The 57,671-nt window shown below is 35.2% G+C and carries 47 protein-coding genes and 1 tRNA gene (1 of these 48 running past the window's edge); 13 read left to right on the top strand and 35 right to left on the bottom strand.

The features are described from left to right. Positions 1 to 693 precede the first annotated feature (693 nt). The gene (locus D7004_RS02660; protein WP_123204333.1) at positions 694 to 2,127 is read right to left on the bottom strand and encodes an ATP-dependent DNA helicase; all 1,434 of its coding nucleotides are present in this window, start codon (positions 2,125 to 2,127) and stop codon (positions 694 to 696) included. Between the two features lie 380 nt (positions 2,128 to 2,507). Further along, entirely contained in the window at positions 2,508 to 3,647 is a 1,140-nt protein-coding gene (locus D7004_RS02665; protein WP_123204334.1) for a putative sensor domain DACNV-containing protein, read from the bottom strand. Positions 3,648 to 3,879: 232 nt separating this feature from the next. Here D7004_RS02665 and D7004_RS02670 point away from each other — a divergent pair, with 232 nt between their 5' ends. Both D7004_RS02670 and rsmD read left to right on the top strand, forming a co-directional pair. Next, positions 3,880 to 4,686 (top strand): DUF3822 family protein, encoded by an 807-nt coding sequence (locus D7004_RS02670; protein WP_123204335.1) that lies wholly within the window; start codon positions 3,880 to 3,882, stop codon positions 4,684 to 4,686. After that, positions 4,677 to 5,213, top strand: coding sequence for a 16S rRNA (guanine(966)-N(2))-methyltransferase RsmD (rsmD, locus tag D7004_RS02675; RefSeq protein WP_123204336.1), 537 nt, complete (start codon positions 4,677 to 4,679; stop codon positions 5,211 to 5,213). Before D7004_RS02670 ends, rsmD begins: the two co-directional genes overlap by 10 nt. Before the next feature lie 224 nt (positions 5,214 to 5,437). Here the strand turns inward: rsmD and D7004_RS02680 are convergent, their stop codons facing one another. The 7 genes from D7004_RS02680 to D7004_RS02710 form a co-directional block, all read right to left on the bottom strand. Continuing rightward, on the bottom strand, positions 5,438 to 6,799 hold the full coding sequence (locus tag D7004_RS02680) for a pyridoxal-phosphate dependent enzyme (RefSeq protein ID WP_123204337.1): 1,362 nt from the start codon (positions 6,797 to 6,799) through the stop codon (positions 5,438 to 5,440). A 180-nt stretch (positions 6,800 to 6,979) separates the two neighbouring features. After that, the gene (dprA, locus tag D7004_RS02685; protein ID WP_123204338.1) at positions 6,980 to 8,074 is read right to left on the bottom strand and encodes a DNA-processing protein DprA; all 1,095 of its coding nucleotides are present in this window, start codon (positions 8,072 to 8,074) and stop codon (positions 6,980 to 6,982) included. A 56-nt stretch (positions 8,075 to 8,130) separates the two neighbouring features. Beyond that, positions 8,131 to 8,397 (bottom strand): hypothetical protein, encoded by a 267-nt coding sequence (locus D7004_RS02690; protein ID WP_123204339.1) that lies wholly within the window; start codon positions 8,395 to 8,397, stop codon positions 8,131 to 8,133. Between the two features lie 141 nt (positions 8,398 to 8,538). Then, on the bottom strand, positions 8,539 to 10,032 hold the full coding sequence (locus D7004_RS02695; RefSeq protein ID WP_123204340.1) for a S41 family peptidase: 1,494 nt from the start codon (positions 10,030 to 10,032) through the stop codon (positions 8,539 to 8,541). Positions 10,033 to 10,034: 2 nt separating this feature from the next. Next, entirely contained in the window at positions 10,035 to 10,643 is a 609-nt protein-coding gene (locus tag D7004_RS02700; RefSeq protein WP_123204341.1) for an HAD hydrolase-like protein, read from the bottom strand. A gap of 2 nt (positions 10,644 to 10,645) precedes the next feature. Continuing rightward, positions 10,646 to 11,083, bottom strand: coding sequence for an ATP-grasp domain-containing protein (locus D7004_RS02705; RefSeq protein ID WP_123204342.1), 438 nt, complete (start codon positions 11,081 to 11,083; stop codon positions 10,646 to 10,648). Positions 11,084 to 11,222: 139 nt separating this feature from the next. After that, entirely contained in the window at positions 11,223 to 11,873 is a 651-nt protein-coding gene (locus D7004_RS02710) for an ABC transporter ATP-binding protein (protein ID WP_123204343.1), read from the bottom strand. Positions 11,874 to 12,274: 401 nt separating this feature from the next. Here D7004_RS02710 and D7004_RS02715 point away from each other — a divergent pair, with 401 nt between their 5' ends. The 5 genes from D7004_RS02715 (at position 12,275) to sucC (ending at position 16,599) form a co-directional block, all read left to right on the top strand. Continuing rightward, positions 12,275 to 12,910 carry a hypothetical protein gene (locus D7004_RS02715; RefSeq protein WP_123204344.1) on the top strand — a complete coding sequence of 212 codons (636 nt, stop codon included), beginning with the start codon at positions 12,275 to 12,277 and terminating at the stop codon, positions 12,908 to 12,910. A 1-nt stretch (position 12,911) separates the two neighbouring features. Continuing rightward, positions 12,912 to 13,208 (top strand): winged helix-turn-helix domain-containing protein, encoded by a 297-nt coding sequence (locus D7004_RS02720; protein WP_123204345.1) that lies wholly within the window; start codon positions 12,912 to 12,914, stop codon positions 13,206 to 13,208. 54 nt (positions 13,209 to 13,262) lie between these two features. Beyond that, positions 13,263 to 14,837, top strand: a complete 1,575-nt coding sequence (locus D7004_RS02725; RefSeq protein ID WP_123204346.1) for a DUF4153 domain-containing protein — start codon at positions 13,263 to 13,265, stop codon at positions 14,835 to 14,837. A gap of 43 nt (positions 14,838 to 14,880) precedes the next feature. Continuing rightward, a complete protein-coding gene (locus tag D7004_RS02730) occupies positions 14,881 to 15,189 on the top strand; it encodes a hypothetical protein (RefSeq protein WP_123204347.1) in 309 nt (102 codons plus the stop codon). A gap of 216 nt (positions 15,190 to 15,405) precedes the next feature. After that, entirely contained in the window at positions 15,406 to 16,599 is a 1,194-nt protein-coding gene (sucC, locus tag D7004_RS02735; protein ID WP_123204348.1) for an ADP-forming succinate--CoA ligase subunit beta, read from the top strand. Positions 16,600 to 17,184: 585 nt separating this feature from the next. On the opposite strand, the gene D7004_RS02740 is transcribed toward sucC, so the two are convergent. The 3 genes from D7004_RS02740 to D7004_RS02750 are packed head-to-tail and all read right to left on the bottom strand — an operon-like array spanning position 17,185 to position 18,392. Then, the gene (locus D7004_RS02740) at positions 17,185 to 17,391 is read right to left on the bottom strand and encodes a helix-turn-helix domain-containing protein (RefSeq protein ID WP_123204349.1); all 207 of its coding nucleotides are present in this window, start codon (positions 17,389 to 17,391) and stop codon (positions 17,185 to 17,187) included. A 20-nt stretch (positions 17,392 to 17,411) separates the two neighbouring features. Beyond that, positions 17,412 to 17,882, bottom strand: coding sequence for a DUF2975 domain-containing protein (locus D7004_RS02745; protein ID WP_123204350.1), 471 nt, complete (start codon positions 17,880 to 17,882; stop codon positions 17,412 to 17,414). A 3-nt stretch (positions 17,883 to 17,885) separates the two neighbouring features. Further along, positions 17,886 to 18,392, bottom strand: a complete 507-nt coding sequence (locus D7004_RS02750) for a hypothetical protein (protein ID WP_123204351.1) — start codon at positions 18,390 to 18,392, stop codon at positions 17,886 to 17,888. A gap of 368 nt (positions 18,393 to 18,760) precedes the next feature. Here D7004_RS02750 and D7004_RS02755 point away from each other — a divergent pair, with 368 nt between their 5' ends. Both D7004_RS02755 and D7004_RS02760 read left to right on the top strand, forming a co-directional pair. Then, the gene (locus D7004_RS02755; protein WP_010601359.1) at positions 18,761 to 19,621 is read left to right on the top strand and encodes a sigma-70 family RNA polymerase sigma factor; all 861 of its coding nucleotides are present in this window, start codon (positions 18,761 to 18,763) and stop codon (positions 19,619 to 19,621) included. 399 nt (positions 19,622 to 20,020) lie between these two features. After that, a complete protein-coding gene (locus D7004_RS02760; protein ID WP_123204352.1) occupies positions 20,021 to 20,680 on the top strand; it encodes an ATP-binding cassette domain-containing protein in 660 nt (219 codons plus the stop codon). Between the two features lie 97 nt (positions 20,681 to 20,777). Here the strand turns inward: D7004_RS02760 and D7004_RS02765 are convergent, their stop codons facing one another. The 17 genes from D7004_RS02765 to D7004_RS02840 form a co-directional block, all read right to left on the bottom strand. Further along, positions 20,778 to 21,641, bottom strand: a complete 864-nt coding sequence (locus tag D7004_RS02765) for an AMP nucleosidase (protein WP_208646778.1) — start codon at positions 21,639 to 21,641, stop codon at positions 20,778 to 20,780. Between the two features lie 82 nt (positions 21,642 to 21,723). Continuing rightward, positions 21,724 to 22,962: an ATP-dependent Clp protease ATP-binding subunit ClpX gene (gene clpX / locus D7004_RS02770; protein ID WP_123204353.1), complete on the bottom strand. Its 1,239-nt coding sequence runs from the start codon at positions 22,960 to 22,962 to the stop codon at positions 21,724 to 21,726. Continuing rightward, positions 22,946 to 23,653, bottom strand: a complete 708-nt coding sequence (gene clpP / locus D7004_RS02775; RefSeq protein WP_123204354.1) for an ATP-dependent Clp endopeptidase proteolytic subunit ClpP — start codon at positions 23,651 to 23,653, stop codon at positions 22,946 to 22,948. Before clpP ends, clpX begins: the two co-directional genes overlap by 17 nt. Positions 23,654 to 24,003: 350 nt before the next feature. Beyond that, the gene (tig, locus tag D7004_RS02780) at positions 24,004 to 25,353 is read right to left on the bottom strand and encodes a trigger factor (protein WP_123204355.1); all 1,350 of its coding nucleotides are present in this window, start codon (positions 25,351 to 25,353) and stop codon (positions 24,004 to 24,006) included. Positions 25,354 to 25,486: 133 nt separating this feature from the next. Further along, a tRNA-Leu gene (locus D7004_RS02785) sits at positions 25,487 to 25,568 on the bottom strand. 198 nt (positions 25,569 to 25,766) lie between these two features. After that, on the bottom strand, positions 25,767 to 26,069 hold the full coding sequence (locus tag D7004_RS02790; RefSeq protein WP_123204356.1) for a hypothetical protein: 303 nt from the start codon (positions 26,067 to 26,069) through the stop codon (positions 25,767 to 25,769). Between the two features lie 54 nt (positions 26,070 to 26,123). Further along, positions 26,124 to 26,921, bottom strand: coding sequence for an ABC transporter substrate-binding protein (locus tag D7004_RS02795; RefSeq protein WP_123204357.1), 798 nt, complete (start codon positions 26,919 to 26,921; stop codon positions 26,124 to 26,126). 159 nt (positions 26,922 to 27,080) lie between these two features. Then, entirely contained in the window at positions 27,081 to 27,218 is a 138-nt protein-coding gene (locus D7004_RS21185) for a hypothetical protein (RefSeq protein ID WP_341867659.1), read from the bottom strand. 12 nt (positions 27,219 to 27,230) lie between these two features. Beyond that, positions 27,231 to 27,758, bottom strand: coding sequence for an ABC transporter ATP-binding protein (locus D7004_RS02800; protein ID WP_341867660.1), 528 nt, complete (start codon positions 27,756 to 27,758; stop codon positions 27,231 to 27,233). An 84-nt stretch (positions 27,759 to 27,842) separates the two neighbouring features. After that, complete coding sequence (locus tag D7004_RS02805; RefSeq protein ID WP_123204358.1) at positions 27,843 to 30,263, bottom strand: ABC transporter permease; 2,421 nt, start codon at positions 30,261 to 30,263, stop codon at positions 27,843 to 27,845. A 77-nt stretch (positions 30,264 to 30,340) separates the two neighbouring features. Further along, positions 30,341 to 32,740 carry an ABC transporter permease gene (locus D7004_RS02810; protein WP_123204359.1) on the bottom strand — a complete coding sequence of 800 codons (2,400 nt, stop codon included), beginning with the start codon at positions 32,738 to 32,740 and terminating at the stop codon, positions 30,341 to 30,343. A gap of 76 nt (positions 32,741 to 32,816) precedes the next feature. Beyond that, positions 32,817 to 35,195, bottom strand: coding sequence for an ABC transporter permease (locus D7004_RS02815; RefSeq protein ID WP_123204360.1), 2,379 nt, complete (start codon positions 35,193 to 35,195; stop codon positions 32,817 to 32,819). A 79-nt stretch (positions 35,196 to 35,274) separates the two neighbouring features. Next, a complete protein-coding gene (locus tag D7004_RS02820) occupies positions 35,275 to 37,650 on the bottom strand; it encodes an ABC transporter permease (RefSeq protein ID WP_123204361.1) in 2,376 nt (791 codons plus the stop codon). Positions 37,651 to 37,726: 76 nt separating this feature from the next. Beyond that, positions 37,727 to 40,096 (bottom strand): ABC transporter permease, encoded by a 2,370-nt coding sequence (locus D7004_RS02825; protein WP_123204362.1) that lies wholly within the window; start codon positions 40,094 to 40,096, stop codon positions 37,727 to 37,729. 291 nt (positions 40,097 to 40,387) lie between these two features. After that, entirely contained in the window at positions 40,388 to 41,086 is a 699-nt protein-coding gene (locus tag D7004_RS02830) for an ABC transporter ATP-binding protein (protein ID WP_123204363.1), read from the bottom strand. Between the two features lie 8 nt (positions 41,087 to 41,094). Then, positions 41,095 to 41,487, bottom strand: a complete 393-nt coding sequence (locus D7004_RS02835) for a hypothetical protein (protein ID WP_123204364.1) — start codon at positions 41,485 to 41,487, stop codon at positions 41,095 to 41,097. A 5-nt stretch (positions 41,488 to 41,492) separates the two neighbouring features. After that, positions 41,493 to 42,737, bottom strand: coding sequence for an efflux RND transporter periplasmic adaptor subunit (locus D7004_RS02840; protein ID WP_123204575.1), 1,245 nt, complete (start codon positions 42,735 to 42,737; stop codon positions 41,493 to 41,495). A gap of 108 nt (positions 42,738 to 42,845) precedes the next feature. Between D7004_RS02840 and D7004_RS20480 the strand changes: the two genes are divergently transcribed. From D7004_RS20480 to D7004_RS02855, 4 genes are all read left to right on the top strand, one after another. Then, complete coding sequence (locus D7004_RS20480; protein WP_148042739.1) at positions 42,846 to 43,043, top strand: hypothetical protein; 198 nt, start codon at positions 42,846 to 42,848, stop codon at positions 43,041 to 43,043. Positions 43,044 to 43,072: 29 nt separating this feature from the next. After that, positions 43,073 to 44,443 (top strand): sigma-54-dependent transcriptional regulator, encoded by a 1,371-nt coding sequence (locus D7004_RS02845; protein ID WP_123204365.1) that lies wholly within the window; start codon positions 43,073 to 43,075, stop codon positions 44,441 to 44,443. 65 nt (positions 44,444 to 44,508) lie between these two features. Beyond that, positions 44,509 to 45,867, top strand: a complete 1,359-nt coding sequence (locus D7004_RS02850; RefSeq protein WP_123204366.1) for a sensor histidine kinase — start codon at positions 44,509 to 44,511, stop codon at positions 45,865 to 45,867. A 148-nt stretch (positions 45,868 to 46,015) separates the two neighbouring features. Next, the gene (locus tag D7004_RS02855) at positions 46,016 to 48,196 is read left to right on the top strand and encodes a bifunctional alpha,alpha-trehalose-phosphate synthase (UDP-forming)/trehalose-phosphatase (RefSeq protein WP_123204367.1); all 2,181 of its coding nucleotides are present in this window, start codon (positions 46,016 to 46,018) and stop codon (positions 48,194 to 48,196) included. A gap of 373 nt (positions 48,197 to 48,569) precedes the next feature. Here the strand turns inward: D7004_RS02855 and D7004_RS02860 are convergent, their stop codons facing one another. From D7004_RS02860 to D7004_RS02895, 6 genes are all read right to left on the bottom strand, one after another. Then, the gene (locus D7004_RS02860; RefSeq protein WP_123204368.1) at positions 48,570 to 50,354 is read right to left on the bottom strand and encodes a glycoside hydrolase family 15 protein; all 1,785 of its coding nucleotides are present in this window, start codon (positions 50,352 to 50,354) and stop codon (positions 48,570 to 48,572) included. Between the two features lie 918 nt (positions 50,355 to 51,272). Then, on the bottom strand, positions 51,273 to 52,541 hold the full coding sequence (locus D7004_RS02865; protein ID WP_123204369.1) for a glucose-1-phosphate adenylyltransferase: 1,269 nt from the start codon (positions 52,539 to 52,541) through the stop codon (positions 51,273 to 51,275). 8 nt (positions 52,542 to 52,549) lie between these two features. Then, the gene (locus D7004_RS02870; RefSeq protein WP_123204370.1) at positions 52,550 to 53,962 is read right to left on the bottom strand and encodes a glycogen synthase; all 1,413 of its coding nucleotides are present in this window, start codon (positions 53,960 to 53,962) and stop codon (positions 52,550 to 52,552) included. 1,907 nt (positions 53,963 to 55,869) lie between these two features. After that, positions 55,870 to 56,412: a uroporphyrinogen-III C-methyltransferase gene (locus D7004_RS02885; protein ID WP_341867661.1), complete on the bottom strand. Its 543-nt coding sequence runs from the start codon at positions 56,410 to 56,412 to the stop codon at positions 55,870 to 55,872. Between the two features lie 140 nt (positions 56,413 to 56,552). Then, positions 56,553 to 57,017 carry a hypothetical protein gene (locus D7004_RS02890; protein WP_123204373.1) on the bottom strand — a complete coding sequence of 155 codons (465 nt, stop codon included), beginning with the start codon at positions 57,015 to 57,017 and terminating at the stop codon, positions 56,553 to 56,555. A gap of 78 nt (positions 57,018 to 57,095) precedes the next feature. Next, on the bottom strand, positions 57,096 to 57,671 hold the 3' portion of the coding sequence (locus D7004_RS02895; protein ID WP_123204374.1) for a bestrophin family protein. Its footprint extends 435 nt past the window's final position; 576 of the gene's 1,011 nt are visible here — the last part of the coding sequence; its start codon lies beyond the right edge, outside the window; the stop codon is at positions 57,096 to 57,098.

The raw sequence follows: 57,671 nt of genomic DNA on the forward strand, positions 1-57,671 counted from the left end.
ATGAGGTGTATAGAAGAAATGGTTATATTGATTAGAAATTTGCATAGAAAAATCAGTGTAATCTCAAAATCGGTGTAATCATCTTCAAAAAGGTTAATTACCGACGAAGACGCGGGGTAAAATGATTAATTTTTCAACCGTATAAGAACATTCGAGCTTTGATGTTCTTATATATCTTATATGGTTAAAATCTTTGGAAAAGCGCTTTCAAAAATATATTTGTTTGAAAGTTAAATTGTGCTTTCTAATAAATCAATAGTTCATTTTTAAACCATATAAGACATATAAGGAACATATAAGCTGGGTGTATAATCTGATAATCTTGATTTAATTTGCCTAGAAAAATCAGTGTAATCTCAAAATCGTTGTAAACATCTTCAAAAAGGTTAATTACCGACAAAGACGCGGAGTAAAATGATTAATTTTTCAACCATATAAGAACATTCGAGCTTGGATGTTCTTATATGTCTTATATGGTTACAAGCTTTGAAAAGCGCTTTTAAGAATACATTGTTTAAAAGTTGAATGTACTTCCTAATAAATCAATAGTTCATTTTTGAACCATATAAGATATACAAGGAACATATAAGCTGGGTATATAATCTGGTATTATTGATTAGAAATTTGCCTAGAAAAATCAGTGTAATCTCAAAATTGGTGTAATCATCTTCAAAAAATCGATAAAATCACCTTCTAAAAGTAATCCTCTTGTGCGGTCTTAGCAAATAGTTGTGGAGCAAAATTTACCAGATACAACTCTTTCTTGGCTCGAGTTACGGCGGTATAAAGCCACCTTAAAAAATCCAAATCAATCATCTCTTCGGTTAAATAACCTTGGTCGGCGAAAACGGCATCCCATTGTCCGCCTTGGGCTTTATGGCAAGTAACGGCATAGGCAAACTTAATTTGCAAAGCATTATAAAATGGGTCTTGTTTAATGGCCAGCATTCGTTGCCGCTTGTTGGCAATATGACTATAATCTTCATTCAAGCCATCAAAAAGCTTTTTGTTTTGTTCGTAAGGTAGGTTTGCAGATTCTAAATTTAAGGTATCCAACATTACTTTGCAGCTAATTTGCCCGGCCGATTGAAAATCCATAAACTCCAAAGTAGCATCAGCAAAACGGAAACCATAACGTTCCTCCTCCCCCCTCACCCGAATCACTTTCGCCATATCACCATTGGCAATAAAAGCAGTTTCTTCATTTTCGGGCAGCCAGAAATAATTGTTACGAACCACCATAATTTGGTCACCACCCGTTAATTCTTCTTCGCGATAGAGCAACCTCGCCCTGATTTGTTGGTTGTAAATATTGGCCGATTTATTGGAACGACAAACCACTAAAGTGTTTTCCATACCGAACTTTCGATAAGCATATTCCAAACCCTCAACCAATCGGGCGCCCGCCATGTTAAAAATATCCTTATAATTTTTAGTCAGGAATTTTGGCAAAGGATTATCTGGATTTTTAGAAATCTGGTTCCTCAGCATGGTTGCATTGGCTAAAATTCCCGATTTTTTTTCCTGCCTAACCACTTCTTTCAACTCAACCGCAGTAATGGATAACGCGAATTTATCTTTCAAATATTGTTCGTTCAATGCAGGGCTTTCCAAACTTCCAACTGGAGATAATTGTGCGGTATCGCCCACAAAAAGCAAAAAACAGTTTTTAGTATTGTACACAAATTCCAGCAAATCCCTCAAAATAGAAGAACCTGTTTCGTTAAATTCATCGGCAATCATAGATGCCTCATCAATAATAAAAAGTGTGTTTTCTGATAAATTTGGCGCCAGCTGAAACTGCATTTCTGGCGATGCAGCAGAGCGTTTCCGGTAAATCCTTTTGTGAATGGTTAATGCCTTTCGGTAAGAATATTGGCTCATTACCTTCGCCGCCCTACCAGTTGGCGCCAATAATTCGCTCCTTAAATTAAACTTTGCCAAAACTTTTACCAAAGCCGCAACCGAGGTAGTTTTACCTGTACCCGCATAACCTTTAAGCACAAAACAACGATATTCATCCTCTTCCTGCAAAAACTTCGACATCCGCTCGCAAAAAAGCAATTGCTCTTTGGTTGGCGTGTGTTCGTAAGCTTGGGCAATGAGTTGACTTTTATCGATGTACATGTAATGTTGAATGGTATTATTACTGAATGGTTTGATTTAAGTTTTTGGAAAGCAGTTGTAGTACTCTTCGGCCGCAGCAGTCCGTCTTTCCGCTATATCTTTTTTGTGAATGGTTGTGCTATTTCAATTGAAGTATGCAACAAAAAAGGATGCCGCTGCAATACGGTTTAAGTGGCAAAGATAGAGGCTTTTTTTAAAGTTGGTTGCTGCAGGATGTATAATTACTTTTTGAGAGTTGACAACTTTCTTTCCAAAGCCCTATAAAGTTGTCAACTCTAACTTTCCATAAGGTTGAAATACTAATGGCTGCCAACAAATAATTGTTATTTTCTCTGCGAAAATCAGTGAAATCTGCGGGAAAATACTGGACGAATCTTCTACTACAACAATAACGTCTCAATCCTATGAGCCATCACCATATTTTGCTGTTTGCTCCAACTAAAAATGGTAAAATGCCCATCTTGCGATGCAACCAAACCAATAGCTTGCGGTTGGTCGTTAACAAACTGAGCAACAGAGAAATGTCTCGTTCCACCCAACTGACCAGGATATAGAATTTTATCTTCTCCACCAAGAATTGGTTCAGAAAAAGCAATCTGTTCAACTGTTGGTTTCCCTTTCGCACGACCGATTTTAGCACCAAAAGCTAGTAAATCGAATTGGTCGTTAATAATCGTAGCACCATCAACGGCAGTTAAACCTGCTAAATGTTCAACCTCGCGACGCAAAGCGCCTTGAGAAAAAATTTCAGTTTGGTTACCACTTTGTTTAGCCAGATCAGATAAACCACAAAAAGGTGGCTCAACTAAATACTGAATTGGATGAATGATAGATTCTTCCCACTTTTGGTCGTTTTTCGGTACAATAAGCAAAGCACCACCTCGACCATGGCCACGCATTGAAACTGAAAACTGAATCAGAATATTAATTGGGTCGTTCCAGCTTGCCAGCACCGTTAAATCTAACAAAGCTTTTAAAATCGGCGGACAATCGCGGTTTAAACAACTCGTATCATCCACAATTCTAATTTGCTCTCCTTTTAAAACTGCCACATTGGTAAATTTACCAATTCCATAGATCCTGCGGTGTTTAATTACAATTAAGCCAGGTTCCGAGACATCCACTACAAAACAAAAGTTGGGAATATTTAATGTTGTACCCCAAATGTAAAGTTCGCCATCCTCTTCCCAAACGCCTAGGTGAATACCCGAACGCTCAATCCCAGGTGCTATTTTGGTAAGCGTATTGGCATTTAAGGGTAAAGGTTTTGCAAATTTTAATGGTTTTGAAGTTTGTGAAGGCGGTAAAAAAGCAATAGAAATTCGTGGAGAGTGTCCTTCTTCTTTCCTTAAACTGCTCCAAAAAGCCACATCAATTAAGGCCTCAATAATTTTTTTATCAGGCTGAGTTGCCAAATCTTCCTCGCCTTGCGCTACTGCATTCTCATGCAGTTTTATAAAATGTTGCTCAATTTTAACCGCAACCGTGTTCGCTGCTTTATAAGTAGGCTTGTAACTCATGTTTCGAATTTAAGCCGAATATTTTGAATTTTGAACAACTGAAAGGTTTGATTTTGGTCAAAAGATTTAGTTTGATTTAACAGCAAAGAACACAGAGAAATTTTAAACACCAAGGCGCAAAGAACACAAAGTTATTTGCAGCAACAAAATTGATACGCCCAACTTTGTGTCCTTTGCGAAAAAACTTTGTACCCTTTGCGGTTAATCCTTAAAAAACTCTATTTTTGTTTCAATGAGTAAAAACAGCCTTTTATTAGTCGACCCGAATTTTAAAGCTGATGCATATGCAAACTGCCATTTATTGTTAAAAATAACGAATGATAGTTTTTCTTATGCCGTGGTTGATAAAGATTCGGAGCAGGTTAATGTAATTTTCGATAAACAAGGCTGTGAAAATTTACAACAAGATTTACAGGCTGCTTTCGAAAATGATAGCTATTTATCTCAACAATATGGAGCTATAAAAGCTGCTGTACATACCTCAAATTTTATCTTCATCCCTGATGAATGGTTCGATGCCGATAACCTTGCTGTTTACTCAAAATTCTTAGGTTCAGATAGTAAGATTTATACCAAACATCACGATGCATTTGGGTTTAAAACGCTTTTTTCATTAGATGAAAATGTTGAAGAAAGACTTCCTGAAAACACTATTCTTTACCCACAATCTTCGCCATTATTGGCTTTAGTTAATCATTTATCTGGTGATGCTTTATTGATAGATTTTACTGCAGCATCATTCAATGTATTGTTTGTAAAGGATAAGAAAGTTAACTTTCAAAACCACTACCAAGCCGAAAATACCGAAGAATTTAACTATTTTTTGTTACTAATTATCGAGCAATTGGGATTGAATGAATCTACAGCGGTTTATTTGCAAGGCATTATAAATGAAGATGATGCCTACTACAATACTTTGCTAAAATACTTCAATAACTTATATTTCTTTCTTCCCGCAGGCAAACAGGAGAGTGAATTATTGGCCGATATGCCAAAACACTATTTCAGCGGATTACTTGCTTTAAATTTATGCGAATAATTGGAGGAAAATTAAAAGGCATACGTTTGCAGCCTCCTGCAAATTTACCTGTTCGCCCAACAACTGATATGGCCAAAGAGGCCTTATTCAATATTCTAAACAATAAATTCGACTTTGAAAACTGCACTGTTTTAGATTTATTTTGCGGAACAGGAAACTTAACTTTCGAATTCGCTTCACGGGGTGCGGAAAAAATTTTAGCCGTAGATATGGATTACGGTTGCGTTAACTGGGTAAAAACTACCGCAGCCAAGCATGAGTTTAACCAGGTTGAAGTACGTAAAGGCGATGTTTTTAAATTGCTGAAACAAATGACAGGTTCTTACGATTTAATTTTCGCAGACCCACCATATAACATGCCAAACATTCCTCAAATTCCTGTTTTGGTGAAAGAGCAACAACTACTAAAACCCGATGGTTTATTGGTTGTAGAGCATCAAAGTAATATGAAACTAAACAGCCAGCCTGGTTATACTGAAACGCGAAAATACGGCAACTCTTCGTTTAGTTTTTTTGAGTTTGTTTAACCGCAAAGAGCGCTAAGTTTTTCGCAAAGAACCCAAAGCTTAAAGCAAGAAAAGCTAAAGCATATTAAAAGGTTTATAAATTACCATCATACCGATGGAAACAAAGAAATATTTAAAATTTAAAAATTTCGGTCTGTAGAGATACAGACCGAAGGAAAAAAAGTCTAAAGCAATTTTCTAAGTCTAGAAAATCAACTACCTTACCAAATAAAAATTAGAGATACCTACCCTGAAATTGCATTTATGATGTCATACTGCGTAATAATTTCAATTTTACCAGATTCGTCCTCAACCAAAACAGCAGAATTTTCTTTGTTAATTAATGATGAAATTTTATCGATGGAGGTATTTAGATCAACAAAAGGAAACGTTGCCGTCATAATTTCTGAAATAGCGGCAGATTTCAATCCCGGGTTTTCAAGCAATGCCGATAAGATATCACTTTCTGCAATTTTACCCACAATCATGCCTTGCTGCGTTACCGGAATTTGAGATATATTCATCGATTTGATGGTATTTATCGCCTCCAAAACAGATTTAGTTGCATCGAGCGTTACAATTTCGGTTGTTTCTTTCTTAGCCAAAATTGATTTAGCAGTTAATTTTTCATCTTGCAAAAAGCCACGCTCACGCAACCAGTCTTCGTTATACATTTTACCCATGTAACGGCTGCCATGGTCGTGGAAAATTACCACAACGACATCTTCTGGCTTTAATTTATCTTTCAATTGAATTAAACCACCAATTGCAGCACCAGCTGAGTTACCTACAAAAATTCCCTCTTTACGGGCAATATCTCTAGTCATTAATGCAGCATCCTTATCCGTCACCTTTTCGAATAAATCAATTACATCGAAGTTTACGTTTGCTGGCAAAAAATCCTCTCCAATTCCTTCTGTGATGTAAGGATAAATTTCATCCTTATCAAAAATCCCTGTTTCTTTATACTTTTTAAATACCGAACCATAGGTATCAATTCCCCAAATTTGAATATTAGGGTTTTTCTCCTTTAAGTATTTACCAGTTCCAGAAATGGTTCCGCCTGTACCTACCCCAACAACTAAATGGGTAATTTTACCTTCTGTTTGTTCCCAAATTTCGGGTCCGGTTTGTTCGTAATGCGCCTGCGAATTGGCTAAATTATCATATTGATTTGGTTTCCATGAATTTGGAACTTCACGCTCTAAGCGGGAAGAAACTGAATAATAAGAGCGTGGATCTTCAGGTTCAACATTGGTAGGACAAACAATTACTTCAGCACCAAAAGCACGCAAAGCGTCAACCTTTTCTTTCGATTGTTTATCAGTTGTGGTAAAAATACATTTATAACCTTTAACAATTGCTGCCATAGCAAGCCCCATTCCGGTATTTCCTGATGTTCCTTCGATTATCGTTCCACCTGGTTTTAGCTTACCACTTTTCTCAGCATCATCAATCATTTTAATCGCCATACGATCTTTAATTGAATTGCCTGGATTTGTAGTTTCTATTTTGGCCAAAATTGTGCCTGGAACATTTTTCGTAATTGTATTTAATTTTACCAGTGGCGTATTGCCAATGGTTTCTAAAATATTATTATACCACATATTGCAAAATTAAGCAAAGGCATTAAGTATTTTATAAACAATATTTTATTCGAAACATAATTTTGATAATAAAATTTTAATAGAATTATATTGCATAATCTATAATAATGATAGGCATTATAGATTGATTATTGGGCAAAATGCAGTATTGGCTATAGAGCTTATCCAAAATCAAATTTATTAAGCCAGCTTATAAACCTTACCAGGTAGCGAAATTATTATGCCTTGCATTTCTAATGTAAGCAGCACAATGGATAATTTGCTCTGTTGAATGTTCAAATTAATGCAAAGTTCATCTATAGATAACTGACCATTCTGTAAAACTTCAACAACTTTTTGTTCATTCGCAGTTAGGTTAAGTTGCAATGTAGTTTGAGCTTGTTTCTTTTTCTCCTTCACTTCATCATCCCAACCTAAATAATAAATCAAATCATGTGCATTGTTAATTAATCCTGCCCTATTGGTTTTGATGAGAAAATTACAGCCTTCAGAAAACACATCATTTGTTCTACCTGGGAAAGCATATACATCTTTATTGTAAGAGTTGGCAATTTCAGCGGTAATTAATGCGCCACCTTTTATAGATGCCTCTACAACTATAGTAGCATCTGCAATGCCTGCAATAATTCGGTTTCGTTGAGGAAAATTTTGCCTGTCGGGATTTGTTAAAGTCGGGTACTCTGATAGCAAACCACCATTCGATACCATTTTTTGTGAAACTGCTTTATGAATCTGTGGATACAATCTGTCCAAGCCATGCCCAAGTACTCCAACAGTTGCAATTTCATTTGTGATGCACTCTTTATGTGTAGTCACATCAATTCCGTAAGCTAAACCACTTACAATTAAAACATTATAAGGTGCCAGAACCTCGCAAAGTTGCCTGCACAACGTTTTACCATATTCGGTTGCATTTCGCGTACCTACAATGCTTATAATTCTTGGATGATTTAAATCTGCCTTACCCTTAAAATAAAGTAAAATTGGTGAATCAAAGCAATTTTTTAAGCGTTTTGGATAATTTTCATCTGAGAAAAAGAGAACTTCTATACCATGTTTTTCAATAAATTTTAATTCTTCAGCAGCCCGTTTTAATGCGTCGGTACTTAATATGGCTTCAACAGTCTTATCTCCTATCCCTGGTATTTGCAGCAATTGTTTTTTATTGGCAGAGAACACAGCTTCGGCACTACCACAATAAGCCAGTAAATTTTTGGCATTTACCGGACCAATTGATTTAATAAAAGTTAAAGCGATTTTATGGAGCGTACTCATTGATGTTTAGGCTAAGGTGAATAAATGCGGGATGATTTATTTCCTTAATTATTAGCCTAAAAATCGATATCAATTAAGCTTTTAATCGGTATATGAATATTATTTTTGAGTTGAATGTATTTTTCTGTAACTGACCAAACTGTCGTATCAACTCGTTTCGGACCAATAGTGGTATTAAACGTAATTACTGCTTTAGATTTGAACTCATTTCCAAGCCTTTGAGCTTCATCTAATTTAATTTTTAATTCTTCAGTAAGATCATCTTTCGAATTGATGATATTTAAATAGCTTATATGTTCTTTTTCTACGATCTCTATCGGCATAATATGTATTTAACGATTTTTGTTAAACAAGCTTATTAAAATTTTAGAAAAAAAGCAATCTTTGAACTGTAATTTTAATTTTTAATCATAAAAAAAGCCGACATAAGTTAAAATGCCGGCTTCAAAATTTATTTGTTTGGTTTATTTATTTAATTTTAACTTTCTGGTTTCTACCATTCCTTTAAATTCATGATTTAATTTTTCATTGGCGTTATCTATCTGAGTACGAGAAATACCTGAAGTGCTGCTTAAAGTATTGTCTTTAGCCAAAGCAGAAAAATTACCATTTACCGAATAATACAAGGCCTGTGATAGAAGTTTTTCTGATGTATCACCAAAATCTTTTGTCAAATCATCTGAAACATCCTTATCTACAGCCATTCCAGCAAAATAATCCCCTTGATTTAATTGATTTTTAGTTTGGAATTGGGGAATATATAAATCGCTTTTATCAATTCTTATTGAAAAGAAACCAACAGGTTTACCATACGTGGTTTTACCAATTAGCTTAACATCCATTACTGGTTTTAAATTGTTAATCAATAACTCACTTGCGGATGCAGTACCACCTGTTACAAGAAAATAAACTCTTGATAAAGTATTAAGCGAGCCTCTTTTAGCAAAAACTTCCTGGTTTCCTGCTGCTGGTGTAGGTTTGTAAGAGTAATCGAAATATGAATACAAACGTGTTACACCATCGGTTCCTTTAGCATAAAATTTCTGATTTTGAAGAATCGTCGCCTGTTCATCTTGCATGGTTTGAGTCCAATAAGTAGTGTACATTACCTTACCATTCTGAGCGACTGGTGCAATTAAGTTGGTAAACGCTTCTGATGTAGCAACAGAACCACCATTATATCTTAAATCTACTACCAATTCTGTAACGCCATCAGCAGCAAATTTTGCAAATGCAGCATCTAATAAAGTGGTAGAATTTGTTGTAAAACTATTAAATACAATATAGCCTACTTTTTTTGCACCAACAGTGTAGGTATTGGTATAAAGAATTGGATTGATGTTATAAGTTGCACGTGTTATTGTAATATCTGCTGATGTTCCATCAGATTTAAGTACCGTCATGGTAATAGATGGATTGCTTCCAAATATTGCATTGTTCAAATTATCAATATCACTTTGGCTGGATCTACTTACCCCACCGCCGTTTACTTTTGTGATTTGATAACCTCTTTTTAAACCCTGAGCAGCAGCTGGAGAACTCGGATAAACCAGTTTAACACGAAGTAAATTTCCTGCATCAAAATTAGCTGAAAAACCATAATCTCCGCTTACTCCACCCAATTGTGTTGCAACAGTACCATCATCCATAAAAGAATATTTATCTCTTCCCCCGGTACTTGGTAAAGCTTTAATGGCTGCTATAACCGCATCATTAGAATTATATTGCCTTGGATTAAAACTAGCATAAGTTGGCATACCAACATTCCAAAGATAGGTTTGCTGTGCGTATAAATAAATTGAATCTTTAGTTAATTCTGCCCGTGTTGCTGGCGTAGGTGGTGTTGTTGTTAAACCACCATCTGGTGAAACTGAAGATTTCTTACATGATGTTGCTAACCCGACAACAACAATTAAAGCACACATAATCAGGTTATGTGCGGAAAACTTTCTTATCATATTTATTTGTAAATTTTTAGTGACTCAATATACGGCAAATTAATTAATTTAGATTGATGCTCATCAACTTTATTTGCACCAACAACTAACGCATCTTTATTACTTAAATTGTTGTTGTTTAATATGTTCTGAAAAATTTCTGCTTTCGTTTGATTTAACTCCTCCGTAAAGAAAACGATTAAGTATTTTTCAAGTCCGTTCCATTCGGTTTGCCGTATTTTATTTAACTGCTGTTCGGGATTACCCGTTGTTACGATAACTATTTTTCTCCTATCCAAAACTAAGTTTTGCAGAAACTCTAGCATATTCTTGTAAAGAAGTAATTTTAATGGCAACCTGGCATTTTGATGCAGTAAATCAAAATTATGCTGATACGTTTCTGCAATTTCAAACTGAGAAGCTGTTTTAGCAAACAAACCCTCCTGTCCGTAGTTTTCATATTCAGTACGCATAAAATCTAAAATAGTTTGTGCGTTTTTTTGCTCGCTGTATTCTATAAATTGCGCAAAAAGATAATAAACCTGCAACAAATAATCTTTTGCAGGAAACAATACATCATCAAGCTCGAAAATAAATATTTGTTTATCTTTTGCAAACGGATATACATCCATACTTAAATGGTAAAAAGTTTATAATTTAATAAATTATCTAGCGTAAACACGCCGTTCAAACCTGTCGCAGAATTTTGAGGAACATCTTTATTGGTCGAAAAAACACATTCTCCTTTAACAAAAATATATAATTCCGAATTTTTATTTTGTTCTGCATCAATATATTGGTTTAACAACTCAAAATGTGGGAGTAAAACCTCAATGCCATATTCGCTAAACAAAACAGCCGATTTTGCAATTGGCTCAATTTCAAAGCTATGCAAAGGAATTATTGTGTCAATTGATTCAGTAATGCAGAAATTTAACAATATGTGCGCAATACTATCATGGTTTAGTTTTCCTAATGATGTAAAAGCATAATTTTCTGTAATAATTCCTGGAACATCTCCATAATCAGCAAGTAAAACAAAATGGCTTGGAAACGCTTTTAAAAGCTTCATGGTTTTGGCGTTATTTCCGCAGGTAATTAAAATTTTCAAGTGAGAAATGTCTTATATTGTTTTATTGTTAGACTGAAAGAGTGTTTATTGAAAGAATCAAACAACACATAAAAATTCTTAAATCTGGCGAATGTTATTCCTATACGATTAAGCCATCTTTCATCGTTACAATTCTATCGCTGGTTTTTGCCAAATGCTCGTTATGGGTTACAATTACGAAAGTTTGCTGAAAGTTATCGCGTAAGCTCACAAAAAGCTGGTGCAATGCCGCTGCATTCTCTGAATCTAAATTCCCTGAAGGTTCATCGGCAAGAATAATTGAAGGATTATTTATTAACGACCTTGCAATGGCTACACGCTGCTGCTCCCCACCCGATAATTGATTTGGTTTATGATTCGCCCTGCCTTTCAGTCCAAACAAATCTAACAGTTCCAAAGCCCTGGTTTCTGCCTGTTTTTTATTTGTTTTTGCAATAAATGCAGGGATACAAATATTTTCAATTGCACTAAACTCAGGTAATAAATGGTGAAACTGAAAAACGAAACCGATATTCTGATTTCTGAAAGAACTCAGCGATTCACCACTCAATTCGTTTATAACCGTACCTTTTAATTCAACAGAACCTTCATCGGGCTTATCTAATGTACCTAAGATATGCAAAAGCGTACTTTTACCGGCACCCGAAGGACCAATAATACTAACTATCTCTCCCTTTTGCACTTCAAAATTTACACCTTTTAAAATTTGTAAGTTTCCGTACGATTTTCTAACACCCGTGGCTTTTAGCATAAATCAAAATTAAGAATAAAGATTTAAGGAATAAAGAACAAAGATAAAAGAGCAAAGAATAAAGATTTAAGGAATAAAGATGAAAGAACAAAGATTAATGAAGATAGACCCCAATTGAAATTCCAAAAAACAAATCCTTTCACAAAATAAATAATCTGTGAAATCCCTAATCTGTGAAATCAATCCGAAGGAAAAGAATAAAGATTAATGAATAAAGAACAAGGATAAAGGAGCAAAGAATAAAGCGGAAATTCCAAAGAACAAATCCTTTCACAAAACAAATAATCTGTGAAATCCCTAATCTGTGAAATCAATCCGAAGGAACATAAAAGAATAAAGTCTTAAAAAAATTTGCAAATACAATTATCTTATTTAACTTTGAAAAACAAAGCACTTTTAAAATGAGCAATTCTGAGGAACAATTAAATGCGTTAAAAGATATCAGACAAATGATGGATAGATCATCCAGATTCATTTCTCTGAGTGGATTATCAGGTGTTTTTGCAGGCGTTATAGCTTTAATTGGTGCTTACTTCGCTAATGAAGAAATTTTAAAGTTTGTTAATGGCAGAGGCTATTCTTATGGTGTAGAGGGCGAAATGGATTTAGAATATAATCTTTTAAAGCTTGCAATAATCACCCTTATCGTTTCAATAGCAGGTGGAGTTCTGTTTACCTACAGAAAAAGTCAGCGCAACAACCTCCCGATTTGGGATAAAACATCGAAATCACTTCTATTGAATTTGTTTACTCCTTTAGCAGCAGGCGGATTATTCATCATTGCATTATTATTCAATCACCCAAATACCTACAGCATTATCGCACCAACGTGTTTAATATTTTATGGTTTAGCATTAATAAATGCAAGCAAATTTACATTTAGCGACATTCGATACTTAGGCTATTGCGAAGTGATTCTTGGATTGATTTGTATGTTTTATGTTGGATATGGTTTAATATTCTGGGCTTTTGGCTTTGGCATTCTGCATATTGTTTACGGACTTTTAATGTATTTTAAATACGAAAGAGGCAAGTAAGATGAAAAACCCGATAGCAGATTTAAATAAAATATTTGATAGCAGAATTAGGTTAGGCGTAATGTCTATACTTATTGTAAATGATAACATAAGCTTTAATGATTTGAAACAAATGTTAGAATTAACCGATGGCAATTTAGCTTCGCACTTAAACACGCTAGAACAAGCAGAATTTATACAGGTGCACAAGGGTTTTATTGGAAGGAAAACCAGCACTACTTATGCAATTACAGCGCTAGGAAAGCAATCTTTTAAAGCTCATTTAGATGCTCTTGAAAAAATGATCAAAAAACTATAAACAATTTTTTTTAACTATTTACTTTGAAATACAAAGCACTTTTAAAATGAGAAAATGAAAAATAAATCTAACCTTTTACTCTTTTCTGCCCTATTGGGTGGCTTGCTGTTTAGCTTCCTTTTTTGGAAAGAAAGATTAGCGCTTAACCTAATGATTTACAGCATTTTTATCTTGATAATTACTTATCTCAATCCTGATGTAATTAAAAGCTTAAAATTTAAAATTTATGGGTTTGCCCATTTGTTGGCTGCTATTCTTGTTGTTATCAATAATTCAGATTTATCACTGGTTAGTTATTACATCAGTTTAATACTATTTATTGGCTACAGCCACAATCAAAAAATAAGAACAGTTTTTACAGCTTTTGGTGCTGCTATTTTAAAAATGGTAACTGTTCCCCTAAATGCTATCAAAACACTTAATGAGGTAAAAATTGGTAATTTTAACTTCAAACCAGTTTTCAAATTGGTTAAATATGTTTTTATTCCAATAGTAATCGTAACCATTTTCACTTGTTTGTACTCTGCGGCAAGCAGCGTATTTGCCCATTATGCTGAGGCACTATTAATAAACATCGGTGATTTCTTCAACAATATTTTTGGCTTCATTTTTAAAGATTTGAGTTTTAGTCGCTTCATGCATTTCTGCTTCGGAATAATGGTTACCGCTGGTTTGCTGATTTCATTTTTTGATAAAAGCCTGCAACAGATTGAATTGAAATGTAAAGAGCAATTACTAAGGGTTAGAAAAAATATAAATCAGAAAACAGTTTGGTTCGAAGTAGCGAAGGTTTTCAGCGGCAATTTGTTAACTAAAAAGCTGGCGCTTAAAACTGAGTTTATTACAGGCCTTATTTCTTTTGCAGCCCTAAATTTATTATTACTTTTTTTAAATGGAATTGATATTTGGTGGTTGTGGTTAGGTAAAGGGAGAAATTTTGCCGAAATTAATTACTCAGCAGATTTGCACGATGGTACTAATTCATTAATTTTTAGTATTGCCTTGGCAATGGCAATTATTATATATTTCTTTCGGGGAAACCTAAATTTTTACAGCAAAAGTAAAGCGTTGAGAATTTTAGCCTTTGCATGGATGATTCAAAACTTCATTCTCATAATTTCGGTACTCATTCGTGATGGCTATTACATTGAATTTTACGGGCTCACACATAAACGGATTGGTGTTTTAGTTTTTGCATTACTTTGTGTAATTGGCTTGATAAGTGTTTATATAAAGGTTTCAAAACAAAAAACATTTTTCTATTTATTAAAACTTAACGGGAATATTTGGTTCGCATTATTACTTGTCTTTAGCTTGGTCAATTGGGATATTTTCATCGTAAAATATAATTTATCACATTCTGATTCAATATCAGTTGACGCAGATTACTTGCTATCACTTTCAGATAAAACCTTGCCTGTGTTGGATAAAAACAGAATGAAATTGCAACACACCGAATCAAAAAGCGAATACGGAACAGAAATAGCAAGACCCGAAACTTTGGCAACTAACCAGCAGAAATTGAATCAAAGAATCGGTTTTTTTAAAGATCGTTACGAGAGAGTGAGTTGGATATCCTGGAATTTGCAAGATTGGAAAACAGCTGAATATTTTAAAATAAGCAAATAAGAAATTACTAACTAATAAAAAGGAATATTTATTTAATTAAATCATGAAAACTCAAGAAACACTTAACCCATCAAAATTGCGCATTACCATAATGCTTATCATTACAGCCGTTATTCTTAGTATTCCATTAGTTGCAATGCAATTTACAACAGAAGTAAATTGGACATTGCTTGATTTTGTTGCCGCAGGCGTATTACTTCTAAGCACTTGCTCGGCAATAGAAATTGTTATCAGGAATGTTCAAAATAGCAACTTTAGAGCAGTATTGTTTTTTATCATTTTGATGGCTTTATTCCTAATTTGGGCAGAATTAGCCGTTGGCATTTTCGGAACTCCATTTGCAGGAACTTAGCTGCAACAATTTGCAAGGAACCAATTTGCCAAGAAGTACAATCTTGGTAAACTAAACCCGATATACGTGGAAAGCCACCGATTCTTCATCGGTGCTTGGAACATTAGCGGGGCTGCTTTTCCCGATTAACATAAAACGTTCATTTTCTAAAAAAATCGGCATTTGCTATTTGTTTAAAGGGTTTGAAATTGTAGCTTTGGGCAAATTTTGTAGCAAATGAATATTCACGAATACCAGGGTAAACAAATATTAAAAAGTTTCGGTGTTAACGTTCAAGAAGGAATTGTTGCCGATACTCCAGAGCAAGCTGTTGAAGCGGCTAAGCAACTTAAAATTAATTATAACTCTGATTGGGTTGTAATTAAAGCGCAAATCCACGCAGGTGGACGCGGTAAAGGTGGCGGTGTAAAATTGGCTAAAAACTTAGAAGAGGTTAAACAACGTGCTACCGATATCATTGGTATGCAATTGGTTACACCACAAACCGGACCAGAAGGTAAATTGGTTAGCAAGATTTTGGTTGCTCAGGATGTGTATTATCCAGGTGCTTCAGAAACTAAAGAATATTATATTTCGGTATTGTTGGATCGTGCAAAAGGTCGTAACATTATTATGTACAGTACCGAAGGTGGTATGGATATAGAAGAGGTTGCAGAACACACTCCACACTTAATTTTTAAAGAAGAAATTGACCCAAAAGTTGGTTTGCAAGGTTTTCAAGCTCGTAAAATTGCTTTCAACTTAGGTGTTAGTGGTGCTGCACATAAAGAGATGGTTAAATTTGTAACCGCTTTATATAAAGCTTACGAAGCTACAGATTCTTCGATGTTCGAAATTAATCCTGTGTTAAAAACATCTGATGATAAAGTTATTGCAGTTGATGCAAAAGTTAATTTAGATGAAAACGCATTATTCCGCCATGCTGATTACGCTGCTATGCGTGATGTAACGGAAGAAGACCCAATGGAAGTTGAAGCAAGTGCAAGTAACCTAAACTTTGTTAATCTTGATGGTAACGTAGGTTGTATGGTTAATGGTGCTGGTTTAGCAATGGCTACTATGGATATTATAAAACTTGCCGGTGGCGAGCCTGCTAACTTTTTAGATGTTGGTGGAACTGCAAATGCACAAACCGTTAAGGCTGCTTTTAACATTATCTTAAAAGACCCAAATGTTAAAGCCATTTTAATTAATATTTTCGGTGGTATTGTTCGCTGCGACCGTGTAGCTCAAGGTGTTATCGATGCTTACCAAGAAATTGGAAACATTCCGGTGCCGATTATTTGCCGCTTACAAGGTACAAATGCCGAAGAAGCTAAAAAATTAATCGACGAATCTGGACTTAAAGTTTACTCGGCTATTGCCTTAAAAGAAGCTGCTGATTTAGTAACTAAAGTTTTAGCGAATTAAGATTAAAAATTATATAAATATTTAAAACCTTTCAGTGTAAACTGGAAGGTTTTTTTGTTAGCCGTTATTGCGAAGCCGATTTTTATTCGGCTTGGTAATCTAATCGGTCAGTTATCTTAATTATTTGAAAAGCAAGGTTCTGCATTCTTCGGTCAAGGTAGCCCCGCTATCACTTCAATCTTTTTGTTTGTACCACGCTGAGGTTGTAGAAGCACTGCTACAAAAAGTATGTTCGTTCTATCGGGTTTATTTAACTCAATACAGTGCTTATGGGATAAACCAATCAAACGCCTAAACTGATTGGTCTTTGCAAATAAGATTAACTATCGTTTAAAGCTTTAATAAAAGTTTAATGTTTTTAATTATTTGAAAAGCAAGGTTCCGTGTTCTTCGGTCAAGGTAGTAACGCTATCACTTCAATCTTTTTGTTTGCGTCATTGCTGAGCTTGCCAAAGTACTGCAACAAAAAGTATTTCCATTTTATCGGGTTTATTTAAGTCAATGCAGTGCTTTTTGGATAAACCAATCAAACGCCCTAAATATGAGAATAGCTTCCTTTGAGTATTGATTTAAAACTTTCAAATTTTATTCAGAACGAAATTCCAAGATATCTCCAGGCTGACATTCTAAAACATTACAAATTAACTCCAAAGTTTCCAGGCGTATTGCTTTCGCCTTTCCAGTTTTCAAAATCGATAAATTAGACATCGTAATACCTACACGCTCACTTAATTCGGTTAACGACATTTTGCGACGGGCAAGCATCACGTCTAAATTTATTATTATGGGCATGAGATGATTTAAAGATAAAGTTAAATGGTTAAATCGTTTTCTTGTTTGAGTTCAATACCTTTTTTAAAAACAAATGATATCGTTAACAGAGTGATACCCAAAATTAATAGCCAAAATTCGAAGTCAACATTACTAATAGTTCTAAAACCTAATTCATTCAAATTCGAACAATTAAATAAGAACAACAAAAATGGAACGGAAATGCAATACCAGCCCATTAAATATAATCTGCGGATGTTTGCAACATTAAAAACCTCATCAAGCTCAACGGAGTTCATAAACCGATATAAATACAAGAATATTCTAATGGCAAAAAATGATATAACCAAAACTAAACAGCCCTGAAAGAAGTTCATCTTGCTTGGTCCTAATGAATTATAACCATCTTTAAAGCTCTGTATCCCTCCATTTATCATTGAGATTAAAAAGCCCAAAGTAAGAATTAGAATATAGCCGATTTTAATTAATTTAATTTGAGATTGAGTCTTCATATTTTAGATAGTTAAATCGTTCTCCTTTTTTAAATTAAGCGAATAGTTCAAAACGGATAAGAGTGTCCATACAATTATATTGGCGATGAACAGGTCTGTATAAGGTTTTATTCCTGTTCTTATCCCATAACCTAAAACCTCTGCCTTTAAGGTATTATCCAAACGAGATAGAACAAACCAATTAACTGTATTTATGAAGAAGAATTTGAAAAGTAAATAAGAGAATATTGCAAGCCAAATACTTCGAATGCTTTTAATTCCATCCTCCGATATTATTTTGCTAATAAGATTTTGCCTATTACTGTATAACAACTTGAAAAGAAGCAATCCAATGTAAAAATAAAAGCAAATTGATATTGTTTGTTTTATTCCATCAACAAATAAAATAGAATTTAATGGTTGACTAAAATCCTTAATGATTTCGAATATTGATGAGATAAAAAAGATTAGCCATACCACTATCCACATCCCTACGGAAATTTTTTGAAGTTGTAAAAGAGTATTTTTCATATTGCTATTATTTAGGTTAAGAGATTTATTAAAGTCTAATAATTTCGTTTTTCTGAATTATGCCTTCAAAAGCAGAAATTTTATAAAAGTCATATTTATTTAATTATTTGCAACACAAACATAAAATATTTTTTATTACAAATCAAAATATATTTATTGATTTACAATAAATATTATCTGATAAACAGCTATATAGTTCCTATCTATACATTTAGTGACATATATTTTATTGGAATGGTTTTTGCTATAAGTAAAACTGTAAAAAACTTGTGCAAACACCTACATTTTCAGCATTTTATCCTTTCGGATTGCTATACAATTTCGTAACTTTGCACACTCAATAATTTAAGAGCACACAATACGTATAAATGAGACAACTCAAGATAACGCAATCCATTACCAACCGTGAAAGTCAATCTTTAGATAAATACTTGCATGAAATTGGTAAAGTAGATTTAATAACAGCAGAAGAGGAAGTAATTTTAGCAAGGAAAATTCGTGAGGGTGATCAAGCTGCATTAGAGCGACTTACCAAAACCAATTTACGTTTCGTTGTTTCAGTTGCCAAACAATATCAAAACCAAGGTTTAACCCTGGGCGATTTAATTAATGAAGGAAATTTAGGTTTAATTAAAGCTGCAAAACGCTTTGATGAAACAAAAGGTTTCAAATTCATTTCTTATGCCGTATGGTGGATTCGTCAATCTATTTTGCAAGCTATAGCAGAGCAAAGTCGTATCGTTCGTTTACCATTAAATCAGGTTGGTTCATTAAGCAAAATCAGTAAAGCTTTCTCTAAATTAGAGCAAGAATACGAACGTGAGCCTTCTCCTGAAGAATTGGCAGATATTTTAGAAACTACAGTTGATAAAATTTCTGACACGTTAAGTAATTCTGGTCGCCATGTATCAATGGATGCTCCTTTTGTGCAAGGTGAGGAAAATACATTACTAGATGTATTGGAAAATCACGAGCCAAATACGGATAGCTCATTGATTAACGAATCGCTTTCTGAAGAAATTAAACGTTCTTTATCTACTTTAACAGAAAGAGAAAGAGAAATCATTGTATTATTCTTTGGCTTAGGTTCAAATCATCCATTATCGTTAGAAGAAATTGGTGAAAAATTCAACCTAACTCGCGAGCGTGTAAGGCAAATTAAAGATAAAGCGTTACAACGTTTACGTCATACTTCAAGAAGCAAGATTTTGAAATCATATCTAGGATAATTTCAATTAACATTATAATATTTAAAGACCGACAAATTTGTCGGTCTTTTTTTGTTAAGGATTTTTTTTTGTAGATTGTTATATATCTTTCAGCATGTCTATTGAATTGCTCAAAAAATCTTCGCTAGTTTATAAACCAATCATAATATGGAATATATTGCTAAGTATAATGATTGGCTTATTTTTCGTAATCGATGGATTTGAAAAGCCTGCCCCTTATGTAATGGCTATATTTATGAAACCAATTGGATGGGCCTCTTCGATTGTTATCGAGCATTTTTTTTTGAGTAAACATCGCTACTTCTACAATAATATGGGACTAGGTTTCCGTAAAATATTATTAAATATAATTTATTACGATATTGCTATTCTTATTATAACTATAATTATTTGCTGGTTATGCAGGGACTTATTATTGACAGTGTTACCAAGCAATTTAATCAACAAGCAATATTAAATGGCGTATTCTTCAATTGTAAAATTAGTGAGGTTGTAGGTTTATTAGGAAGAAATGGAAGTGGAAAATCGACGTTATTAAAAATCATTTTTGGAACTGTAAACGCTGATTTTAAACACCTAAAGCTTGATGATAAGCTAATTTCGAAAGGTTATTTATCAAGAAATATCTCTTACCTGCCTCAAGATAATTTTATTCCAATAAATTTATCTGTGTTACAGGCCATTGAAATATTTTGCAACACACATCGTAATGATTTATTAAACATCCAATTCGTTGCGGATAATCTACAAACGAAGTTCAAAGATTTTTCTGGTGGAGAACGCAGGCTGCTGGAAGCATTAATTATTATCTACAGTGATGCAGAATATGTTTTATTAGATGAACCATTTTCTCAATTAGCACCGCTCTTGGTTGATGAGCTAAAGCAACACATTAATAAAATAAAATCATTCAAAGGATTTATTATAACAGACCATTATTATCAATCTATTTTGGATACCTCAGATAGAATAATACTCCTGCACAATGGATGCAATTACCAGATACAAAATACAGATGATTTGATTTTGCATGGTTATTTACCCGATTTTAGAGAATAAAACTAACCCATAAAAAAAGACCAGCTTTTGCTGATCTATGCATATTAATACTTTCTAGGAATTCGAGATTTCTTAGTCTCTCGCAATGATTGTAAATCTAAAACAATAAATGCTTCACTGTTAATCCGTTATTAATTAACTGCTTTAAAGAATCAATACCTATTCTTAAATGTGTTTCTACATATTTTTCGGTTACGCTACTATCGCTTTCTGCTGTTTTAACGCCTTCAGGAATCATCGGCTGATCAGAAACTAGCAGCAATGCACCTGCAGGGATTTTATTAGCAAATGCTGTAGTAAAAATGGTTGCAGTTTCCATATCAACCGCCATTGCACGCAAGGTTTTCAAGTACCTTTTAAATTCTTTATCATGCTCCCAAACCCTTCTGTTTGTGGTGTAGCAAGTTCCAGTCCAGTAATCTCTACCATGATCGCGGATGGTTGTAGAAATTGCCTTTTGCAAAGCGAAGGCAGGTAATGCAGGCACTTCTGCCGGAAGGTAATCGTTTGATGTTCCTTCGCCACGTATCGCTGCAATTGGTAAAATTAAATCTCCTAATTGATTTTTCTTTTTTAAACCACCACATTTCCCTAAAAACAAAACTGCTTTTGGCATTATGGCCGTTAATAAATCCATCATGGTTGCTGCAAGCGGGCTACCCATACCAAAATTAATTAAGGTAATTCCATTTGCTGTTACGCTTTGCATAGGTTTATCAAGACCCATTATTGGCGCATTATCATTCCATTCAGAAAACATGGTTAAATATTTACTAAAATTGGTTAGTAAAATATAATCACCAAATTGGTCTAATGACCTTCCAGTGTAACGAGGCAACCAGTTTTTAACAATTTCCTCTTTTGATTTTAATCCTGATTTAACAGGACTTTCGACTTCTTTTATCTTTTTAGATTTTTCTACAATCTTTTCGTCTTTTTTGACATCTTTTTCTTCATTCATATATTATTAGATTTTAGCCAGCTATTGAAGCAAGGCTTATTTACAAAAAAATCCTCTCGTTTTAAGCGAGAGGATTTATTATTTATGCGGCTTGCAACTTCTTAAAGTCAGCCTTTTCAAATTTTTCTATCGCGTAATCGAGATTTATGTGCAACTCCTTCACATCATTCTGCGTTGGCGTATCGAACATGGCATCGAGCATAATTGCTTCACAAATTGATCGCAACCCACGAGCACCAAGTTTATATTCCATTGCTTTATCAACAATAAAATCTAAAACATCCTCATCGAAAACCAGTTTAACATCTTCGTAGTCGAAAAGCTTTTCATACTGCTTCGTTAATGCATTTTTTGGCGCAGTTAAGATATTTCTAAGCGTTTCTTTATCTAGAGGGTTTAAGTGAGAAAGTACCGGAATACGTCCAATAAGTTCAGGAATTAATCCGAAAGATTTCAAATCCTGAGGTGTAATGTATTTGTAGAGATTTTTTAAATCTAAAACCGCTTCATCTTTTTTTACCTTATAACCAACTACCTGCGTACGTAACCGATTTGCAATTTTACGTTCAATACCATCAAATGCACCTCCACAGATAAACAAAATATTATTTGTGTTTACCGGAATCATTTTCTGATCAGGATGCTTTCTACCGCCTTGAGGTGGCACATTAACAACAGTTCCTTCTAAAATTTTAAGTAGGGCTTGTTGCACACCTTCGCCAGATACATCACGTGTAATAGAAGGATTATCACTTTTACGAGCAACTTTATCTACCTCATCAATATATACAATACCACGTTCTGCCGAAGCAACATCATAATCAGCTGCTTGCAACAAGCGTGTTAAAATACTTTCAACATCCTCCCCTACATAACCCGCTTCAGTTAACACAGTTGCGTCGCAAATACAAAATGGAACATGCAATATTTTAGCAATAGTTTTAGCTAATAGTGTTTTGCCTGTACCTGTTTCGCCAACCAACATGATATTCGATTTTTCAATCTCAATTTCGTCTTTATCAATTTTTTGATTTAAACGTTTGTAGTGATTGTAAACCGCAACCGATAAAACCTTCTTCGCATCATCCTGACCAATAACATATTGATCTAAATGCTGTTTGATTTCAAAGGGTTTTAATAAGGTAAGTGACGATTGAATGCCTTTACTATTTTTTGTACCCAATTCCTGAGCAAGCAATTGATTGGCTTGGGTTACGCATTTATCACAGATAAATGCATCCATACCTTCAATTAACATTAAAGTTTCGTGCTTGCCGGAATGACAGAATGAGCAACGGGATTCTTTATTTTGTTTCGCCATCTTTTTTTGAGTTTCTCGATAACACTTCATCAATCATACCAAAACCTTTTGCTTCTTCTGAGCTCATCCAGTAATCACGATCTGAAGCTTTCTCTACCCAATCATAAGTTTGACCAGAGTGCTCTGAAATGATATCGTATAATTCTTTTTTCAATTTCAACATTTCTCTTAAGTTGATTTCCATATCAGATGCTACACCTTGTGCACCTCCTGATGGTTGGTGAATCATAACTCTTGAATGTGGTAAAGCAGAGCGTTTACCTTTTGCACCTGCAACTAATAATACTGCACCCATTGATGCTGCCATACCTGTACAAATGGTAGCAACATCTGGCTGGATATATTGCATGGTATCATAAATACCTAAACCTGCATAAACGGAGCCACCTGGAGAGTTGATATAAATCTGAATGTCCCTATCGGCATCGGTTGATTGTAAAAATAACAACTGAGCCTGGATAATATTTGCATTCTGATCATAAATTGCATCTCCTAAAAAGATAATACGATCCATCATCAACCTTGAAAAAACATCCATTTGAGCAACGTTCAACTGGCGTTCTTCAATAATATAAGGCGTCATCGATTGTGGTGACAAGTTAGCCTGTGCAATAAATTTATCTACGTGTAAACCGCCAATACCCTGATGTTTAACGGCAAATTTTCTGAATTCTTGTGAATCTATGTTCATAACTTTGATTAGGGTTAAGCGTTTGGTGTATTTAAACGATTATTCTAAACACCAATCGACTGTAATTTTAACTATTATTTTCTATAGGTGGTTAATTTCCATGCCAATTTATTTAAATAAATCTTAATGTTAAGCAAATCTGCAGAAGAAATAAAAATCTTGCTTTCCAAAGATAAATCATTATTAGAATGTCGCTGATGATAATGAGGGTTAGCATTCACGAAATCAGCAACTTGACAAGAATAATAGTTTAAAGTTTAATAGAACTTTTATACAAAATAAGAGCAACTCGATGAGCTGCTCTTATTTAATTATATTTAAAAGACTGACATTTGGTCAGCTAATTTTTCCTACTTCTTGTCTAAAGCGATAAATTTATCGTAATCTATTTCTTTTTCCTCTAAAGTAACAATCGATTTAATTTGTTCGAAAGTTTTTAAAGCTTTTACTTCTTCGAAAGTGCGGTTTGCATTTTCTTTTTCCTGTAGAAACTGAACTGCATATTGAGCCAATTGATCTTCAGGTAGCGGACTTGGGCTATACATTCTAAACTGAGCATCTAACTTTGCTTTAGCGGCTTGCACGACATCTTCATATTTAATTTCGATGCTGTTATCTTTAATGATTTTGTTTTCGATTAAAGTCCATTTAAGGTTTTTAGCGAAATCATCATAACCTTCGGCCAATTCTTCATCCGTTAACTTTTCATTCGTAGCTTTTAACCAACGACGTAAAAATTCATCAGGTAATTCGAAATTATGTTTTTGCAAAAGTTGCTCATAAATATCGTTTGATAGTTGGCGCTCAGCATCTTGCTTAAACATACCTTCTACTTCTTCCGTAATTTTCGCTCTGAAACCAGCTTCGTTAGTTACAGTACCTTCACCAAATAATTTATCGAAAAACTCCTGGTTTAAATCAGATTCTTCTAAACGATTAACATTTTTAACAACCAATTTAAAGTTTGATTTTAATTCTGCAGCATCTTCTTCAGGTATATTTAAAGCTTTTGCAATTAATGCAGCATCTTCTAAAGCTTTTTGAATATCGATGGTTACTTCATTATCTTTCTTTAAACCGATTAATGATTTTAAAATTTCCTGGTCTTTAATCTGGTCTAAACGAATTGTTGCAGTGCTTGCAATTCCGCCTTCAAAAACAGAACCATCTGGTGAAAGCTGAGTTAAATCTGCATATAAAACGTCATCTGCAGCAGAAACTTCAGGGTTAGTCATTTTACCATAACTACGGCGAATATTTTTGATGCGGCTTTCTAAAGTTTCTTTATCAGCTTTAATAACATATTGTGTAAACTTATCCTTTGAAGAAATGTTAACATCAAAAGCTGGTACTAAACCTAACTCATAGTCAAATTCAAAATCATCAGTATTATCCCATTTGAAGTTTTTAGAATCATCCATTTGTGGTAAAGGCTGACCTAAAATCTCTAGTTTTTGTTCGGCAATGTAATTTGTTAGCGTATCGTTTAATAAGTTGTTAACCTCTTCTACTAAAATACTTTTACCGTACATTCTTTTAATATGAGATGGCGGTACCATTCCTTTACGAAAACCTGGTAATTGAGCTTTTTTAGCTTGTTCTTTAATGGCCTTATCTACTTTTTCAGTATAATCTGCTGGTGCGATTTTGATTTTTACAACAGCATTTAAGTTGCCGGTTTTTTCCTGTGTAATATTCATTTTAGATATGAGTATTTAGATATGATAAATGAGACAGATTGAAGGCTCAAACTCACATCGATTTATAATTTTAATCAAATCAATAAAAAAATAAAACCGTTCCGATTTAACATCGAAACGGCTTCATTTATAGTGCGGATGAAGGGACTCGAACCCCCACGCCGTGAAGCGCCAGATCCTAAGTCTGGTGCGGCTACCAATTACGCCACATCCGCAATTAGGATTTATTTTGGATTGCAAAGATAGAAATTAGAATGAATTATCAAAAAGGAAATAATATATTTTCTTAATTATTTTTCACTCAAAAAGCTAAGTACTCTTACTAAGCACATATAATTTTATCAAGAATGTTCAAGGCGGATGATTTAATATTGAATCTGCCTTGAACTTATTCTAATCAGTTATTATTATTTCTAAAACTTGATCAATGTAACATCAACTAAATCTGGTCCGCCGTTTATTGGGTAACCTGCAACTTTCCTTCCTTTTATGGTAATCGTTTTATCCAAATACTGGTCGAGGTTGATAGACCCGCCTTTTAGTGCGTAAGTTTTATTCTCGGCTTTTAAAATATGAGTACCATATTGATAGGTGGTCATTCCTATTGTTTCGATTTTTCCTGTTGCTGTTACGCGAGTTGCGGTATCAGCAGTTTTCATTGAAGTGCAACCTGAAATTACTGCTACAAAGAGAGATAATGCTAAGATTTTTTTCATAATAAAAATGTTTAGATGATTTTGACTGCAAATTAAGGGAAATTATATCAACCGTTAATAAAACATTTTTTGAAACTCAAAGAAATATTGAACGGCTTTAACCAATCTACTTCCATACCAGCTAAACATTTCGCCATCAACTAAAATAATTTTTGCATTGGGCATGGCAGTTTGAATTTCAGTGATATGCTTTTCATTAAAGGGATAAGGTTCTGAAGAAAGCAAAATCATATCGCAATTTAAAGTCTGTAGTGTTTCTAAAGTAATTTCGGGGTAACGTTCTACATCAATAACGTTTGTCATTCCATTGGTTAACAAGATATCATCAATAAATGTATTCTTACCCGCAGCCATGTAGGGTTTACGCCAGATGAGGTAAGCTACCTTTTTATCAATACGATGTTGAGCTGCCAACGTTTTTAAATCGCTAAAACCCGCCGAAATAAGATGATTGAGATATCCCGCCTCGGGTTGCCTGTCAACCAGCTCTCCTATTTGGGTAATGATTTTCATAGCATCGTTCAAAGTATAAATATCACTCATCCAAACAGGGAAATGTTCGGCTAGTTCTTCAATATCGCTTTGTGTATTTTCCTCCTTATTGCCAATAATTAAATCGGGTTTTAACTCTTTTATTAAATCGATATTGAGTTTTTTAGTACCCCCAACTTTGGTCCTACTGGCAAATTTCTCTATCGGGTGAATGCAAAACTTGGTTAAGCCGATGATTTCTTTATCCAAGCCCAAATCAAAAAGTAGTTCGGTTTGAGAGGGCACAACAGATATAATCCGTTTTGGCGGAAAATTTATGGTTACTTCCCTACCCATTTGGTCGGTAAAAGATTTTTGCATGAAGCAAAGTTAGTTGGATTTTTGGTTTTTTAGATTTTTGGTTTTTTGGATACCAAACTAACTATTGGTTAAGTCAAAAAAGCTTTTTTGATGCAAATATTCATCCACAACTAGAGACAAATACATACCCAAAAAACCAAACAACAAAAAACTAATCAACTAAATCGCAACATCATCTTTCACAACGCCATCGGCAATGTGCAGAATTCTGCTACCAAACTGTGCGTTTTTCTCTGAATGCGTAACTTGGATAATGGTTATGCCATCTTCTTTGTTTAGTTTTTGAAATAGCAGCATAATTTCTTCGGCTTATGCAGATTGTAAGTTTCCGGTAGGTTCATCAGCAAGAATAATAGATGGTTGAGCAGCTAATGCTCTGGCAATACCAACCAATTGCTGTTGTCCGCCCGATAATTGATTCGGAAACAAATCCTTTTTTGCTACAATGTTAAACCTGTCGAGCAAATCGGCTATTCGGCTTTTACGTTCTGAACCACCAATCTTCTTATATAACAAAGGTGCTTCGATGTTTTCATAAACCGTCATTTCATCAATTAAATGGTATGCCTGAAACACAAAACCAATGTGGTTGCGATACAGTTCAATTCGTTTGCGCTCGTTCAGGCTAGTTACATCTTCACCTAAAAATTCGTAGGTACCGTAAGTGGGTTCTTCTAACATGCCTAAAATATTAAGCAATGTAGATTTCCCGGCACCGGATGGACCCATAATCGAAACAAATTCTCCTTGTTTAATGGTTGTAGTTACATGGCGCAAAACGTAATTTTTGACACCTTTATTGGCGTAATATTTTTCTATGTTTTTTAGTTCTATCATTTTTATTAGGGTATAAGGTTTAGGGTGAAAGGCTTAGGGTTTTGACGTATTAACCTTACGCCTTTTACCCTAAGCCTCAAACCATTATTCATATTTAAGTGCATTTACAGGATTGGTAACCGCAGCTTTTCTGGCTTGAATACTAACGGTTAAAACAGCTATAACTATCGATGTTAGGGTAGCAATAATAAATGGAACTACCGCCATATCAATTCTGTAAGCGAAACCTTCGAGCCATTTTTTTATTAAAATATAAGCGATTGGCCAACTAATGATGTTTGCTGCAAGTACCAATAATAGGAATGACTTATTAAGTAGGTTCACAATCTGTATGTTTGATGCGCCCAGAACTTTCCGCACTGCAATTTCTTTTGTTCTTCGTTTTGCCACAAATGTAGAAAGTGCAAATAAACCTAATAAAGATAATGAAACCGAAATTATGCTAAATAACATTACCATATTGATAAATCGGTTATTGTTATCCATTACATTAGAAAATGCGTCATCCATTGTTTCATATTCTAAAGGATAGTTAGGATATAACTTTTTCCATTCCACATTAATTTTATCAATGGTTGCAGCGATATTATCGGTATTAAATCTAACAAGCAGATTATTAGTGTTTGATGTGCCACCTAGATTAGTTACTTTGTAAATTGTAGGCAATACCACTTTATCAAATCCCTCATTGTGGTAATCTTTAATTACCCCAACGATTTGAAAAACCAGATTTTTATCATCCCGTTTGAGGTAATAATTTTCACCAATAACTTGTTTACCAAAACTTTTAGCTGCAGTTTCATTAATGACAATACTATTAATGGTATCTTGTTTATATGCTCCGGAGAAGATTCTACCCTTTACAACCTGTACCCCTAAAGCTGGCAAAGCATCCATTGAAACGGTAACTGAATTAAAATTAAGCTTTGTGTTTTTATAATAACCCGATTCAGATACATTAAAAACGTTACCCATCACTTGTGTGCTGGTGCCCACGTATTGTACACCAGGGATGGTTCTCAACCGTTCGGCTAATTTAGCATCATAATTGGATTTAATATTGATGAGTTGTCCGCGTTGAAATCCTAAATCTTTATTGCTGATAAACTTAGTTTGAAGGTGCATTACACCAATAGCTATGATAAATGTAACCGAGATTACAAATTGGAAGACAACCAATACGTTTCGCAATGCTATTCCTCTTAAACCGTTTTCATAATTTCCTTTTAAAACCGAAACCGGATTATAATTGGATAAAATCCATGCGGGATAATAACCAGCTAAAAGCGTGACAATGATGAATAATCCAACCAATTCGCTAAGTGTGGTTAGCAATTGTGCATTGTGCCAGAAACTGAGTTGAACATTAAAATGAGCATTAAATAAAGGCAAAACTACTTCGACTAAAACGATAGATAGAAATAATGCTGAAACACTTTGTAATGCAGATTCTATTAAAAACTGACTAATCAGCTGGGCTTTATAGGAACCTAAAACTTTTTTCACGCCAACTTCTTTTGCCCTTTGAACAGATTGCGCAGTGGCCAAATTAACAAAGTTGATAATTGAAATGACCAATAAAAAAACCGAGATGCCTACAATTGGCTTAAGTTTCTCTACCCAACTGGTTTGAAAAGGGGGATTTGCATGTACATTGGCAATTGAGACAGCCTTTAATCCAGGGCGCTTTCCATCTTTATAATATTCTTTAAAATTAATTTTTCTTTGAGAGAATGATAGTTTTTTATGCTCGAGATATACCCTTTGCAAATTACTGTTCAGCTGTGCAGTGTCCGTTGTATTAAATTTTGCATACACCTGGCAATAATGAAAATTACTTGCATTGTTAGGTAAAGCATCTTCTTCACCAGTTCTCATTAAAGCATTAAATTTTACAGTTTGCGGGGTTTTTGGTTCTGCTACTACACCGGTAATGGTCAAATCCTGTCCAACATCATCTCGCCACATTACAACTTTAATTACCTTACCAAGCACTTTATCTGTACCAAAAAGTTTTTTCGCAAGGCTTTCTTTCAGTACGACCGATCTTACATTTTTAAGCGCAGTTTGCTCATCGCCTTGAATAAAATCATAGTGAAATACCTGAAAAAAACTGCTATCAGCATCTTTCATTTTGCTTACTACAATTGGATTGGCATTTGCTATTTTAACAGAAAACCCTTTAATAAAATCCCAATCAGGTTGCACCCTTGTAGCGGCAATGGTGTTGGGTATTTTATTTCGCAATAAATTGGCAATACGACTGTCTTGCGTATCCTGCCAATGCTCTTTGTTATCGGGCGTGAAGAAATCGTGTCGTTCTCTGATTTGGTAAACATTTTCTAAATCAGGAGTCCATGTATCATAACTTTCTTCGTAATTGATATATAAAAGCATCAACACAAAAGCCGTTAAACCAAGGGCTAAGCCTCCAATATTAATGGCTGCATACACTTTGTTTTTCCAAAGGTTTCGCCAAGCGATTTTTAAATTTAGTTTAAACATAGTCGGGTTGTGGGTTATCAGTTACCTGTTATGAGTCCAGACTTATAACTGGCAACCCGTAACTGGTAACTTATTGATTATTCATATTTAAGTGCATCAATGGTATTGGCATTTGCAGCTTTAAACGAACGTATGCTGACCGTGATTAAAGTGATAACCATTGAGATTATCATGGCCAATGCAAAAGGCCAAATGCTAATCTCTATCCGATAAGTAAATGTTGAAAGCCACTTAGATATAAACAGATATGCTAAAGGCCAGGCAACCAGATTGGCGATAAAGACCATTATTAAAAATGAACCATTTAACATTCTTACTAGCTCGATTGTAGAGGCGCCCAAAACCTTTCGTATGGCAACTTCTTTAGTTCTTTGTGTGGCGACGAATGATATTAAACCGAATAAGCCGATAAAGGAAATGAAGATAATTACACCTGCAAAAACTTTAAATAGAACGCCCATCACCCGTTCAGTTTCGTAATACTGACTGATATCGTCATCTACAAAAGATGCCGAGTAAAAGTTTTCAGGAAAAGTATCGTTCCAGATTTTTTCTATTTTAGGCATAACAGCAAGAATCTGTTTGCTATCCATTTTTACAGCTAAATTTCTATAATTCTCTTTTACAGTTGTAATAAGAACGGGTGAAATCGGCTCGTGCAAACTCAAGTTGTTAAAATCTTTTACAACACCAACTAAAGTGCCCTCTTTGTCCCATATTCTGATTTTCTTGCCTAAAGCATCGTTAAAATTAACAACGTTTAATTTTTTTAATGCAGTTTCATTCACCACAATTTCTCTAATTGTATCGCTTTTCGAAAAGCCTCTTCCTGCTGCAAATGTTAAACCGAAAGTTTTAAAATAATTTTCATCTGCTACCTTTGTATTCACTTGAAAATTAGCCTTTTCTGTACCATTGTACCTAAAATTACTTTCGTTGTTATTGCTTGAAGAAGGAGGATTTCTACAAAAGCTAGTCGACAAAACGCCAGGAATTTTCGAAACTCTTTCTTGTAAAATTTGGTATTTCAATAAACTTAAACTATCATTTCTAACGCTTACCATTGCAATTGCCGATGGGTTGAAACCTAGTGGTTTCTCTCTCATGTAGTTCATTTGCTTAAGTACCACAAGTGTTCCAATAATTAAAATTACCGTTATAGAAAATTGAACTACCACCAATACTTTGCGCAAACCTAAACCGCCAGCGTTTGCCGAAATCTTGTTTTTTATCGCCAAAGCTGGACTAAAACCCGACATGACCATAGCTGGATAGAACCCTGCAAGAAAACTTACAACTATTACCAATACCACAATAAATACAAGGATAATTGGATGGCTAATGATGCTGAAAGAAATATTATCCTGGAATAAACTTCTCATTCCTGGTAATGCAATCTCTGTTAAAACGCAAGCAATAAGTAAGGCAAGTACGCTTATCGTTAAGGTTTCTGTAAGAAATTGAAATACCAATTGCTTTCTTAAACTGCCCATTACTTTGCGAACGCCAACTTCTTTACTTCTACTTACGGCTTGTGCTGTAGCCAGATTTATAAAATTGATACATGCCGTTAACAATAAAAAAGCACCAATAATAGCTAAACCATAAAGTTCCTTTTTAGGCATGGTTCTGTTAGCAAAATTTCCTAAGTTTTCATTATAATGAACATCAGTTAGCGCTTGTGCACTAATTTCTTCCTTACCTGAATTATCTTTTTGAAAATATTTCTCCGAAAATTTCGGTAATATAGAGCGTATCTCATCAATTGAAACACTTGGTTTTAAAAGAAAATAACACTCATCATTTGAGGATGTATTACCCCAACTATTAAAATTTTCGTTTTTATAATTTTTAAACGTTTGATAAGAAACAACAATATTCAAGGGGAAAGATGAATTATCAGGTATATCTTTCAAAATTCCAGAAACCGTAAAATTATCCCTATTTTGGTAATTTATAGTTTTGCCAACAGCCTTGTTCCAGTCTCCAAACAATTTATTGGCCATCTCCTGAGATAAGACTACTGTATTTGGTTGGGTAAGCGATTGATTTGGATTTCCTTCCAACCACTCGAAATTCATAATTTGAAAAAATTCTGGTTCAGCATAAAACACATCTTCTTGAACCTTTATCCTTTCCTTTCCGGCATCATCTTTAACTTTTATTACTCCACCATCTTGACGGATAGAACCAACTTTTTCCACCTGATTTTTGAAATCATTTCTAAAAGCGGCAGGCGTTGGTTTTGGCACACCTTGCGATTCAGCAAAACCATCAGCTGATGTCCAATTTGTAGTTAAACGATAAATTCTATCTTCATTCTTAAAACCCTCATCAAAACTCATTTGATAGCGGATAAAAATGAATATTAGAATACAACTGGCCATACCTATGGAAAGCCCTAGAATGTTGATGAATGTGTATCCCTTGTTTTTCCAAAGGTTTCGCCAGGCGATTTTGAGGTTGAGTTTGAACATAGTGAGGTTGTGGGTTATCAGTTACCTGTTACGAGTCCAGACTTTCAACTGGCAATCCGTAACTGGTAACTTTTGTCTATTCGTATTTAAGCGCATCAACAGGGTTTGCTTTAGCAGTTTTGTATGCCTGAAAACTTACCGTAATCAAAGCCATTAATAATGTACTAATTGCGGCTAGTGGCATAATCCACCAAGTTATCTCGGTATGGAATTCAAAATTATTTAACCATTTTTCCATAGCATAATAACTTATTGGAATAGCAATTACGATGGCAACGCCAATCATTTTAATAAAAGAAAGCGACAACAATTGCATTAAACTTGCAACCGATGCACCGAGTACTTTACGTACACCGAATTCTTTCGTACGCTGCTCGGCACTGTAAGCTACTAAGCCAAAAAGACCCAAGCAGGATACGAAAATTGCTAGTCCGCCGAAAAGGTTAGAAAGAATACCCAGTGTTTTTTCTGATTTATATTTTTCTTGGTACAAGCTATTTACAAATGTTATTTCAGTAGGATAAGATGGGTTAAATGATTTCGTAATTCGGTTGATGGTTTCGATGTTGCTTTGTAAATTGTTTGCATTGTTGAGGCGCATAGTAATGGTTCCGGTTTGCCCGGTTGTTAAATAAACAACTTGAGGATTGTTCGATTTATAAGGCGAATCCCAAACGTAATCATCAAAAACGCCTATTATATTGGCGTTGGTACCAAAAATGGTTATCTTTTTACCAATTGGATTTTTGTAACCAAAAACTTTAGCGGCAGAGGCGCTAACCATAACGCCACTGGTATCGGAAGCAAATTTTTTAGAGAAATCTCTGCCCTCTAATAATTTTATGCCATTGGTTTTAATAAAATCGTAAGAGGTAGCCACCTGGTTAAACATCACCGTATTTACTGGTTTGGTCATACCATCCCACTTCATATCCATAAAATTACGGCCATGATGAGAAAGACTAACCGACGATTGGTACATCGAAGTAACGGCACCAGATTTTAGCATTTCAGTTTTGAATAAATCGAATTTGGTTTTTAATTCGCCATCCTGAGGAATTTCTACCAATGCATTTAAATCAAAACCAACAGGTTTATTTTTGATGTACTGAATCTGGCGATAAATTACCAGAGTAGAAATAATTAAAACAATTGCGAAACAAAACTGCCCAACAACAAGAACTTGTCTTAAACTAACTGATAAAATAGTCTTCGATTTAATTTTTCTCTTTAAAGTTTGAATCGGGTTAAACGCAGATAAATAGAAGGCTGGATAACTTCCGGCGATTAATCCGGTTGCTAATACGATTCCTAAAATACCAAACCAGCTAGCAGCATTGAAGTACGAAATACCCAAATTCATGTTTAAAAGTTGGTTGAACGCAGGCAGAGAAACTTCTAACAGTGCAATGGCAAGCACAACTGCAACCAGGGTAAGCACCATAGATTCGGTTAAAAACTGAAAAATTAAAGAAGCACGATTTGCACCTATGGTTTTTTTTATGCCAACCTCTTTTGCCCGCTTTTCGGATTTGGCCGTAGCCATATTCATGAAATTGATGCAGGCAATTAAAAGAATTCCGAATGCCAAAGCCATAAACAGCCAGATTTGCTCAATGTCGCCACCTACATTTTTACCATTTTCGAACTTGCCATACAAGTGCAGTTTGCTGGCCTTATATAAAAAATGTGGTTGCGACTGAGGATTTTGTGGCGTATTTGCCTTTACCAATGCTTCAACCTTACGGTTCACCAAGTCAATATTTGCATCTGGGTTTAATACAACCATTGTTACGAAACTATAATTGTTCCAATTCAAATCCTTTGCGTTGGCATCAACACTTTCGTAAAAAGACCATGGCATTAAAAAATCAAATTTGTTGGAACTATTTTCTGGCAAATCTTCAATTACCCCGGTTATGGTTAAATTTTCCATATCCTGATAACGAACTGTCTTATTTAAAACATCGGTAGAGCCAAATAATGTTTTTGCAGTACTCTTTGTTAAAATAACCGAAAGCGGGTTTTGTAAAGCCGTTTTTGGGTCGCCTGCAACAAACTGATAATCGTACATTTTTAGAATATCAGGTTCGGCAAACTTTGAATCTTTTTTAAAGCTATTTTGCCCATTGGCAATTAAACTTTTTTCACCATAATTCATTCGGACTACATGTTTTGCTTCAGGTAAGCCTTGTTTTAAAAGCGGACCTAATGCTGTTGTAGAGCCATAAAAAGTTTGAGAAATTTTATTTCCCTCACCTGGAACATTGGTCATGACCATATAAATATTATCAGAATTTTTAGCTTGTTTATCGAAATTCCACTCGTACGATACGTAGAGCAATAACATTAAACAAGCTGCAAGGCCAATAGCCAAACCAATTACATTGATGAAAGATGAGGTTTTATTCTTCCAAAGGTTTCGCAAAGCGATTTTAAGATTGAGTTTGAACATATTTTTAGTATCAAGTATTTAGTATCAAGTATCAAGACTTTGCAAAGCGCTTTAGTCTTTGGTCTTTAAGCTTTCAGCTTTATTCATATTTAAGCGCATCAACAGGGTTTGCTTTTACAGCTTTCTTAGCCTGAATGCTAACGGTAAACAACGTTAATAAAATGGTAATTGCAGCACTTGCGATGAATGGTAAAACCGATAAATCGATTCGATATGCAAATGTTTCTAGCCACATTTTGGTTAATATATAGGCAACAGGCCACGAAATAACATTGGCCAATAAAACCATCCTAAAAAAGGAACTGTTAATCAATTTGAAAATCTGGATGTCGCTTGCTCCTAAAATTTTTCGCACCGCGATTTCTTTAATTCTACCGTTGGTGATGTATTTCGCAAATGCAAACAAGCCTAAAATTGCGATGAAAATGGTGAGTAAAGCTGCCGCGAAAAAGACAGATTGCAACTGTTCTTGTTTTTTGAAGAGCTTGCCATACAATTCGTCTAAAAACTCGTATCTAAAATCTTCTCCATCTTTGGGATTAATTTCTGGCCATTTTGCTCTCAAAGCAATTAACGCATCAGCCATTTTATTTCCCTCTATTTTTAGCATGATTTGCGTTTTATAATTCCCACATGGATTTTTAATTGCATAAATGGTTGGCTGAATGGCACTTTCAAATCCTTGAGCTTTAAAATCCTTCGCAACACCAACTATTTTATAATCCATATTGCAACCCCTAATCGTTTGTCCTACCGGGTTTTTCAATCCAAATTTTGCTACCGCACTTTCATTTATTACAGCAGCATTCGCTGTATCTGTTTTAAATGAAGGTGAAAAAAAGCGACCATCCTTCAACTTAATATGTAGGGTTTCAAAATAATCGAAGTCCACGTCAACAAAATCAATGTTTGCTTGCAAACCATTAACAGTGTATCCATTACTTCCATTTTCAGCTCCATTTGGTACATCTGTAGCTACTGTTGCAAGCCTGACACCAGGGATTTTTAAGATTTTATCTCTAACAGGTTCAAATTTGGCTGGTTTATTAAAAAGCGTTAGGTTTTTAATGTAAACCACCTGATTTGCTGTAAAACCTAAATCCTGGCTACGCATGTATTTTAACTGCGAATTGATTATGAATAAGCCAATAATGAAAATAACGGCGATACTAAATTGAAAAACCAGTAAGCCATTCCGCAGCCAGGTACTTTGTTTACTTGTAGAAAAATTACCTTTTAAAACCAAGGCAGGTTTGAAACCTGAAAGCACTAAAGCAGGATATAAGCCGGCTATAAGCGTTATTGACAATAAAATAAGAGGTAATTGCCAAAGCAAATCGTTATCAATTTGCCAAATACTCAAATTTACTTGAAACAGATTATTGAACTTTGGCAGTATCAATTCGGCTAAAATTAACGCCAAAATGGTTGCAGTAAAACATTGTACAAGAATCTCGACCAAAAATTGCGTAGTTAACTGAAAGCGGAAAGCACCCATAACCTTTTTAACACCCACTTCTTTGGCTCTTTTAGTAGCTTGGGCAATACTTAAATTGGTAAAATTAATACAAGCAATTATTAAAATTAGAATACCAAGTATAGAGAGCGCTATTAATATTTTATAGGGTGTGTCATTACCAGCTTTTGGCTTTAGGTGCAGATTGGAGAGCGGGTCTAAAAATGTAGAAATCTTTTTGATTTCATCAATACTTTCTTGGTCGGTTTCACCTTTCAATAATTCGGAACGATAAAGATTGGTAATCTTTTGTTCCAAATTTTCAACATCGGTTCCGGGTTTTACCTGAATGTAAGTGGTATAATTATTCATTCCATAATCTTCGCCCTGCCCTATTTCATTTCCGATTGAAATACCATCGAAAGTTACGTTCGAATGTGGATTGTTGATAATGGTACCATTAATTTTGCTGTTAATGCCTAAGCTGCTTGCACCCATCCCTACCATTTCAGGTTTGTTATCTATTTTATCGGGGAAAAGCACTTGCATACTTTCTTTGCTTAAATAAGAAAGTCTGTCAGCCTCACCTGCAGGTTTTTCTAACCCTCCCGTTGGTTTCAAATCAAGAATTTTCGCAGCATTATAATCTGCTTGCATAAAATTTTTAGCAAATAAGGTCTGCTTGCCATTTTTAATTGTTAGCTCGAAAAAACCTTTTTTTGTAATTCCAGCATTCTCCACTTCAGGGAAGTTTTGTTTAATTGCTTTTGCAAAAGGTGGCGAGGTGTAATTGGTTTTGAACTCCGGGTAAATCCTGCCAACAACATAAATATTGTTGTAATTGGGATTTTGTTTATCAAAACTGGTTTCATAGCTAAAATACATTGCAATTAAAATAAATGCAGCCAATGCAATAGCTAAACCACCAACATTAATAGCGGTAATTCCTCTGTTTTTCCAAAGGTTTCGCAAAGCGATTTTTAGGTTGAGTCTGAACATATTTGGGTTGTGGGTTATCGGTTACCTGTTACGAGTCCAGACTTTTAACTGGCAACCCATAACTGGCAACTTTTGTCTATTCATATTTAAGCGCATCAACCGGATTTGCTTTTGCTACTTTAACTGATTGTATGCTAACTGTTAACACTGCAATAATTACTGAAATACTTACAGCAGCAATAAACGGTAAGGCCGAAATCGAAACCCGGTATTCGAAAGCAGATAGCCATTTATTAATGATGATATAAGCCAACGGAAATGCGATGAGATTAGCAATAGCCACCAGTTTGATAAAATCTTTATTTAAAAGCGTAAGAATATTTGCTGTATTGGCGCCCAAAACTTTACGGATGCTGATTTCTTTTTTGCGTTGCTCTGCCATAAAAAGTGCTAAACCCAACAAACCTAGGCATGAAATAAAAATGGCAAAGCCACCAAACCAGTTAGACAGTGTGCTCAGGAGTTTTTCATTTTGAAATTTGACTTCAAAAGATTCATCAACAAATTTGCGATTAACCGGGTAATCAGGTTCTATTTGTTTGATTAAATTATCTATACTTTCGAGTGATGAACTAATATTTTGATTGGGATTTAAACGGGCAATAATCACCTGAACATCATCCATGTAACTCGGATAAAATATCATTGGAGCAACTTTTTGATAAGCACTTTCCACAACAAAATCTTTAACCACACCAACATTTGTCTTTTCTACATCCCAATACCGAATTTTAGCACCAATGGGATTCTTGAGATTCATCATCTTGACTGCAGCCTCATTAAGCATGATGCTATTGCTATCTTTTTTTGATACCGTTTCAAGTGCCCTTCCAGCTGTTAATTCTGTTCCGATTGTTTCGATAAAATCATTGCCAATTCCTCTATTGTTGAATAAAATAGATTCGCCTTTCGTTTTGCCTTGCCAATGTACATCTGTAGTATTATTTCCAGTTTCGGTAATGTCTTTGCTAAAAAATGTTACTCCTGTTGCTGCACCTGATTTTAACATTTGAGTTTTTAGTAATTCTAACTTACTTCTATTACCCATTTTACCCTGAACCGCAATTTGAACTAGGTTTGATTTATTGTAACCTATTGGCTTATTTTTGACATAAGAAAGCTGCTGATAAATTACCGCTGTACAAATAATTAAACAAGCCGCAAAAACAAATTGAATTACTACCAAAACCTTTCTAATGGATACTGAAGAATCTGATTTAATTTTTAATCCTTTTAGTACTTTAATTGCTTCGAACGACGACAGGTATAATGCAGGATAACTTCCGGCCATTAATCCCGTAAAGATTATTAAGCCTAAAAATGTTCCCCAGAAAGTGACGTTGTTGTAATCAATTTGTAGTTTTATATTCAATAAATTATTGAAATACGGCAAGCTTACTTCAACTAGAATAAAAGCAAAAACACCTGAAAGTACAGTAATAAAAACTGATTCTAGAAAGAACTGCCCAATTAAAGATTTTCTTGTTGAGCCTATCGCTTTGCGTATACCAACCTCTTTTGCTCTACGCTCGGAGCGGGCTGTAGATAAATTCATAAAATTTACACAGGCAATTAAAAGGATACAAAAGGCTAGCAATAAGAATATTTTAAGTTGCTCTATTTTGCCGCCAACCGATTTTCCATTTTGAAAATCATCGTACAAATGCCATTTGGTTAATGGAAACAAAAGTGCCTCGGCATTATTACCTTGTTGATTGCGTTTGTAAATGCCTTTCATATCGGCATTTGCACCATCCAAAAACTTATTATCTTTAAGTTGAACAGCGGTTAAGCACATATTATTTCCCCAATTTGGATCTTTCGCCCAGGCTTCTCGTTTAATAAAAAGTGCCCAAGGTGCTAGGCATTCAAAAGTGATGCTGTTATTTGCAGGCACATCTTCAATTACAGCTTCAACTTTGAGCAAGTCTTGGTTCTCAAGCTTAATGGTTTTGTTTATTGGGTCTTCATTTCCGAAAAGTTTTTTCGCCAAAGACTCTGTAAGGATTATAGTATTTACATCTCTCAGCGCTCGTTCTGGGTTCCCTTTGATAAATTTATAATCGAATATTTTCAAAAATTTTGGATCCGCAAAATTTAGATTAGCACTTATTTTATTGTCGCCAACTGCAATTAATTTCCGACTTGGATAACTGGCATGTGCTGCATATTTCACACCTGGAATTTTAGCTGCAACTTCATCAGCCATAACATTTGGGGTCCAAGCAAAACTAAAAATCTTACCATTTGCAGCAGAATTTTGATAAACAACGTAAGTTTTATCACTATTTGCAAATTGCTTATCATAGCTCCACTCATAAGCTACGTACAAGAGCAAAACCATGCAACTGGCTAAGCCAATGGCTAATCCACCAATATTTATCAGTGAAAACCCCTTGTTTTTCCAAAGGTTGCGCAAAGCGATTTTTAGGTTGAGTTTGAACATATTTTAATATCAAGTATTTAGTAACCTCTCCCCCGCCCTCTCCTTGAGGAGGGAGCTGGATGTGCTGTTTTGTAATTTTACAGTATTGGTGGCCTTTGCAAGGCACTTTAGTCTTTGGTCTTTCAGCTTTAGTCTTTCAGCTTTAGTCTTTCAGCTTTTTCAAGCGCCTTTTCCGAATCTTCCCATCCAGGAAGATTCGGTTGGCTTATCATTAACTAAAACTATTTTTCTAATGGTTGTAGGGTTTTGGCGCTTACCTTACGCCTCAAACCTTTTACCTTAAACCTCTTTCTATATCAGTTCCTCGTTTCTACTTTTATTTATCTTTTCTGAAACCACATGACCATCTTTCAGATTGATAATTCTGTTAGAGAAACTTGCATCGTGGCTGGAGTGCGTTACCATTACTATCGTGGTTCCCGTTTCATTTAATTCGCAAAGCAGTTCCATTACTTCGTTCCCATGAGAACTATCCAGATTACCAGTAGGTTCATCGGCCAAAACCAATTTCGGTTTGGTAACTAAGGCCCTTGCTACGGCAACCCGTTGTTGCTGACCGCCCGAAAGTTGCTGTGGAAAATGACCGCTACGGTTTACAATGTTCATTCTTTCTATGATTTCGTTAACCAGCGTTTTGCGCTCCGATGCCGGAATTCTATTGTAAATCAATGGCAATTCGATGTTTTCGAAAACAGTCAGTTCATCAATTAAATTGAAATTCTGGAAAACAAATCCCATATTTCTTTTACGGAAATTAGAACGTTCTCTGTCATTCAAAGTCAAAAGTTCGGTGTCTATAAACTTATAACTTCCACTTTCGGGTTTGTCCAATAAGCCCATAACATTTAACAAAGTAGATTTTCCGCAGCCTGATGGCCCCATGATGGAAACGAATTCGCCTTCTTTTACATGAAGATTGATGCCATTTAGCGCTGTAGTTTCTACTTCTTCAGTTTTGTAAACTTTTTCCAGATTTTCTATTTTTATCATGAAGAGATTTATTTGATGGTAAGTTTAATGTTATTTAATTGAGCCTTTTTTAATTCAACTTCAAAATCCTTTTCACCAAGCTTTTTGTGGTACATTCTGAATGTATAATTTCCTGGTTTTAATTGAATTTCAGATGTTTCTGACTTTAACGGTACATTGAATTTTAGATTTCCATCTTGCAACAACTCAATTTTTTGGAGAATAGATACATCTCCAACGATGGTGAAATTAGCTTTAGCCAAATTTTGGTTATTATATTTTGCAGATTTGCTAAAAATGTTCATTTCATAGCTTATGCCATTCTTAGTATCCATCCAGTTGGCCTCTTTCTTAAAAAGGCTTTGAGCATTTGCTAGCAATGAGCAAGCAGCTAATGCAATGGTTATTAGTATTTTATTCATAGTATTTATTTGTTAATTTCAATAAGATCGTACTGATTAAATTGGTCGTAAGATGAGGTAATAACTTCATCACCCTTTGCCAACCCATCCAATATTTCATAATACAGATAATTCTTCCTACCGATTTTCACATTTTTCTTTGTTGCTTTACCATTGTTTACCACAAACACCCACGAACCGCCTGTACTTTGAAAAAACTGTCCTTGACCCAAAAGCAATGATTTGCTGTTATCAGATAAGGTTAACTTCGTTTGTAAGGACAAGCCGCGGCGTAAACCTTCGGGTGCAGGACCTTTAAAAACCATTTCTACCTGAAACTGACCTGCAGTAACCTCTGGAATTACCTTGCTAACCGTTAAATTGTAAGTTTTGCCATTAAATTCGCAGCTGGCCGTTTGCCCTTCTTTAACACGATTAATGTAGTATTCATCAACGCCAGCCTGCAATTTGTAACCTTGCAAAACATCAATTTTTCCAATCATTTCATTGGAATTATATGATTTACCAATTACCGGGTCGTAAGAAGAGAGCTTACCCGAAACTGGTGCTTTGATGGTCATGTTTTCGATATTTTTGCGAATCATTTCCAAGCTTTCGTTCATTTGCCCCATCGATTGGTCGATTTGTGCCAATTGCATTTTACGGCTCTGGTTTTCTTGCTTAATCGCCTGGCGAACGATTTTAAGTTTACCTTGATAATACTCGTAATCCTGACTGGATTTATTAAATTCTTGAAGTGTGATTACTTTTTTGCTGAACAGATTGCTATCCAATCTGTATTGACGGGTTGCAGTGCGCAAATTATTTTCTACATCCAATACATCCTGATTTAAAACCCTTTGGTTTTGCTCTAAATCTAACCTTGATTTACGTAACTGGTTAATTTGTTCAGTAGCCGCGGTTTGACTTGACGTGTAACTTAGCATGGCGTTTGAATTTGCAATGCGTAATAAAGGTGTACCCTTTTGCACAGACGCTCCGTTTTCGGTATAAATTTCAGCAACGGTTCCACCTTCCGACGAACTTACAATAACCGAAGTTAACGGAACAACACTTGCATTTAATAAAACTACATCTTCAAAATCGCCATATTCTACTTTACTTATGGTTAATTTATCGGCATCGGCAGTATATGTTTTTTTAAGTGATAAGGTATAGCCATAAATTACGACTGCTACAAAAGCAATCGCCCCACCTATAATAATTAAGGTTTTAGTGCTAAATCTTTTCTTCTCTATTTTCTTATCCATTGTTCGGTTGTAGTATTCGATTTGCTTAATAACCAAGCTTGTGCCAAAAGCCAGATACATATTTAAACAATTGAAAATCAATTATTTAAATATTATATAAAAATTTTTATGTTCGTTATCGAACAGTTGATGTGCGAGAGCGGACAGTTTGATTATTTTTGGTGGAAGAACCTCACCCCTTCATCCCCTCTCCTTGAGGAGAGGGGGCGAGAAGCAAAATTAGCATCGAGGTTAAAAACACTTTACCCAAAATCCCTCTCTTCAAGGAGAGGGACAGCATACAAAAACAAATACCACCACCTTTAATAGGACGATGTTAATTTATAAATAAATATATGTTAGATGCCACAGTTTTAATCATCGATGATGATGACGATATTCTTTTAAGTGCCCGATTGTTTTTAAAACAGCAGGTTAAGCAAGTAATTACCTGCAAATCGCCTAAAGAAATTAATGTATTGTTGAGCAAAAACGAAGTTGATATTATTCTTTTGGATATGAACTATCAAAAAGGTGCAAGCGACGGCAGAGAGGGGATTTATTGGTTAGAACACATTTTATCTATAGATAAAGATTATGTAGTGATTTTAATGACAGCCTTTGGTAATGTTGAACTTGCTGTGAAAGCAATTAAAAAAGGTGCTACAGATTTCATATTAAAACCATGGGAAAACGAAAAGCTTTTTGCTACCATTTCTGCCGCATCTAAACTTCGCGAATCGAATAGAAAGGTAAAAAAACTGGAAAAAATCCATTTATCTCTGCAAAAAGATATGACCCGAGGCTTCGAAAACATTGTAGGTAAAGCAGGGGGAATAAAACAGTTGCAAAACACCTTATTGAAGGTTGCGCCAACTGATGCCAATGTGTTAATATTAGGCGAAAATGGCACTGGAAAGCAGGTTTTTGCTTATGAAATTCATGGAAATTCGCAGCGTAAAAATCAGGTTTTTATGCATGTCGATTTAGGTTCTTTAAATGAAAATCTTTTTGAAAGCGAGCTTTTTGGTTATGCAAAAGGGGCATTTACCGATGCAAAAGAGGATAAACCTGGTCGTTTTGAACTTGCCGATGGTGGAACAATTTTCTTAGATGAAATTGGAAATTTAACCTTGCCGCTTCAAGCAAAACTTTTAAGTGTTTTACAAAACCGAACGGTTACGCGATTGGGCGAAAGCCGCGAAAGAAAAATTAATGTTCGATTAATTACCGCTACAAATATGCCATTGAACGAAATGGTGGCTAAAAATACATTCAGACAGGATTTGCTCTTCCGCATTAACACTGTTGAACTTTTATTGCCACCTTTACGCAAACGAGGTACAGACATTTTACTATTAGCCAATCATTTTATGCAGGTTTTTAGTTCAAAATATCACAAAGAAAACCGAAGTTTGAGTGCAAAAGCAGAAGATATGCTTTTGAATTATAAATGGCCGGGCAACGTTCGCGAGTTGCAGCATGTTTTAGAACGGGCTGTAATTATGAGCGATGGTAAAGAAATTTCGGAAGAAGATTTGCAGCTAAGTCCGCAGCGATTTGCACAAAACACAGCAATGCCAGATGAAATGGCACTTGGCGATATGGAAAAAATGATGGTGCAAAAAGCCATCGACAAGCATAAAGGAAATATATCAAAAGCCGCAGCAGAATTGGGTTTAACCCGTGCAGCTTTATACAGAAGAATCGAGAAATTTGGAATTTAGGCTCAAAGCAGAAGACTAAAGCAGAAAGCTTTGGACTTTTCACTTTAAGCTTTTAGCTTATTAACATGTTCTACAAACGCTTTACTTTCCGTTTAATTTTTCGGTTGCTGGTGATCAATTTACTGGCTTACCTCCTGTTTTACTTAATCAAAAATACTCAGCTTTGGTTCACCATTATTGGTGTCAGTTTAATTTTGCTTGGAACAATTATTTCGCTTTATTATTACATCAATGAAATCCGTTCGGATATAAAACGCTTCATTTTAGCGGTAAAAACCCGCGACCATACCCTGAATTTCAAAAACAAAGCTACAAAAGGGAGTTTTCCAGAACTGTATGAATCCTTTGGAGATATTTTGCAGGTGCATAAACAAATTCGGCTGGAACAAGAGGCCATGTTTCAGTTGATAAAAACCATTTTAGAACAGGTTCCGGTGGGTGTAATTGTAGTTAATAATACAAAAACTACAGATGGAAACGAAGAAATAGCATTTTTTAATCAAGCAGCTTCTACTCTTTTAGGCGTACCGGCGTATAAATATTGGCATCGTTTAAAACAACATCTACCTGCTTTTTCAAACGAAATTGAGCAAATTGCTGCTGGCGGGAAAAGGTTTTTGGAACTTAAAATTCAGGATAAACTCATACAACTTTCTACAGAAGTTATCCCACTAAATCTTTACTCAAAAAATTATACCATCATTAGTTTTCAAAATATTAAAGATGAGATTGAACAAAAAGAAACGGAAGCCTGGAATCGCTTAATTGGTGTTATTTCTCATGAGATATTAAACTCCATCACCCCCATCAGTTCATTATCTGATACCATTAACAGCATGGTTAGTGATAAACAGAATTTAAATGCTGATGAAATGGAGGATTTAAAAACAGCACTCCAAACCATTAAACGACGTTCATCAGGATTGCTGGATTTCGTGAAGGATTACCGTCTAATTGCCGAATTACCAACACCAAATCTCGAATCGCACACCATTGGCGAAATTTTAAAGCATATAAAAGTATTGATGCAGCCATTTGCGAAGGTTAAAAATGTGGTATTGGATGTAGAACAGACTTCTTCTAAAATCACAGTACAGCTTGACTTAAAATTGATAGAACAGGTTTTAATTAACCTGATTACAAACAGTATTTATTCGGTAGAGGAAAAAGAAAACCCACACATTTCAGTCAATTATCGATTGGAGCATACTAAACTTTATATCGATGTAACCGATAACGGAAAGGGAATTGAATCTTCCGATTTGGAGAAAATTTTCGTTCCCTTTTACACCACCCGTAAAAATGGTTCGGGCATTGGCTTAACCATCAGCAGGAATATTATGAAAATGCATCGCGGTAGTATTGAAGTTATTTCTGCACCAAACGAGCAAACAACTTTCTCTTTATTATTTAATTATGTGTAGTTTTTGCTTTTCAAAAATTTGAATGCGAACGTTTAATTTCACCGGTTTTTTAGTTTTTTTTAAAATCATTTCAATGTGCTTTTAAAACAAAATTCAAACAAAAACTGTTTAAAGCGCTTTTATTTATGTGGATACATCAAATACAAGCATGAAGACAGTTATAATTTCGAACCGACTACCCGTTAAAATCATCGAAAACAATAACGAGTACACTTTTATTCCAAGTGAGGGCGGCCTCGCAACTGGTTTGGGAGATGTGTACAAAAACGGCAATTCCATTTGGATTGGCTGGCCAGGAATTGAAGTTCCTGAAGAAAGACAACAAGAAGTAATAGATAAACTTTCCAAACTTAACCTCTATCCAGTTTTTTTAACTCAGGATGAAATCAATCTTTATTACGAGGGCTTTTCTAATGAAGTTTTATGGCCGGTTTTCCATTACCTCGTTACCTACGCACATTACGAACAAAGCTATTGGGATTGCTATAAATCAGTAAACAAAAAATTTGCTAAAGCAGCCTTAAAAGTACTTTCAGATAAAGATAAAATATGGATTCAGGATTACCAATTACTCCTTTTACCAGGCATTTTACGCAACAAACTTGCGCAATCAACCATTGGCTTTTTCCAGCATATCCCCTTCCCATCTTATGAAATATTCAGGCTAATTCCCTGGCGTGATGAATTGTTAAATGGCATGCTGGGTGCAGATTTAATTGGTTTCCATACCTATGATGATGTTCGTCATTTCTTAAGCACCACAACAAGATTGTTGCCTGTAAATTCATCAGCAAATATATTAAGCAGTAACGATAGGCAAATCGTGGTAGAGGCATTCCCAATGGGAATAGATTTCGATAAATTTTCTAACCTCACTTCAAAAGATGAAGTTCGGAAAGAGATTGAAGATTTCAGAGCAGGGAAAGAAAACATGAAAGTAATTTTATCGATTGATAGATTGGATTACAGTAAAGGAATTCTAGAACGACTGAAAGCAATTGAGCTATTATTACAACTTCACCCGGAATATATTGGCAAATTTGAGTTGTACATGATTGTGGTTCCATCTAGAGATACCGTTCCGCAGTACCGCGATTTAAGAGATCATATAGACCAATTTGTGGGTAACTTAAATGCCCGATATCGTTCTGTAAACTGGATTCCGATTAACTATTTCTACCGCTCGTTTCCAATCGAAATCTTGTCTGCACTTTATGCTACCGCAGATATTTGCCTGGTAACACCAATGCGGGATGGGATGAATTTGGTAAGTAAAGAATATGTAGCAAGCAGAAACAATAACGATGGTGTACTTATTTTAAGTGAAATGGCTGGCGCATCTAAAGAATTAACGGATGCTGTAATTGTAAATCCAAATAACCTTGGCGATATAATGGAGGCTATTGTTGTGGCCTTAAAAATGCCTTTAGAAGAACAGCAAACTCGTATGAAAGCCATGCGAGAAGTAGTAGAAAAATTCAATGTTAAACATTGGGTTAATAATTTTATTTTAAGACTTAACGAAGTGAAAGATTCTCAAAACTCATTATTGACCAAACATGCGGTTAATTTAATAAACGAAAACATTACTAAACAATACAATGAAACATCCAGTAGGGTTTTATTTCTCGATTATGATGGAACACTGGTGGATTTCGCAGGAAATATTGATGATGCATCGCCTGATGAAGAACTTTATAGCTTGCTTGAAAAACTAACTGCTGATGATTCGAACAAAGTGGTCATTATAAGTGGGAGAAGAAATGAAACACTAGAAAATTGGTTCGGGCATTTAAAGGTTGATTTAATTGCCGAGCATGGTGCCTGGCAAAAAGCCTATGGCGATAAATGGAATTGCTTGCCCTTACTTACCGACCAATGGAAACAAGAAATGAAATCCATTTTAGAAACCTACACAGACAGAACACCAGGTTCTTTTATAGAAGAAAAAAGTTATTCGTTAGTTTGGCATTACCGCAAAGCGGATGAAGGATTGGGCGATTTAAGGGCAAATGAAATTGTAAGTCATTTAAAGATTTTAGCTGCTGATAAAGGTTTACAACTTATGCCGGGAAATAAGGTTATTGAGTTTAAAAACATGGAAGTAAATAAAGGAAAAGCAGCACTAAATTGGCTTTACAATAAAAATCCTGATTTTATTTTAGCTTTAGGCGATGACCACACTGATGAAGATATTTTTAAGGCTTTACCAAACAATGCTTTCACCATTAAAGTTGGAAACAACATTTCAGAGGCCAAATATTACCTGAATGATTATAAAGAAGTAAGGAAATTATTATGGAGTTTGGCAGACTCAGTAGTGAAATAACGAGCTAATTTAGTTTTGACAAATTTAATAGGCAATAGGATATTAATTTGTCAAAACTTATTAAGAATACCAACGATTTACGCTGCGTAAATTTTCTTAAATCTGCGAGAGATAACTAAAAAAGGCAAAGCTTTGACAACTTTTTTACCAAGCAAAATATATAGAAAGTTGTCAAAGCTCATATTAATTATGCGGGAGATAATTAAAAAACGCAAAGCTTTGACAACTTTACTAAGCAAAATGAATAGAAAGTTGTCAAAGCTCATATTAAATCTTCGGGAAATAATTAAAAAACTTCAAAGCTTTGACAACTTAACAAGTGAAATGTATGTAAAGTTGTCAAAGCAAAAAAGCGAAAGAGTTTTTTATAATTCTATAAAAATATCGGTCTATCCAATTTTATCGCTATTCGATATGCCGCATTCATCAAACCAACGTGACTATAGGCTTGCGGAAAATTTCCCCACTGGCTTCCAGTTTTGGCATCAACATCTTCACTAAAAAGCAGTAAGTGATTGCAATATTTTATAATATTTTCAAACTCTTTAATTGCTTCATCGGTTCTGCCGACGCAAGCCAATGCCTCTACGTACCAAAAAGCACAAATTAAAAATGTCGTCTTCGGCTTTCCAAAATCATCAGCATGAATGTAGCGATAAAACAAACCATCTTCTGTTTTCAGTTCTTTTTCGAGGGCAATTAAATGGTCTTTAGCTCTATCCGATGATGGGTCGAGGTAATTCATCATAATCAATTGTAAAGTACTTGCATCTAAATGCGAGCTACCAACTGCGTTCGTATAAACTTTTCTTTCCGGGTCGTAACAAGCCTCAATATGTGCTGCAGCTTTATCAATTAAAACTTGCGCTCTATTTTCAAAATCCTGATTTCCAATGGTTTTAGCCATTTTTAATGCCGCTTGAGCACCAGCCCATTGAAACAAATTACTGTAACAATGTACATTGGCCATATTTCTAAATTCCCAAATCCCAGCATCCTTTTCATCAATTGTTCTTTCAATTTTTGATAAAACACTTTCAATCCATTTCACAGAATCGCTACGCTCGGAGAATACGAAACGATGGTCGGTATATAGTGGCAGCATCGATATCAAAACCTGCCCATAAATATCATTTTGGATATGCTCATAAGCTTGGTTACCAATTCTAACTGGCTGTTCGCCTTTGTAACCTTCTAAATGGTCTAAAGTGTTTTCTGTGATTTCACGTTCACCAGCAATACCATAAAGTGGTTGATATCTCGTATCCCCATTATCAGAAATATCGGATAGATAATTAAAATATTTCTCCATTTCTTCAAAATGACCGATGTGGTTTAATGAAGTTAGCACATAGTGAGAATCTCGCAACCAGCAATAACGATAATCCCAGTTTCTGGTACTTCCTGGCGATTCGGGTAAACTCGTTGTACTCGCAGCGATAAATGCGCCTGTATCTTCATATTGATGGATTTTTAAAACCAACGCCGAACGAATTACGAATGGTTGGTAAAAGCCAGCAATGGATGAATGTTTAATCCACAAACGCCAATACCCAATGGTTTCGCGAAGAAAATTTTCTGCGGTGCTTATTACAGGAGCCTCCAAATTATGACCATATGTCATGATAAGGTATTTTGCCTCGTTTAAAACAAAAGCATTTTCATCTAAAATATAGTTTGTAGATACATTCGTACTTAATCTAACATTTTCATCACCACAAGAATAATCGATATGATTACTGCCCCTTGTTGCTCGCATTTCTTCCTTTCCGTAATCACAAACAGGTTTGCATTTGATTATTATTCTTGGGTTTCCTTCCAGAGGTTCAATTTTTCTGATGAACATTAAAGGTTTAAAATACCTATCGTAAAGGCGAAAACGAGGTGCAAAATCGGTGATGCGATATTTACCATCTTCTGCTTTAATTTCGGTTCTTAATACATTTGTATTTTCGATGTAGTATTGGTTTGATGAAAATTCGCCTTGAGGAAGAATCGAAAATTCACCACCCTTTTTATTATCCAACAGACTACCGAAAATAAAAGAACTATCAAAACGAGGCCAGCAAAGCCAAGATACATCTGTATTTTTATTTACGTGTGCTATAAATGCGCAGTTCCCTATAATTCCTGTTTGATACAGATGTTTTTCGGCCATAAGCTATTTTTAATTTATTTACTACACTAACAAGCCTGTATCAAAAATGTTGGCTAATATTAAATTTTTAACGAATTTAAAGGATTTACAAAAAAAACCTCACCCTATGAAAGTTCACAAGTTTAGGTTAGTTCAGTAAGCCCTCTCCTTGAAGAGAGAGAAACAAAGTTTAGTGGTGTACCCCAACTAGAGCATAACTTGTAAATCTTTCCATTGATAGGAACTGTCCTTTATTAATAAGCCTGATTGAAGTGAAAAGCCCGTAGCGCAGCGAAGGCTTGCAACGAAAAGCAGGGCTGCTATCGGCAATGAAATGCTGAACGTAAACTTCCAAAAAAAAACCTCACCCTATGAAAGTTCAGATGTTTAGGTTAGTTCAGTAAGCCCTCTCCTTGAAGAGAGGGAAACAAAGGATGGTGGTTATAACCCAACTAAAGCTTAGCTTTTAAATAATACGTTGGCATAAACTATCCCTTTGTTAATAAGCCTAATTGCAGTGAAAAGCCCGTAGTGCAGCGGAGGCTTGCAACGAAAAGCAGGGCTAAAATCGGCAATGAAATGCTGACCGTTAACTTCCAAAAAAAACCTCACCCTATGAAAGTCCGAAGTATAGGTTACTTAAGTAAGCCCTCTCCTTGAAGAGAGGGAAACAAAGTTTAGTGGTGTACCCCAACTAGAGCATGACTTGTAAATCTTCCCATTGATAGGAACTGTCCTTTGTTAATAAGCCTGATTGCTGTGAAAAGCCCGTAGCGCAGCGGAGGCTTGCAACGAAAAGCAGGGCTGCTATCGGCAATGAAATGCTGAACGTTCACTTCCAAAAAACATTTAAATTTACTAATGTTGAACATAAAGATTATTTACAAAAAAAGCCAATTCCGATAACGAAACTGGCTTAGTTAATGATAAATATTTATTTTAAATTACTGTTCCACTTGGTAAAACAGCGCCTTTCTTAATTACTACGATACCGTCTTTAACGGCATATAGTTCAAAATCCCCATCTTCCAAATGTGTACCGCCATTAATTTTAACGTCATTACCAATTCGGCAATTCTTATCTATGATAGCGTTGTTAATGTAGCAACGGTCTCCGATTCCAATTAGTGAATTTCCTTTACTGGTTTCCGATTGAATTTCTTCAAGCGTTTGATAACGGTCGCTACCCATTACGTAGGTATTGGTAACTACGGTATGTTTGCCAATACGGGCACGAATACCTAATACAGCGTGTTCAATTCTACTTGCTTGTATAATACAACCCTCTGCGATAATTGCCTTTTCTAGAGTTGTACCAGAAATTTTTGATGGTGGCAACATCCTCGCCCGGGTAAATATGGTGTGATTGCTATCAAACATATTAAACTTCGGAATCTCATCAGTTAAGCCTAGATTGGCTTCAAAGAAGGATGAAATATTACCAATATCGGTCCAGTAACCTTCGTATTGATAGCTTAAAACCCTGCTTTGTTCGATGGCTCTAGGTAAAATTTCTTTACCAAAATCTTTTTCCTCTTCGTTTTCATTTAAGATATTGATAAGATACTCACGATTGAAAACATAAATACCCATCGATGCAAGGAAGTTACGTCCTTCACCTTGCATTTCAGCACCAGTATCAGAAACCCAATCTTCCAAGCCTGTTTTAGGTTTTTCGATGAAAGAAGTGATCATGTTTTCTTCATCTGCTTTTAAGATACCAAAATCAGTAGCATCTTTAGCGGTTACCGGGATTGTTGCGATGGTAATTTCTGCATTAGCCTCGATGTGTTTTTCAATCATCTCTTTAAAATCCATCTGGTACAATTGGTCGCCAGAAAGAATTAAAATGTAATCGAACTCATGCGAAACAATATGGTGCATACATTGGCGCACCGCATCTGCAGTTCCTTGAAACCAGCCGGCATTTTGTACCGTTTGCTCTGCCGCAAGAATATCAACAAAAGCCGTACTAAAATGGCTAAAGTGATACGTATTTTTAATGTGTTTGTTTAGGGATGCCGAATTAAACTGGGTTAACACAAACATACGGTGGATGCCAGAATTTAGGCAATTAGAAATTGGGATGTCTACCAACCGATACTTTCCTGCAATTGGAACTGCAGGTTTTGAGCGTGTTTGTGTTAATGGCGATAATCTAGAGCCCTGGCCACCGCCAAGGATAACGCCTAAAACTTTGTCAGTCATGTTTAAGCTTATTTTAATATTTGGTATAATTGTATGTAATTTGTTGCTGCTTTATCCCATGAATGGTCTATTTTCATCATGGTTTTACGCACTGCTTTAAAAGCTTTTTTATCATTGTATAAATCTACAGCTCGATTTATGGCCTGGGTAACATCCCAAACGCTGGTTTGGTCGTGGCATATGCCGAAACCTCCATCACCAATATCAACTACTGTATCTTTCAAACCACCTACCCTTCTTACAATCGGAACAGTTCCATATCGTAGAGCGTAAAGTTGATTTAAACCACAAGGTTCTACCCTCGATGGCATTAAGAGAAAATCTGCACCGGCATACATTTCGTGTGAAACCTGCTCATTGTAACCAATGTATGCGTTGTATTTTCCTCCGTAAATATCTTTCAGCTGATTCAATCTGCCTTCTACCCAGTTATCTCCCGAACCTAAGACCAAAACATTGATATTGTCGCCGTGTTGCTGTAGAGCTGAATAGAAAATATCTGGCAGCAAATCTGCTCCTTTTTCATCAACCAATCTACCTATAAAAGTAAAAAGTGGTTTAGAAGAATCTAATTGAAAAACATCGCAAAGGGATTTTTTGTTTGCTTGTTTGCCGGTTTCTACTGTTTTTAAATTGTAACTTTTACCTAGCATTGGGTCTGTTTCCGGATTCCAGACTTCTGTATCAATTCCGTTCAAAATCCCAACCGATTTCCAGCGTTCTTGTCTCAGCAAGGTTTCCAAGCCACGGGCATTGCCCATCATTTCATCCAAATAACTTGGCGAAACCGTAGTAACTTTCCAAGCACATTTTATTGCAGCGGCTAGTGGATTTATTGCATCTTCCCATCCTAATAAGCCGCCCTTCCATAAATCGAAAGCTGGTAAATAGTATAATTTTTCCCAACCAAATTGACCTTGATATTGTGCATTGTGGATGGTTAAAACCGTTGGAACTTTACTTATCGCCTGATATTTCAAACAGTTTGCAACCATAAAAGGAATTAGTCCGGTATGGTGGTCATGACAATGAATAACATCCGGGCGGTGTTCCCATTGTGCAATCCAATCTAAAGTTGCAATTTGAAAAGCCACAAAACGTTCAGTATCATCTGCATAGCCATAAACATTTGGCCTATCTGTTAAACCTTGAATATGAATTAAATATAAATCAAAACCTAGTTTATTGGTTTTTTCCTTTAAAACCCGGTAAGAAAAGTGATGATTTCCATAATTAGACCATGCATCGTAAGTAACCTCGAAATCGCTTTCGCGAATAAATTTTGTATCGTATGCAGGAACAACCACTTTGGCAATGTGGCCTATTTTATTTTGGTATTTTGGTAAAGCCCCAACCACATCAGCTAATCCGCCAACCTTTGCAGCAGGGTAACACTCGGCGCTTATATGTATAATTTCCATCAAATATTTGGTGTAGATAACTTTAGTAAGTTACTAATTGTTTTGTTTTTTGCAAATAATGAAAAATAATTTTTTGATGGGAATTTTTAGTAGTTATTTAAAAGATTTGAATCTAAATTTTTAAGAATCTTAGATCTTCATAATGTCTTCTTTGTTTTAAGGATAATGATTGAGATTTATTTATATGGATTTTTTTTGGAAGTGAACGTTCAGCATTTCATTGCCGATTGCAGCCCTGCTTTTCGTTGCAAGCCTTCGCTGCGCTACGGGCTTTTCACTGCAATCAGGCTTATTAACAAAGGACTGTTCCTATCAATGGGAGTTATCTAAAAGTTATGTTTTTATTGGGTTAGAACCACAAATCTTTTTTTCTCGCTCTTCAAGGAGAGGGCTTACTGAATTAACCCAAACTTCTGAACTTTCATAGTGTGGGGTTTTTTTTTGGAAGTGAACGTTCAGCATTTCATTGCCGATTGCAGCCCTGCTTTCCGCTATAGCACCAATGAAAAATTGGCGGCTGTCGCTTCAATCAGGCTTATTAACAAAGGATATTTCCTATTAATAGAAGCTATTTATAAGTTATGTTTAGGTGGGTTTAAACCACTAATCTTTGTTTCCCTCTCTTTCAGGAGAGGGCTTATTGAATTAACCCAAACTTCGAACTTTCATAGGGTGAGGTTTTTTTTGGAAGTGACCGTTCAACATTTCATTGCCGATTGCAGCCCTGCTTTTCGTTGCAAGCCTCCGCTGCGGTACGGGCTTTTCACTGCAATCAGGCTTATTAACAAAGGATAGTTCCTATCAGTGGGAGTTATTTATAAGTTATGTTTTAGTTGGGTTAGAACCACTAATCTTTGTTTCCCTCTCTTTAAGGAGAGGGCTTACTGAATTAACCCAAACTTCTGAACTTTCATAGGGTGAGGCTTTTTTTGGAAGTGAACGTTCAGCATTTCATTGCCGATTGCAGCCCTGCTTTTCGTTGCAAGCCTTCGCTGCGCTACGGGCTTTTCACTGCAATCAGGCTTATTAACAAAGGACTGTTCCTATCAATGGGAGTTATCTAAAAGTTATGTTTTTATCGGGTTAGAACCACCACCTTTTGTTTCTCGCTCTTCAAAGAAAGTGCTTACTGAATTAACCCAAACTTCTGACCTTTCATAGGGTGAGGTTTTTTTTTTGAAGTGAACGTTCAGCATTTCATTGCCGATTGCAGCCCTGCTTTCCGCTATAGCGCCAATGAAAAATTGGCGGCTGTCGCTTCAATCAGGCTTATGAGCAAAGGTCAGTCCCTATCAATGGGAGTTATTTCTAGGTTATGTTTTTATTGGGTTAGAACCACAAATCTTCGTCTCCCTCTCTTCAAGGAGAGGGCTTACTGAATTAACCCAAACTTCTGACCTTTCACAGGGTGAGGTTTTTTTTGGAAGTTTACGGTCAGCATTTCATTGCCGATTGCAGCCCTGCTTTCCGTTGCAAGCCTTCGCTGCGCTACGGGCTTTTCACTGCAATCAGGCTTATTAACAAAGGTCTGTTCCTATCAATGGAAATATTTACAAGTTATGTTTCATTGGGTTAGAACAGCAAATCTTTGTTTCCCTCTCTTTAAGGAGAGGGCTTACTTAATTAACCCAAACTTCAAACTTTCATAGGGTGAGGTTTTATTCCCCAGCCATTATTTCGTAGAAATCTCGAATTGGTTGAAACTGTGGATGAAGCGAAACTACATCACCAAAAACCAATAGAGCCGGTGCTGTAATTTTTTTGTCTTCCACAACTTCAGCTATGGTATCAACAATGCCTACAGCTATTTTCTCATCGTGGTTTGAACCATTTTGAATCACCGCGACTGGCAGTAAACCTTTGCTTTCACTTTGAAAAATGGCGGCTATTTCTTTTACCTTTTCAATTCAATTAAGCACTACAATAGTTGCTTTTGTTTTAGCGGCAATATATAAATCTTCAGAAATTTCACCTTTAGCATTCGTTCCTGTTACCGCCCAAAAGCTTTCGCTTAAATCTTTGTAAATCATTGGTATTTTTTGCAAGCTAGGTGCACCAGTTGCACTAGAAATACCTGGAATGATTTCAGTTGGAATGCAGTAAGATTCTGCAGCGTCAATTTCTTCGTAACCTTTAGCAAAGAAAAATGGGTCGCCGCTTTTCAAACGTACCACGTGACCATAATTTAAAGCATAATCCACAATCAGTTTATTTACAGCGTCTTGCGAAAAATCTTCGTCGTCACTACGTTTACCTACATAAACTTTCGGGATGCCATCCGGTGCATGACAAAGTAAAGCCTCGTTCACATTTGCATCATACAAAACAACATCCGCTGTTTTTAATGCTTTAACACCTTTTAAACTAAATAAATCCGGGTCGCCAGGACCAGCACCTATCAATGTAATTTTGGGTTCAATGTTCGCTTTTTCTACTTTACTTAAAATCATAACAAAAAAAATTAGCTCGTGATAATTCCGATTAACTAGCCAAATATACAAAGTCTATAGAAATTGTAGTAATTTATTTTAAAATAATTTAGCTTGATTTTAAAATCAACTTAACAGCCTGATATTTAACTGGATAAATTTTACTTACAAGGTACTTCTTCGAAAGTAAATTTCCCTGCCTCATAATTAATCGGTTTACCTTTAACGAAATAAGACCTACCTAAGGTGGTTTCTATTTGAGCTACGCCCATGATCAACTTACCATCTTTCTTTAAAAATGCCAGCGGATTAGTGAAGGCTTTTGTTGTATCTGCACCAGTATTAAATCGGTAATCAACTAAGAGCGTATCGCCATGAAACTTGCCATCAATTTTGCCATTGTTTTGCGGCTTTTCACCGTATTTTATTAATAATGAACCCGTCACTTTGCCCGATGCCATTGTTTTTACAATCATGGCTGCACTATCTTTTTCAAAAGATGCAGCATAGCATTTCTCATTCAAAACAGAATCTGCTTTGGCAATGTCTGCCTTCCTATCAGATGAATTACAAGCGTACATAAATGGGAATGCTGCAAAAGCGAGGCAAATAATTTTATTTTTCATGATTTAAATTTTAGGATTGTTTAAAGGTTAAATATATAAACACGATGAAATGTTTTAATGAATTCCATAAGTAAATTGCTACATCAAAATATTATTTTCTGGGACAATGGCTGGTGGTAAATCAGTTTCGTCGAGCATATCCCGCATATCAATTTCAATTGTCCTGGAAATATTGGTTATTGGAACATCGTTCGCACTACCTTCAAACGGATTGGTAGAACTCTCTCCTACTACATCTAATGAATTAAAAACCCAAGTTAACAAGATTGCAAATGGAATATTTAACCAGATAGAATAACCTTCTATTAGCGTTCCTGTGCCTAATTTATTAAAATCATTCAATAATCCATAAGGTACTAAAAACACAAAAAGATTTAACATAATCGTTGCTATCGAAGAAAAATGCCTTGGATAAGGAAAATTTTTAATTCGTTCTGCTTTACCTTGGTTATCGTAAAACCCGGTAATTGCATTTTGTAAAGATTGGAGTTGAAGTTCAGATAAAGCTCCTTTGGCAACTAATTGATTTATATGTTTTGATTGTAAAGCCATCAACTGTGTAGCCTTGTTTTTCTTCGTTAAAATATAAGTCAATTCATCTGCAGAAAGGTATTTCGCTAACACATCTTCTAATTTATCCGTTTTTTCTGCTGT

Source organism: Pedobacter jejuensis, assembly GCF_003725795.1.
Classification (GTDB): domain Bacteria; phylum Bacteroidota; class Bacteroidia; order Sphingobacteriales; family Sphingobacteriaceae; genus Pedobacter; species Pedobacter jejuensis.

Coding starts and splice junctions, on each gene's coding strand:
- D7004_RS02660 (WP_123204333.1), bottom strand. CDS start 2,127: ATGTACATCGATAAAAGTCAACTCATTGCCCAAGCTTACGAACACACG.
- D7004_RS02665 (WP_123204334.1), bottom strand. CDS start 3,647: ATGAGTTACAAGCCTACTTATAAAGCAGCGAACACGGTTGCGGTTAAA.
- D7004_RS02670 (WP_123204335.1), top strand. CDS start 3,880: ATGAGTAAAAACAGCCTTTTATTAGTCGACCCGAATTTTAAAGCTGAT.
- rsmD (WP_123204336.1), top strand. CDS start 4,677: ATGCGAATAATTGGAGGAAAATTAAAAGGCATACGTTTGCAGCCTCCT.
- D7004_RS02680 (WP_123204337.1), bottom strand. CDS start 6,799: ATGTGGTATAATAATATTTTAGAAACCATTGGCAATACGCCACTGGTA.
- dprA (WP_123204338.1), bottom strand. CDS start 8,074: ATGAGTACGCTCCATAAAATCGCTTTAACTTTTATTAAATCAATTGGT.
- D7004_RS02690 (WP_123204339.1), bottom strand. CDS start 8,397: ATGCCGATAGAGATCGTAGAAAAAGAACATATAAGCTATTTAAATATC.
- D7004_RS02695 (WP_123204340.1), bottom strand. CDS start 10,032: ATGATAAGAAAGTTTTCCGCACATAACCTGATTATGTGTGCTTTAATT.
- D7004_RS02700 (WP_123204341.1), bottom strand. CDS start 10,643: ATGGATGTATATCCGTTTGCAAAAGATAAACAAATATTTATTTTCGAG.
- D7004_RS02705 (WP_123204342.1), bottom strand. CDS start 11,083: ATGAAGCTTTTAAAAGCGTTTCCAAGCCATTTTGTTTTACTTGCTGAT.
- D7004_RS02710 (WP_123204343.1), bottom strand. CDS start 11,873: ATGCTAAAAGCCACGGGTGTTAGAAAATCGTACGGAAACTTACAAATT.
- D7004_RS02715 (WP_123204344.1), top strand. CDS start 12,275: ATGAGCAATTCTGAGGAACAATTAAATGCGTTAAAAGATATCAGACAA.
- D7004_RS02720 (WP_123204345.1), top strand. CDS start 12,912: ATGAAAAACCCGATAGCAGATTTAAATAAAATATTTGATAGCAGAATT.
- D7004_RS02725 (WP_123204346.1), top strand. CDS start 13,263: ATGAAAAATAAATCTAACCTTTTACTCTTTTCTGCCCTATTGGGTGGC.
- D7004_RS02730 (WP_123204347.1), top strand. CDS start 14,881: ATGAAAACTCAAGAAACACTTAACCCATCAAAATTGCGCATTACCATA.
- sucC (WP_123204348.1), top strand. CDS start 15,406: ATGAATATTCACGAATACCAGGGTAAACAAATATTAAAAAGTTTCGGT.
- D7004_RS02740 (WP_123204349.1), bottom strand. CDS start 17,391: ATGCCCATAATAATAAATTTAGACGTGATGCTTGCCCGTCGCAAAATG.
- D7004_RS02745 (WP_123204350.1), bottom strand. CDS start 17,882: ATGAAGACTCAATCTCAAATTAAATTAATTAAAATCGGCTATATTCTA.
- D7004_RS02750 (WP_123204351.1), bottom strand. CDS start 18,392: ATGAAAAATACTCTTTTACAACTTCAAAAAATTTCCGTAGGGATGTGG.
- D7004_RS02755 (WP_010601359.1), top strand. CDS start 18,761: ATGAGACAACTCAAGATAACGCAATCCATTACCAACCGTGAAAGTCAA.
- D7004_RS02760 (WP_123204352.1), top strand. CDS start 20,021: ATGCAGGGACTTATTATTGACAGTGTTACCAAGCAATTTAATCAACAA.
- D7004_RS02765 (WP_208646778.1), bottom strand. CDS start 21,641: ATGAATGAAGAAAAAGATGTCAAAAAAGACGAAAAGATTGTAGAAAAA.
- clpX (WP_123204353.1), bottom strand. CDS start 22,962: ATGGCGAAACAAAATAAAGAATCCCGTTGCTCATTCTGTCATTCCGGC.
- clpP (WP_123204354.1), bottom strand. CDS start 23,653: ATGAACATAGATTCACAAGAATTCAGAAAATTTGCCGTTAAACATCAG.
- tig (WP_123204355.1), bottom strand. CDS start 25,353: ATGAATATTACACAGGAAAAAACCGGCAACTTAAATGCTGTTGTAAAA.
- D7004_RS02790 (WP_123204356.1), bottom strand. CDS start 26,069: ATGAAAAAAATCTTAGCATTATCTCTCTTTGTAGCAGTAATTTCAGGT.
- D7004_RS02795 (WP_123204357.1), bottom strand. CDS start 26,921: ATGCAAAAATCTTTTACCGACCAAATGGGTAGGGAAGTAACCATAAAT.
- D7004_RS21185 (WP_341867659.1), bottom strand. CDS start 27,218: ATGCTGCTATTTCAAAAACTAAACAAAGAAGATGGCATAACCATTATC.
- D7004_RS02800 (WP_341867660.1), bottom strand. CDS start 27,758: ATGATAGAACTAAAAAACATAGAAAAATATTACGCCAATAAAGGTGTC.
- D7004_RS02805 (WP_123204358.1), bottom strand. CDS start 30,263: ATGTTTAAACTAAATTTAAAAATCGCTTGGCGAAACCTTTGGAAAAAC.
- D7004_RS02810 (WP_123204359.1), bottom strand. CDS start 32,740: ATGTTCAAACTCAACCTCAAAATCGCCTGGCGAAACCTTTGGAAAAAC.
- D7004_RS02815 (WP_123204360.1), bottom strand. CDS start 35,195: ATGTTCAAACTCAATCTTAAAATCGCTTTGCGAAACCTTTGGAAGAAT.
- D7004_RS02820 (WP_123204361.1), bottom strand. CDS start 37,650: ATGTTCAGACTCAACCTAAAAATCGCTTTGCGAAACCTTTGGAAAAAC.
- D7004_RS02825 (WP_123204362.1), bottom strand. CDS start 40,096: ATGTTCAAACTCAACCTAAAAATCGCTTTGCGCAACCTTTGGAAAAAC.
- D7004_RS02830 (WP_123204363.1), bottom strand. CDS start 41,086: ATGATAAAAATAGAAAATCTGGAAAAAGTTTACAAAACTGAAGAAGTA.
- D7004_RS02835 (WP_123204364.1), bottom strand. CDS start 41,487: ATGAATAAAATACTAATAACCATTGCATTAGCTGCTTGCTCATTGCTA.
- D7004_RS02840 (WP_123204575.1), bottom strand. CDS start 42,737: ATGGATAAGAAAATAGAGAAGAAAAGATTTAGCACTAAAACCTTAATT.
- D7004_RS20480 (WP_148042739.1), top strand. CDS start 42,846: ATGTTCGTTATCGAACAGTTGATGTGCGAGAGCGGACAGTTTGATTAT.
- D7004_RS02845 (WP_123204365.1), top strand. CDS start 43,073: ATGTTAGATGCCACAGTTTTAATCATCGATGATGATGACGATATTCTT.
- D7004_RS02850 (WP_123204366.1), top strand. CDS start 44,509: ATGTTCTACAAACGCTTTACTTTCCGTTTAATTTTTCGGTTGCTGGTG.
- D7004_RS02855 (WP_123204367.1), top strand. CDS start 46,016: ATGAAGACAGTTATAATTTCGAACCGACTACCCGTTAAAATCATCGAA.
- D7004_RS02860 (WP_123204368.1), bottom strand. CDS start 50,354: ATGGCCGAAAAACATCTGTATCAAACAGGAATTATAGGGAACTGCGCA.
- D7004_RS02865 (WP_123204369.1), bottom strand. CDS start 52,541: ATGACTGACAAAGTTTTAGGCGTTATCCTTGGCGGTGGCCAGGGCTCT.
- D7004_RS02870 (WP_123204370.1), bottom strand. CDS start 53,962: ATGGAAATTATACATATAAGCGCCGAGTGTTACCCTGCTGCAAAGGTT.
- D7004_RS02885 (WP_341867661.1), bottom strand. CDS start 56,412: ATGATTTTAAGTAAAGTAGAAAAAGCGAACATTGAACCCAAAATTACA.
- D7004_RS02890 (WP_123204373.1), bottom strand. CDS start 57,017: ATGAAAAATAAAATTATTTGCCTCGCTTTTGCAGCATTCCCATTTATG.